Raw genomic sequence first — 57,372 nt, forward strand, 5'->3', positions numbered from 1 at the left:
CGGGTCAGGGCGGCGTAGCGCGACACATGGTGATCGGTCGAGCCGAACTCGTACTGCAGGGCGGTCAGCCGCTTGAAATAGTGACCGATCGCGAGCTCCTCGGTCATGCCCATCCCGCCGTGCAGCTGCACGGCCTCCTGGCCGATCAACCGCGCGGCCCGCCCGATCGTGGCCTTCGCCGCCGACACCGCCCGCGCCCGCATGACCGGCTCGGCTTCGAGGTTGAGGATCGCCAGATAAGCAGCGGCCACCGACTGCTCGAGCTCCATATGCATGTCGACCATGCGATGCTGCAGCGCTTGGAAGCTGCCGATCGGCTGCCCGAACTGCTGACGCTGCTTGGCATATTCGACGGTGTCCGCCAACACCTTTCGCATACAGCCCACGGCTTCGGCGCACACCGCCGCCGCGCCCTCGTCGCGGGCCTGCTCCAACGACGCCGCTGCGCCGCCCTCCTCACCGAGAAGCGCGGTGCCCCCCAGCCGTAGACCGTCGAAGACCAGATCGGACGCGCGGCGATCGTCGACGGTCCGGTAGTGCTGGGCCGTTAGGCCGCCGGCGGCCTCGGCGAGATCGACGACGAACAGCGAGATTCCGTTGGTGGTGCGCGCCGTGACCAGAAGGTGCGACGCCAACGGCGCGCTGGCGGCGACGATCTTGGCGCCCCGCAGCACCCAGTCGTCACCGTCGCGCTCGGCGAGCGTTGCCGCGTCACGCCAGTTGTCACCCGATTCGGCTTCGGTGGCGGCCAAGGCCACCACGGCCGTCCCGGCGACGACGCGCTCCAGCAGCGCGGTCGCCACCTCGCCGCCGGCGCGGCGCAACAGCCCACCAGCCACCACGACGGTGTCGACATACGGCTCCACCACGAGCGACTGTCCCAGCGCCTCGGCAATCACCATCATCTCGACCGGTCCGCCGCCGATGCCGCCGACGTCCTCGGGTAACGCCGCCCCCAGGATGCCCAACTCGTCGGCGAAACCCGCCCAGATCTCCGGCTGCCACCCGGGACCTGTCTTGGCCGCGGTCCGGCTCTTGTCCAGGTCGTATCGCGTCGACAGGAACTTGACCAGGCCGTCGCGCAGCAGTTCCTGTTCCTTGCTCAGCTTGAAATCCATAGCAAGCCCTTCATCAAAGTCCGAGTGCCGCTTTGGCGAGGATGTTGCGCTGAATCTCGTTGCTGCCGGCGTAGATCGAGCCGGCCCGGTCGTTGAAGTAGCGCAGCGGCGCGACGGCCTGCCACGGCTCACCGCTGAGATAGCCGTCCGGTGGCGGCTCGAACATCGACACCGGCCCGCCCGGACAGGTGCCGTGAGGCTGGTAGGCCCGGCCGCGGGGACCGGCGGCCTCCATCGCGAGTTCGGTGATGGCCTGGCTCAATTCGGTGGCCAGCACCTTGAGCATCGAGGCGGCGACGCCGGGGTTCTTGCCTTCGGCGACGGTGGCCAGCACCCGGTACTCGAGGATCTCCAGCACCTCGGTGCGGATCCGCGCGTCGGCGAGCTTACGGGCGAACGCGGGATCGTCGATCAGCTTGCCGCCGCCCGGTGCGGGCTGATCGGCGGCCACGCCGGCGATCTCGTCGGCCATCACCTGCAGGGCAGGGGAGGAGGCGCCGCCACCGCGCTCGAACTCCAGCAGGTATTTGGCCACCGTCCAGCCGTCGTCGATCTTGCCCAGCACGTTCTTCTTGGGCACCCGGACCTCATCGAAGAAGACCTGGTTTTGCACCTCTTCGCCCGATGTCATCACCAGCGGGCGGACCTCAATGCCCGGCGAAGTCATGTCGATGAGCACGAACGTGATGCCCTGCTGCTTTTTCTGCGTCTTCGACGTCCGCACCAACGCGAACATCCAGTTGGCTTCGCGGGCGTGGGTGGTCCAGATCTTGCTTCCCGTGCAGACGAGGTCATCGCCGTCGTCCACGGCAGCCATCGACAAGGCCGCCAGATCCGAGCCCGCTTCCGGTTCGGAGTAGCCCTGACAGAAGAACACCTCACCGGTCAGGATCCGCGGCAGAAAGTAGTCCTTCTGCTCGTCGGTGCCGAACGCGATCAGGGCGTGCGCCACCATCCGGATACCCATCGGCGACAGGGACGGCGCGCCGGCGAGCGTGGATTCGCGGCTGAAGATGTAGTGCTGGGTCAGGCTCCAGTCGCAGCCGCCGTAGTCGACCGGCCATGCCGGCGCCGCCCAGCCGCGTTCGTGCAGGATCTGCTGCCACTCCATGCTCGCTTCGTGGTCGGCGTAGACACTGGTCATCAACTTCCCGGCGCGACGTAGCTCCGGCGTCAGCTTGTCTTTGAGAAATGCCCGAACCTCATCGCGAAACGCAATGTCGGTCTCCGACCATCTGAGGTCCATCGTCGATCCCCTGTCTGCCGAGCGCCCCCACAGGGTAAACCTAGTTAATCAAGTGGGGCGGGTGCGGGTCCGTATCTTCCATCGCGGGTGACGGTTTACTTCAAGCCAGCAATAATCAGGGCATGGAACGGCGCCGAGGCGGTCAGGACCCACAGTCACCCATGGCACTGTTGCGGGAGTTGCCCGCACTGGTCGTGCTCGAACGTCTACCGGTACCCGTGCTGGCCATCGCCGAAGACGGGGAGATCCTGTTCGCCAACGCGGCCTTCGGCGACATGCTGGGTCAAACGCCTGAGGACATCATGGCGCTGAAATTCCCCGACGTCTTCCACACCATGCCGACCGACGAGTCGGCCGTGTCGCTGGTGCGCGCCCACGCCAACCTCGTCGTCGAACTGCTGCACGAGGACGGCTCAGTCGTGCGGGCGCGGATGAGCAAGTCGGCGCTGCTGCGCGGCGACGACCCGGTGGCCCTCGCCACGTTCCAGGACCTCACCGAACGGCTGTGGTACGCCGAACTGTAGGGCTGCGCTAGGACGACGCCGTGCGCCGCATCGACTCCCTTGCCAAGAACTCGCGAAAGTAGGGCAGCGAGTCGGCGGTGGCGATCCCGGGTAGCAGCACGTCCCACATCGTGGCGATCCGTGGAAGCAAATCCGTTCCCGAAGTCGTGGCGCTGGAAAGCAGTTCGGCGCCCATCATCGCGCCGATGATCGCTTCGCTGATGGAGCGCGTGTCCAGATCCGGTCGCACATCGCCCTCTTCGATTCCCTCGGTCACGTTCAGCAACACGCTGTGCACCCACCCCTCGTATTGCTGCACCGCGACCTCGTTGAACTCTCCCAAGGCCTGAAGCAGATGAAGCCCGATGCGTGCCACCATGTCGGTGCGCATCAGGTGACCGACGAAGAACGAGCCGTGAATGATGCGCTCCAGGGCCGGCGCCGACAGTTTGGTAATGCTGCTGAACGCGCGCAGCAGGATGGCGTTGCCCTCTTCGATGATCGCAGTGGCCAGGGATTGCTTCGAGTCGAAGTGGTAGTACAGCGCACCCTTGGTCAGCCCGGCGTGCTCGATGATGTCGCCTAACGCGGTGGAGTCATAACCGACCTCGTTGAACAACTGCACTGCGGATGCGATGATCCGCTGCCGAGTCGCCTCAGAGCGGGCTTGGCGCACCACTCTCCAAGCACCTCCCGGATCCGCGGCTCACCGGTTGGCTACGCCTGGACGCGAATCATAGATCACCGGCGAAGGGGCTTGGCCTTCCTGATCGCGATACCGGTCCGTCTCTTGATGAACTCCACGACATAGGTTCTGCGGTCGTCGACGACGATGCCCGGCACCATCAGCGACCAGGCCGCCTCGAGTTCACGCAGGAAACGTTCGGCGTCGGCCAGGTCGCTGCACTGGCGTAGGCCGAGGTACATCGACACCAACACACGCGCGACGCCCATCGCATCGGCGTCTTTTCGCACGTCGCCCTGTTCCACGGCTTTCTTGATGATCCGAGCGATCGCATCGATCCACTCGTTGAGGACTCGGAACTTCAGGTCGTCGGCCTGTCCAATTGATTCGAGCAGGTTCAACCCGGCCCGGGCCACGTCGTCACTGATGTCCTCGACGGCGATCTGGAAGTAGATGTCGATAAGCGTCTCCAGCCCCGAAAGCCGTTGTGCCAACAGTCCGGTGATCGACGTCCGGGCTTCCGCGGAGCGGTGTTCGACGATCGCCGAGGCCAACGCGTGCTTGGACCGGAAGTGAAAGTACATCGCACCCTTGGTCACTGACGCATCGGCGAGGATGTCGTCGAGGCTGACCCTGCTGTAGGGCTGCTCGGCGAAGAGTCGGGCCGCCGCGCGGATGATCTGCAGCCGCGTGCTGTCCGAGCGCCGGTCGACTTGTTCGGTCACTGTAGGTAGCGCCGTCCGATCGTAAATAATCTTTGCCGTAAATTTCTCAACCGCGTAATTCTTTCATCCGCGTCACTTCAGTGACAGGGGGCACCCGCACGAATCAGCAGCTTAAGGGGACACCGCCTCAGACCCGCTGCGACGGGACGGCCCGCGCCTGTCGAGGGCTACACGTTGCTAAAAACTCAAAGTCATGTTCTTGCGCCCATAACAGCCAAAAAGTATGTAAAGTACACGTCGTGATGACTTGCGGTCCGTTGCGACCTGCGCAAATGCGTGCAGTCCGCAGCTGGGCTCGATTGCGGTCGCCACTGCTCGCTCGACGTCCGTCGAGCGTTCACGGGCGGGAGTCGCATCCCGTAGCCGAGGTTCGTTCGGGCAAACCGGCGCAAGTTTTCCCGTCGGCCGTGGTGGATTCAGGTTTTCCGCAATCACCTTTTGTTTTGATCGCCGACCGGTCGGGGCCGTTGCTGGCGTACCGCGCGAACCCAGCACAGATAGCAATATTGGGGTAATTAACGGTGAATTGGGATGAAGAAGTCGACCTGGTGTGCACCGGCTCAGGAACCGCTGGGCTGGCAAGCGCCATCGCGGTGTCCGACGTGGGCGGGGACGTGTTCGTTGCCGGGTCCGCTGTGGGCGTCGAGACCCGCGACAGTGCGATAGTGTCGGCGGCCCACGGGATATCGCCCTGGCTGGGCCTCGGCATCGCCGACGCCGAAACGAACGACTACTTCACGGCGCTGTCGTCGGATCTCACCCCCCTGCCGCGGGCTGCCCACGACCTCGGCGTGCCGATCCGGGTGGTTTCTGAGCCTGCGCCGGCACCGTCCGGCCGGACCGTCGCGCCGTTCGTCGGCGCCCGACTCGGGGACTGGGCGGCACGCTGTTTGGCCTCGCCGTACGGATACCTGCACTCGAGGGTGTCGGATTGGCACTCGAGCACAGTGCAGAGCAGCGACGGCGACATGATCGCGGTCGCGGAGATCGGGACGATGACACCCGCTGCTGGCGATGTCGGGGCATCGGTGCATGACTGGCTGCTGGCGCAGGCACACGACCGGCGCATCGCGGTGCATGCCGACAGCGTCCTGCAGCGCATCGTGTTCGAGGAAGGTGCCGTGGTGGGTGCGGTGTTCCTCACACCCGCGGGTCCGTTCGCCGTTCGTGCTCGTCACGGGGTCACAATCGCCGCAGACGACGTCCGCCCGGGCTCGGGCGGTTCGGGCCCGCTACCGGTCGGCGACGCCGCGCTGAGGGTGTGCCTGGTGAGCAAGCACGCGAGCCGGTTCGGCCGCGTCGAGTTGCTGACCTCCGAACCTTTCGGTCAGCCGGTCCCACCTACCTGCCAACCGGCCAACCGCCGGTTGCGCCGCAACCTGCACGCCACCCATGACCGTTCACCCCAGTGGCGTTGCGGAAAAGTGCACGGGCATCCGTCCGTCGGCCAGTAACGACGCCATCTCGTCGCTGGGCAACGGGCGCGACAGCAAGAACCCCTGGGCGCGGTGACATCCGTGCTGCAGCAACGTCAATGCCGCGGTTTCGGTTTCGACACCCTCGGCGACCAGCTCCAGTCCAAACGCGTCGGCGAGCGCGATGATGGCGCGCACGATGGCCAGGTCGCCCGGGTCGACTCCCAATTCGCGCACGAAGCTCTTGTCGATCTTGAGCGTGTCGACGGGCAGAGATTTGAGGTGCGTCAACACGCTGTAGCCAGTACCGAAATCATCGATGGCGAGGCGCACACCGACCTGTTTCAATGCGGCCAGGGTGATGCGGGTGGTCTCGATGTCCTGCACCACAACGCTTTCGGTGATCTCCAGGCACACCGATGCGCCGTCGAGGCGGAACTCGTCGAGGATCTCGGCGACCGTTTGGGCGAAGCCGTCGGTGACCAACTGCACCGGCGATACGTTGATCCGCAGTAGCACGTCGTGCGCGATGCCGCTGGCGCGCCACCTCGCGAACTCGGCGCAGGCGGCGTGCATGACCCAGCGTCCGAGTTCCCCGGCGAGGTTGATTGATTCCGCGACGCCGATGAACGTGTCGGGTGCGAGCAGTCCGCGGGTCGGATGCTGCCAACGGACCAGCGCTTCGGTGGCGAGTATCTCGCCGGTGTGCATGTCCACCTCGGGTAGGTAGTGCAGGACAAGCGCGCCGTCTTCGATCTGGCTTTGCAGGTGTATTTCGATGTCGTTGCGAAATTCGGTGTCAAGCGACATCTCGTCGGTGAATAACGCCACCTGGTTGCCGCCCGCACTCTTGGCGTTGAGCACCGCCTGGTCGGCGCGTCCGAGCAGATCCGATGTGGTGTCGCGGCCGGGAACGCCGACAGCCACGCCGATACTGACGGTGCGGGTGAGCATCTCACCGTCGACGGGCACGTGTTCGTGCAACGTCGATTTCAGCTGGTGGGCCAACGTTCCCGCCCTGGCCGCATCCATCGGTTCGGAGGGCACCACGACGAACTCGTCACCGCCGAGTCGCGCGATTAGGTTCGGGCCGTCGGCGCAGTCCTTGAGCCGTTCTGCCAGCGTTCTGATGAACCAATCGCCTGCCGTGTGGCCGAGATAATCGTTGATCGCCTTCAACCGGTCCAGGTCGAAGAACAACACCGCGACGGGACCGGGCTGCCCGGGCTGCAGGCGAGCCTCCAGGTGCGTCAACAGCGCACGGCGGTTGTACAGCCCCGTCAGGTCGTCGTGCTCGGCCAGGTAGCGCAGTTGATCTTCGGCGTCGATACGTGCCTGGACCTGGGCGAACAGCGAGGCGATCGCCTTCAGCGCGTTGAGCTCTGCCGGTGTCCAGTCGCGGTCGCCGAACTTGACGAAGCCGAGCACCCCGCTGGTGATGTTTCCTGAAAGCAGCGGAACGCACGCCATCGAGGTGGTCGGCACCTGCCTGCCTTCGTTGATCGTGTGCTGGTACTCGTCGGTGGAGGGTTCAGGCCGAAAAACAATCGGTTCCTTCTGGTGTTCGGCGAGCGCGAAGACCGGATCGGCATCGTCGAAGTACACCACCGCCAACGGGTCCGGATCCGGTATGCCCGGCCGTACCGGCCACTCGGCGACCAGCACCGAAGCCCGGATCTGGTGATCGTTGCGGCGCAGGAAACTGACGTCGACGCCGAAGTAGTCGACAAGGTCGGCCAGTACCCGCTGGCTGACCTCGACCTGGGTGGCGGCGTTCACCGCCATCAACTCGGTAGCGACTGACGTGACGAGGACTTCCAAACTCCGGGGCACTAAACCTCCGTACCAGGGGCCATCACACTGCGCCGGCGGCTCTGCACCGCCGGTCGCGGTGCGTGGGCGAGCCGGAGTACCAATGCCTGTGACTCTGCGGGATCGGTGCCGGCGACCATACGAAAATCATATTGCAGGTCAGTAAGCTCCTCGGCGTACGCAGGTGACAGCCCCCGCCGGTCCTGCGCGTCGACGGCGTAGAGGAACGCCGGTGAAACAGGTTGGACGCCAAGGCCGTGCTGCTGTGCGGTGACCCACACCGACTCCACGGCCGATCCGGCGCGCGCATAGTCGACCAGGTCAGCGCCCTCGAAGGAGATCACCCCGAGGGCACCGCATCCGATGACCCGGTCGTAGGTGTCGTCGCCGAGCGCAGCGCCACCGTCCCACGCGGCCAGGTGAGCCATCACCTCCGGTCGGCGCAGGATATCGAGCATGACCAGCTCGCTCTCCGGCAACCCGAGGGTGCGGACGTCGATGCCGGTATCCGGTGAGGGGTCGCCGGGCCAGCGCAGCTCGGCGATCATCTCGGCGTGCAACCGCGGTGTCAGGTACCGGATGCGGTCGGCGGCGGCGAGGATGCGTGCGGCGGCAGCGAGCTGTTCTGCCGTGTTGAGGATCGCGAGCCGGGCCCCCTCACGCCGCGCGGCCGCGGCCAGAAGATCCAGGGTGTCGGGGGAGACCGGCGTCGGCCCGGCCTGACAACGGTTTGTCTCGCGCTGCAGCATGGCCTCGTAGAGCGGGGCAAGCGTCGGATCGCCGCCCGGTGCGAGGTCCAGCGTCGCAACCAGGGGATAGCGCTCATCATCAGGCTCGAACGCGACCGCGGCGACCATCCCGTGCGCTGCCGCAGCGACACGGGCGTTGAACGCGGCCGCCCCCACCGCGACGGCGCTTGCCCGACGGCCGACGTCCATCGTGGTCGCATACTCCGGCGCCAAGGCGATCTTCACCGTGTGGCCGCGGGCCCAGATGCGCCAGGGCTGTGCGTTTCCCCCGGACGGTGCGCGGTTGGCCGCCTCCAGCACGGCTTGGACCGCATCATCGGCCGTCGCCGGCGTTTCGATGTGATCGTCGACCCGGCGATCGGTCGGCGGGATCGGGGGTTCTTCGATGCGGTCGAGGGCCGCGGCGACGTCGACTCGCACCCTGCCGGAAGCAAGCGGCTCACCCAGCCCGATGCGCCGGACCGCCTCGGCGACCGCGGCGGTGTTGAGCGCTACCTCCGACGCGATCTGCGGCCATGTCGACAGCGTTTGGCCCACCTCGATCAGCGATGCCGCCATGCGCGGGGACACCTGGGTCGCGTCGACCAGCCGCAGCGAGTACGGAACCTTCTCCCGGGCGTCCAGGTGCCTGAGTTGGGCGGCGTCCATGTCGCCGACCAGCCCATGCAGTGTCGGGCGGGTGGGTTCCAGGTCAAACCTCTCGACGTCGAGCAGACACCGGTCGGAGGTGGCCATCAACACCGGCAGTTTTCTAGCCCGTGCGGCTTCGCGGACGAGCACCTTGGCGTCCAGCGAGTCACACTCCTCGAGCACGATGTCAACGTTGTCCATGAACTCGTCAACGGAATCCGTTGTGATGCCGGAGGTCTGCACCACCACCCGCAGATAGGGGTCGAGTTCGGCGATCCTTCTGGCGCACACCACCGCCTTGTTCAGCCCCAAATCGAACACTGTGGCGGGCACGCGGTTGAGGTTGGACAGTTCGAGGTCGTCGAAGTCGGTAAGCCGAAGCTCCCCGCAGAAGCCCTGCGCAGCAAGGGTATACGCGATGGCATGGCCGACGCTGAGGCCGACGACACCGATACGCAGCCGGCTGAGCCGGTCGAGTTCGGCTGCGGTGACCAGGTTTCTGTTCCGGTCCAGCCGCAACCGTCGAAAGCCGTGCGGACCCAGCACGCTGACTACCTTTGCGCGCCAAGGATAGTACGCCCACCGGATCGGTTCGCGGGTCACGTCGGCGCCCGGCGGTGGCCGCAGACTGTCCAGGGCCCTCAGCTGAGCGGGTGCCGCGTCGACGAAATCGACCCGTGGGTCGGCCCGCAATTGCGAGAGGAGCGGCTCGTCAGCGTTGAGGATTACTGCGTTGCATTGTTCTGCACCATCGGTGCTTGCGGTCATTGCGCCATTCTGGCAGCCACCGGGTCGACTGCCTCATGAAGCCACGGCGCCATCTGTTGTTGCTCGGCGATGAACAGCGAAAGCTGCTGAGGGTCAGCATGGTTAGCAAATGTGCGCCGGTCCCACCACGCAAGCCTGGTCTGGTAACGGCGATCGGGGTAGGGCGTCGGCGGGATCTTGGTCGCCAACTGGCCGCCGGAGGACAACCAACGTTTGAGCACATACGAGGCCGCCGTGGCCACGATGAACTGGATGTCGAGCAAGTTCATGGCGTGCAGGGGAGTGCGCGAGATTGCGCTGGTCAGCTGGCGGCTGCGGTCGGGGTCATCGGTAACCCATGCGGTCTTCATCTCGACGACACCGAACGGCAGGCGGTCGGCGACCATTTTGCGCACGGCGGCGTAACCGGGTTGGCCGCTCCATTCCTGCAGGGCATGGCATTCCTCGGCCGACTGGTAGGGGCCTTTTGCGCGCAGGCCACCGACCACGCGGCCGGCGTCGTTCACGCAGGCCGCGAACAGAATCGTGTCGCGCCCAGACTGAAGAGCATCCATGTCCAGAGCGACCTCGACCCCGTGGTTGGTATAGCTTTTGCAGGCTCCCTGGACGAAGTCTTCCCACAGTTCGCGCTCGACGCGCGGGTCGGCGAACACGACCGTGCACTCGGTCTGCGGGTCGTAGCAGCTGGGGCTGTCCTGCAGGCTCGTGACAATGGGGTCGATGGTGTCGGCGGGCGAGATCGTCATGGTCGTCCATTTCGTTTGACGGCCAACCAACCAGTGGTTGGCGCTGATTTGTCGGATAGTTATGTCCGCATGCAATGTTGAGTATCTCGCTGCAAGTCGCCCGAATACCAGCTAGCGGAGAAATATTGTCCCGTGTTCGGGGAATACCCAGGAGTAGCTTCGTCGACGCCCCGGCCGATGAGCACCAGGCGGCTATCTTTGCAATCATTGTTTTGGCAGGTAGCTGGGGAGGTCGAGCGGTGGTGGCGAACTCACTGAGGGGGTAGAGGGCCGTTGGCATTCATATCGCCGATATTTTGCTCACCGCACCGGTAGCGAGCCGATTCTTGACGTTTTGAAGGCGGAAAGTCGAGTGAAAGCAGGGAATTGGCGCCGACGGTGGAGGCATCCTTTCCCCGATGATCGTTCTTGACCCGGTCCGACCTGTGTCCCGGTCGTCCACGTACACCGCTGGGGGTCGACGTCGACGAACCGAAGGGAACCGGCACGACTGGTAGCCCAGCTTTTTCTGCGCTCACCGTGGGCAGATGACACGCTATGGCAGATGGAGGAGAAGTATCCGGAGCCGGGCTCTGGCATTCTTCCGGTCAAGGACGTCGGCAGGTTGCTATTGCGCTGTGCCGACAGGCCGGGACTGGTCGCGGCGGTGAGCGCATTCCTCACCGATGCCGGCGCCAATATCCTCTCGCTCGACCAGCACGCGACCGAACAGTCCGGCGGCATATTCATGCAACGCACGATCTTTCATCTTCCCGGTCTCACGGCCGCGCGCGATGCCCTCGAGCGGGACTTCGCCAACCAGGTGGCCGCCAGGTTCGATATGGATTTCCGGCTCACCGAGGCGGCGAAGCCCAAACGGGTGGCAATCATGGCGTCCAAGGAGGATCACTGCTTACTTGATCTGCTCTGGCGCAACCGTCGCGGTGAACTCGACATGGCGGTGGTCATGGTGATCTCAAATCATCCCGACCTCGCCGATCAAGTCAGGCCTTTCTCGGTGCCCTTTCTGCATGTGCCGGCAACGAAAGATACTCGCGACGAGGCCGAACAACGCCAACTCGAACTGTTGCGAGGCAACGTCGACCTCGTTGTGCTCGCCCGCTATATGCAGATCCTCACACCGCGATTCATTGATGCGGTGGGTTGTCCGCTCATCAATATCCACCATTCATTCCTGCCCGCATTCATTGGCGCCGCACCCTATCGGCGCGCGAAAGAACGGGGGGTCAAGCTGGTCGGCGCGACGGCGCACTATGTGACCGAGGATCTCGATAACGGGCCGATCATCGAGCAGGATGTGGTGCGCGTGGGGCATCGTCACAGCGTGGCCGACCTCGTGCGCCTCGGCGCCGATGTGGAACGTCTTGTTTTGTCCCGCGCGGTGCTATGGCACTGTGAGGACCGCATCATCCGGTACGGCAACCAGACGGTGATCTTCTAGTGGGACGAAGGAGAAGCAGTGAGAACGTTCAAGGACCTCGATGAGCTCGTCGCGGCCGAAGGCGCCCAACTGGGTCCGACGGATTGGCTGGAAATCAGCCAGAAGCGGGTCAACCTGTTCGCTGACGCCACCGACGATCACCAATGGATCCACGTCGACCCCGAGCGCGCCGCAGACGGCCCGTTCGGCGGCACGATCGCGCACGGGCTGCTGACCCTGTCGCTGCTGCCGCGCTTCATGCACCAGCTCTACACCGTCGGCAACATCACGATGGCGATCAACTACGGCTACAACAAGGTTCGCTTCATCACACCGGTCAAGGTAGGTGCGAAGGTGCGCGCCCGCGCAGAGCTGTCCAAGGTCGACCAACTCGACGGCGCCGTGCAGTCGACCATGACGACGACCGTGGAGATCGAGGGCGCGGAGAAGCCGGCGGCTGTGGCCGAGGCGATCGTTCGCTATATCCGCTGACGCGCAGCTCAGTACTGCGTTGACCCCTGGTCGACCGGGATGGCCGCCGCCGTCAGATATTTCGAGTCGTCGGTGGCCAGCCAGCACACCACGTCGGCGACGTCCTCGGGTTCGAGGATCCAGGTCGGCAGGAACGGCGTCATCATGTTCTGCAGCGACGGGTTGGTCTCCATCGTCCGTCCGATCGCCGCGATCATGTCGCCGGAGCCCATCGCGGTGTTGACCGGGCCGGGGTGCACGCTGTTGACGCGGATCGAGTGCTTGCCGAGTTCGGCCGCGAACGCGCGGGCCATCCCGGTGACGGCGTGCTTGCTGGCGGTGTAGTGGATCATGAACGGCTGCAGCTTGATTCCCGCAGCCGAACTGATCAGGATGATCGAGCCGCCACGGTCGCCGTCGATGATGTTCTGCGCGCCGGCCATCACGGTGTTCCAGGTGCCGATGACGTTGACGTCCATGACGTCGCGAAAGTCGTCGACGGTGATCTCGTTCCACACCTGGGGCGGAGAGATGCCGGCGTTCGCGACGATGATGTCGAGGCGGCCCAAGGCGGCAGCACCGTCGGCAACCGCGCGGTTCAAGCCCTCGGTGTCGCGGATGTCGACCTGCGAGGCCAGGATCCGTCGCCCGGTTGCCTCGACGAGGCGGGTTGTTTCGGCGAGGTCTTCGGGTGTCGCATGGTCGTAGGGCACGCAGGACGGCAGTTTCCCGGCGATGTCGACCGCGATGATGTCGGCGCCCTCGTTGGCCATCCGGACGGCGTGGGCGCGGCCCTGTCCGCGGGCCGCACCGGTGATGAACGCCACCTTGCCGGTGAGTCGTCCGTTCATGCGCGCTCCTTCTGTGCCGCCTTGACGAGGTTGGATCCGATGATGAGCCGCTGGATTTCACTGGTGCCCTCGTAGAGTCGCAGCAACCGAACGTCGCGGTAGATGCGCTCCACGGCGACTTCGCGCATGTAGCCGCTGCCGCCGTGGATCTGCACGGCGAGATCGGCAACCTGGCCTGCCATCTCGGTGCAGAACAGTTTCGCCGCCGACGGGGCGACGCGGCGGTCTTCGTCGTCGACCCACTTGCGCGCCGCGTCGCGGACCAACGCGCGTCCGGCCATCACCCCGGTCTGCTGGTCGGCGATCATGGCCTGCACCAGTTGGAAGTTGCCGATCGGCGTGCCGCCCTGGGTGGCGTTGGCGGCGTAGGCGACCGATTCGTCGAGGGCGCGCTGCGCGGCGCCGACCGCGAGGGCGGCGATGTGCACGCGGCCACGCGCCAACGAGATCATCGCCGCGCGGTACCCGATGTCCTCGCTGCCGCCCACCAGCGCCTCGGCGGGTACGCGCACGTCGTCGAAGCTCACGTCGGCCGTCCACGCGCCTTCCTGGCCCATCTTGGCGTCCTTCGCGCCGACCTGGACGCCTTGGCTGGCGGCGGGCACCAGGAACACCGCGATGCCGGGGCCGTCGTCGTCGGCGGGGCGGGTGCGGGCGAAGACGACGAACAGGTTGGCCGTGGGTGCGTTGGTGATGAACCGCTTCTGGCCGGTGATGATCCAGTCCGTGTCGGTTCCGGGGCCTTGCGGAACGGCTTTGGTGCGCAGCCCCGACGGGTTGGACCCGGCGCCCGGCTCGGTGAGGGCGAACGACGCGACGACGTCGCCGCTGGCGATCGGCTCCAGCCAGCGGGCCTTCTGCTCGTCGGTGCCGAAGCCGACCAGCACCTGCCCGGCGATGCCGTTGTTGGTGCCGAACATCGACCGCAGGGCCAGCGACGTATAGCCCAGTTCCATCGCCAGTTCGACATCCTGGGCGAGGTTCAGGCCCAGCCCGCCCCACTGCTGGGGGATGGCGTAGCCGAACAGCCCCATCCTCTTGGCCTGCGCGCGCAGGTCGTCGGGCACCCGATCCTCGCTGAGGATCTCCTGTTCGCGCGGCACAACTGCGGTACGGACGAAATGACGTGTCTGAGCGAGGATCTCGCGGAAATCGTCGTCGCTGACATCGGTCATCGGCAGGTGCTTCCCTTCGATTCGCGAGCGGGCGGGCCTCCACCGCGAGCAGACGCAAAAGCGTACGAATCCGGCGCGAAACGCGCCACTTTGCGTCTGCTCGGCGGGCGCCGCAGGCCCATGGCTCGGCCGATCATATATGAAATATGATGTGTGATTGATTCGGCCCTGCTGCGGGCTCTGACCAACGAGGAGGGTGAGCTAGGTGTCGTTGTTGACCGGACAGACGGCGGTCGTCACAGGCGGTGCGCAGGGCCTCGGCTTGGCGATCGCGGAACGGTTCGTCGCCGAGGGCGCACGGGTGGTGCTCGGCGACCTGGATCTCGCCGCCACCGAAGCGGCGGCCAAGAAGCTGGGCGGCGACGACGTCGCACTGGCGGTGCGCAGCGATGTGACCCAGCTCGCCGACGTCGAAGCGCTGGTGTACACCGCGGTACAGCGGTTCGGTGGGCTGGACATCATGGTCAACAACGCCGGGATCACCCGCGACGCGACGCTGCGCAAGATGACCGAGGAGCAGTTCGACCAGGTCATCTCCGTGCACCTGAAAGGCACCTGGAACGGGTTGAAGGCGGCGGCCCCGATCATGCGCGAGAACAAGCGCGGCGCGATTGTCAACATGTCGTCGATCTCCGGCAAGGTCGGCATGGTCGGGCAGACCAACTACTCGGCGGCCAAGGCCGGCATCGTCGGGATGACCAAGGCCGCCGCCAAGGAACTCGCTCATCTCGGCGTGCGGGTCAATGCGATTCAGCCGGGGCTGATCCGCTCGGCGATGACAGAGGCGATGCCGCAGAAGGCGTGGGATTCGAAGCTGGCGGAGGTGCCGATGGGCCGTGCCGGCGAGCCGGAAGAGGTGGCCAAGGTCGCCCTGTTTCTGGCCAGTGACCTGTCGTCCTACATGACCGGGACCGTTCTCGAGATCACCGGCGGGCGGCACCTATGAGCCGGAATGGCGGGATCTACTCACACTTTCCCGCCCGTTTGGTCCCTTTGGGCGCCGAGGCAAGGAGAGGTGAGCTATGCGTGAGGCGGTGATCTGTGAACCGGTACGCACCCCGATCGGCCGCTACGGCGGGATGTTCAAGTCGCTGACCGCCGTCGACCTCGGCGTCATCGCGCTCAAGGGGCTGCTCGATCGCACCGAAATCAGCCCTGGTGCAATAGAAGACGTCATCCTCGGACACTGCTATCCCAATAGCGAGGCACCTGCGATCGGTCGGGTGGTGGCGCTGGACGCCGGGCTTCCGGTCACCGTGCCCGGCATGCAGGTCGACAGGCGCTGCGGTTCGGGCCTGCAGGCCGTCATCCAAGCCTGCCTGCAGGTTGCCAACGGCGACAACGACGTCGTGGTCGCCGGCGGTGCCGAAAGCATGAGCAACGTCGCGTTCTACTCGACCGACATGCGTTGGGGCGCAGCCCGATCCGGCGTCCGGGTGCACGACGGGCTGGCTCGCGGCCGCACCACCGCGGGCGGACAGCACTACCCGGTGCCCGGCGGCATGCTCGAGACCGCCGAGAACCTGCGGGGCGAATACGACATCTCCCGGCAGGAGCAGGACGAGCTGGCGGTGGCGTCGCATCAGCGGGCGGTGGCCGCGCAGCAGAGCGGCATCCTGGCCGAGGAGATCGTGCCGGTCACCGTGCGCACCCGATCGGGTGACGAGGTCATCGACACCGACGAGCATCCCCGCGCCGACACCTCCCTGGAGTCGTTGAGCAAGCTCAAACCTGTTCTCGTCAAGAACGATCCGGATGCCACGGTGACGGCAGGCAACTCCAGCGGGCAGAACGACGCCGCCTCGATGTGCATCGTCACCACCCCGGAGAACGCCGATGAGCTCGGGCTGAACCCGCTGGTGCGGTTGGTGTCGTGGGGGGCCGCCGGCGTGGCGCCGAACGTCATGGGCATCGGTCCGGTGCCCGCCACCGACGTCGCACTGCGCAGGGCCGGGCTGACGCTTTCCGACATCGACCTCATCGAGCTCAACGAGGCGTTCGCCGCCCAGGCCCTGGCCGTGATGCGGGAGTGGAAGTTCACCGCCGCCGACCACGGCCGCACCAACGTGCACGGTTCCGGGATCTCGCTGGGCCATCCGGTCGGTGCGACCGGAGGACGGATGCTGGCCACCCTGGCGCGCGAAATGAACCGGCGCGACGCTCGTTACGGCCTGGAAACCATGTGCATCGGTGGCGGGCAAGGACTGGCCGCCGTGTTCGAAAGGATGGCCGCATGAACAAGCTCGCCCAGACTCTCGGGCTGACCGGCGTGCAGACCGAAATCCTGGCCACCGTGCGCCAGTTCGTCGAAAAAGAGGTCATCCCGAACGCGCCCGAGTTGGAGGGCACCGACACCTACCCGCAGGCCATCGTCGACCAGTTGAAGGAGATGGGTCTGTTCGGGTTGATGATCCCGGAGGAGTACGGCGGTCTGGGGGAGTCGCTGCTGACCTATGCGCTGTGCGTCGAAGAGCTCGCACGCGGCTGGATGAGCGTCTCCGGCGTGCTCAACACGCATTTCATCGTCGCCTACATGCTGCGCCAGCACGGCACCGACGCGCAGAAGCAGCGCTTTCTGCCCCGGATGGCCACCGGCGAGACGCGGGGCGCGTTCTCGATGTCAGAGCCCGAACTGGGTTCTGACGTCGCGGCGATCCGCACTAGGGCCACCCGAACGGCCGACGGCAACTACACCATCGACGGCCAGAAGATGTGGCTGACCAACGGTGCGAGTTCGACGCTGGTCGCGGTGCTGGTGCGCACCGACGAGGGCGCCGACAAACCGCACCGCAACCTCACGGCGTTCCTGGTCGAAAAGCCGGTCGGGTTCGGGGAAGTCGTTCCCGGCCTGACTATTCCCGGCAAGATCGACAAGCTGGGATACAAAGGCATCGACACCACCGAGATGATTTTCGACGGTTACCTGGCACACGCCGACGACATCCTCGGCGGGGCGCCCGGGCAGGGGTTCGTGCAGATGATGGACGGCATCGAGGTGGGCCGGGTCAACGTCTCGGCGCGCGCGTGCGGGGTGGGGATCCGCGCGTTCGAGCTCGCGGTGCGATACGCCCAGCAGCGCCAGACGTTCGGTAAGCCGATCGCCGAGCACCAGGCGGTGGCCTTCCAATTGGCCGAGATGGCAACCAAAGTGGAGGCCGCCCATCTTATGATGGTCAACGCCGCACGGCTCAAGGACTCCGGTGAACGCAACGACGTGGCGGCGGGCATGGCCAAGTACCTGGCCAGTGAGTTCTGTTCGGAGGTGACCGAACAGAGCTTCCGCATCCACGGGGGTTACGGCTACTCCAAGGAATACGAGATCGAGCGGCTGATGCGCGACGCCCCGTTCCTGCTCATCGGTGAGGGCACCAGCGAGATCCAGAAGAACATCATCAGCAAGCGGCTGCTCGCGGACTATCGGATCTGACATGTCCGCCCCGGATTTCGCCTCGCGCCCGCAGCTGGCCGAGGACGTCGCGCGGTTCGTGCGTAGCCGGATCTTCGACGGCAGCTATGCGGCGGGTGAGTACGTGCGGCTGGACCAACTCGCGGCGGAGCTGGGGATCAGCGTCACCCCGGTGCGTGAAGCGCTGCTGGAGCTGAAGGGCGAAGGCCTGCTCGCACAACAGCCTCGGCGCGGCTTCGTGGTACTGCCGGTGACGGGCCGTGACCTGACCGACGTGTCGAACGTGCAGGCCTATATCGGGGGTGAGTTGGCGGCGCGGGCGGCGGCCAACATCAGCGTCGAGCAGCTGCGCGACGTGGAGAAGATCCAGACCGAACTCGAGGCGGCCTATGCCGGTGACGACGACGAGACGGTGGTGCGCCTCAACCACGAGTTTCACCGGGCGATCAACGTGGCCGCCGATTCACCGAAGCTGGCCCAGTTGATGTCGCAGATCACCCGTTACGCGCCGGAGTCGGTGTTCCCCACGATCGCGGGCTGGCCGGAGCAGTCAAACCAACACCATCGACGGGTGCTGGCGGCCCTGGAGCAGCGCGACGAGAAGCTGGCCCGCGCCGCGATGTCGGAACACCTGGCGGCGGGCGCCGAGCCGCTGATCGACCACCTGACCGAACGCGGCGTGATCACGTAGCGACGCTTCTTCACCGCCGAAAGGGACGTTTTGGCGGAAATATGCGGGTGACATCCGCCAAAGCGTCGATCTCGGCGCGGCGGCTATTGCGCGGCGAGCAACGCGCGCACGTGGGCGACGTCGACCTTGCCGGTGGCCTTGCGTGGAATGTCGTCGTCGGAGTCGACCAGCAACCATACGGACGGAACCTTGAAGGCGCTCAACCGGTCTCGCGCGGCAGTGCGCAGCCGATCGACCGTGACGTTGCCGACGACGATCGCGCCGACGGCCCCAGAGACTTCAGTGACGCACGCATTGTCGACACCGTCGATGGTGCGTAGCGCCTGTTCGACCTCGCTGGGGTATACGGTGGCGCCGCTGACCTTGAACATGTCATCGCAGCGGCCGTGGAAGAACAAGAAGCCGTCGTCGTCGAGATGGGCGAGGTCACCGGTGGGGTAGTAGCCGTCGGCGGTGAACACATCTTCGCGGCTGCGTCGGACGATCCCGCGCATCACGTGCGGTCCGCGGATCTGGATCATCCCGATCGTGCCCGCGGGAACGGGCTCACCGGTGTCAGGGTCGACGATCCGTACCTGCATGCCCTCGAACGGTTTTCCGCAACTGCCCCATGCGGAGCGCGGCATGTCGGTGTCGGCGCGATAGCCGCAATACGGGCCGAACGACTCAGTCATCCCGAGCAGCTTCGCTCGAGCGCCCGGCTCGGCGCGGTGTTCGGCCGGCAACAGCGCTTCGAGGCTGCCGGGGCGCAACGTCGACAGATCGGCGCCCACCCAACCCGACTGCCGTGCCAGCGCCTCGGCCTGCTCCGGCCACCCCCGAAATAGGGTGACGCGTTCGCGCTCCAACAGCCGCAAGGTGGTTTCCGGGCGCGGGATCGGCTCGGTGACCAGCGTCGCACCCGCCGCCAACGCGGTCAGGATGCCGCTGCCGAAACCGCCGACCCAGAAGAACGGCATCGGCAGATACAACCGGGTGTCGGCGTCGACACAGCGCGCAACCAGACCCGAACGCACCGCCCGCAGCGCGTTGCCGTGCGAGTGGATGACGCCTTTGGGCGGCCCGCTGCTGCCCGAGGTGAACATGATCGCCAGCGGGTCGCTGGGTGTGACGGCCGCGGTCACCGCATCGATTTTGCCGACGTTTCCGCCCGACGGCAGCTCAGAAACCGTCCACACCCCCTGCAGCGCAGGCAGATCCGCCCGCACAGCCGACAGATCATCGAGATAGCGATGCCCCCGGAACTCCTCGACCGTGACGAGGTGTTGCACCGAGGCGACGTGCAGTTGCGCACCGAGCTCCGGCGCGGCCAGCAGCGTGCTCAACGGCACCAGCACCGCACCGATCCGGGTGAGCGCCATCGCGACCCGCACCCATTCGACGCTGTTGGGCATGATCAGCCCGACGCGGGTGCCCTTCCCGACGCCGGCTTCGAAGAATGCTGCGGCCAGTTCCCGAGTGGCGGTGTCGAGTTCGGCGTAGCTCATCTTCCGGTCGGGGTCGATCACCATCGGTTTGGCCGGTTGCGCGTCGGCGTGCCATCGGATCAGCGCGTCGATTGTGTCAGGCATCGAATACCTCTGTCAGGCGGGCGATGTCGACCTTACCGCTGGACGTCACCGGTATCTGCGAAGCCGGCAGGGCGGCGAACCGCCGCGGGATCTTGTACGCGGACAGTTGCGATTTCAACGCCTCGCGCAGCGCGGGCTCATCGAATACCGCGGCGGAGTCGTCGAGCGCGATGACGGCGGCCACCAGTTGCCCGCGTTCGGGATCGGGGATGCCGACGACGTGCGCCACTGTTCCGCCGGTGACCCTCGCGATCGCCCGTTCGACTTCGGCCGGTGCCACGTTCGCCCCCGCGGTCTTGATCATCGCGCCGTGGCGACCGATGAAGTACACGAACCCGTCACGGTCCACGCGGACGAGATCGCCGGTGTGGAACCAGCCGTCGTCGTCGAAGCACTCTTCGCGGCTGCGCTTGTAGTACCGCTGCATCAGATACGGGCCGCGAATGCACAGTTCACCGATGTCGCCGGCGGCGACGGTGTTGCCGGTGTCGGGATCGACGATCTTGGTGTCGAAGCCGGGCAGCGGTTTTCCGAAGGACCCACGCCGGTGCTCCGGTTGGTCGGACTCGTCGGCGCTGATGGTGATGACACTGCCGGACTCGGTCATGCCGAGCATGGAGTGGCGCAACTCGGGATCGGCCGGGCGCACCTCCGGGGCCATGATCGGATACAGGTTACCGCGCCGCAGCGACGACAGATCCCGGTGCTGCAGGCTCGGATGACGGCTCAAGGGAGCGATGCCGGCCACGAAACCGTTGGTAATCGTCGGCTTTTCGGCTTCGATCAGATCAAGTGTCTCGGCGGCATCGGTGGCGTTGGAACAGATCAGCGTCGCCCCGGCCAGCATCGTGGCCAGGGCCGCGAACGCAAACCCGCCGATCCAGAAGAACGGCGAATTGCAGAACAGCTTGTCCCCCTCGGTCAGCCCGCGGAACTCGTTGAGCACCTTCTGGTGCTCCAGCAGGGACGCGTGGGTGTGCATCACACCCTTCGGCACGCTGGTGGAGCCCGAGGTGTACACGATCGCCAGGAGATCTGAGGACTCGACGTCGTCCTCCAACGCCGTCAGCAGCGCCTCGCCGACAGCGTCGGGCGGCGCAAGGTCGAAAAGAACATGACGCAACAGCGGCAGGGCATCGACGAGGCCGTCGAGTCGCTGACGGTAGTCGTGGTTTCGGTATGACTCTGCGCTGAGCAGGATCTCGACATCGGCATGGGCCAGTTGTCCCCGCAACTCCGGAGGCCTCGCAAAGGTCGAGAACGGAATCACGACCGCACCGATACGTGCCGCCGCCAGCATCGCCACCATGAAAGCCGAACCGTTCGGGTACAGCACGCCGACGTGGGTGCCCTTCCCTGCCCCCAACGCGATCAGGCCGCGAGCCAACTCGGCGGACCGCGTATCGGCCTCGGCGTACGTGAGCCGGTCGTCATCGCAGATCAGCAACGGGTGGGTGCCGCGGCGCGCGGCCTGACCGCGCAGCACCGTGTCGACCGTGGTCTCAGGCATGCTCGACCGAGTCGGTGAAGAACTGCCGAACCGTGTTCAGGTCGGCTTTGCCGGACGGCGTGCGCGGGATCTGGTCGACGACTGCGATATCGGCGGGTACCTCGTAGCCCGCCAGCCTGGTCCGCAGGTGATCCATCAGCGCAGCGGTCTCGACGTGTTCACGCAGTTCGACCATGGCGACTGGCGTTTCGCCGAGCCGCGGGTCGGGGCGACCGACGACCGCGGCGGCGTGCACTGCGGGGTGGCTTTCCAGCGCGGCGCGCACCTCGTCGGGCATCACCTTGAAGCCGCCGCGGATGATCGCCTGATCGGCACGCCCGAGGATCCATAGGAAGCCGTCGCCGTCGATGCGCGCCATGTCGGTGGTGCGCATCCAGTCCGCGGACGGGCCGAGTTGGCCCGGTTTGACCTCCAACAGCCCGGGCTCGTTGGGCCCCAACGGCACGCCTGCGTCGTCGACCACCCGCAACTGTGCTGCCAGCGTGGCCCTGCCGACGCTGCCCCGCTTCGCCGTCCAGTACTGCTGGTAGTCCGCCAGTGACCAGCCGGCCACCCCGCCGCCGAATTCAGTTGCGGCATAGGAAGTCAGCACGGGGATGCCGAACTTGGCGGTGAACGCGTCGGCATCCTCGGCCGACAGCGGCGCGGTGCCCGAGGTCACCGCACGGATGCTGGCCAGATCGTCGCGGCTCAGATCCGAGTGCAAGACGGTGCGCAACGCGGCGGGCACCAGCGACACCGCCCGCGGGCGATGCCGGCGCACCGCATCGGCCCACCGATCCAATTCGAATCGGTCCAACAGCGCGAACGAGCGGGCCTCGCAGACGCACTGAAGGACCCGGTACACACCGCCGATGTGCACCAGCGGTGCGTTGACGATCGCCACCCCGCGTCGCAGCTCGGTCGGTGCCGCTGCGGTCTCGTAGTCGGTGCCGATCACGCTGCACGCCAACATGTCATGGGTGAGGTCGATGCGTTTGGGTGGTCCGGTGGTGCCGCTGGTCAACATCCGCACCGCGACACCGGCACGGCCGGTGTCCTGGGATTTCGCAGGTGCAGAAGACATCTGTAGTGCATCAGCCAGCCCTGTGATGCCCACCGTGGTGGTGTAATCCGTCGGCTCCACCAGCGCCTCGAGGTCGGCGGGGGAGCCGACGATCAGCGGCAACCGCAGATCGTCGATGTCGGCCCTGACCCGGTCATCTCCCCTCGACGGGTTAATGACGACGACGGTGCCGCCGCCCAGCAGCACCCCGAGCAGCGCTGCGACGTGAGAGGGGGTATTGCGCAACAGGATTCCGACCTGGCGGTCATGCAGACCGACCGACGATATGCACCGCGCCAGTTCGCCGAGCTGCTTCCAGCTGGACCACTGACCCTCGTACTCAATGGCGGGGGCATCAGGTTGCAGGCCCAGCACGGCCGAGATGCGTGTGCGCAGCGGATGATCGGTGCTCATCGGATCCTCGGCGTGGTCGTGCCGCGCCCGCGCGCGGCGAGTTCGGCCGTTCCGAGCGGGTTGCCCAGCCTGGTGTAGATCAGGTTCTGCTCGAGCGCTGCCCGATACGGTTTGTCCAGCGACTCCCAGATCGCCTTCACGGTGCCCTGGGTGGCTGACGGCGGTTTGGCCGCAATGCCCGCGGCGATCTCGTGGGCCCGCGCCCACAACGACTCGGGCGATACCACCTCCGACACCAGCCCGATGCGTAATGCGGTGTCCGCGCTGACCCGTTCGTCGTTGCCCATCAACGCGATCCGCAGTGTCTCACCCAGCCCGACCCGGCGCATCAGCCCGATCGGTTCCAGCGCGCACACCAGCCCGGCGCTGACGTGGGAGTCGAAGAACGTCGCGTCCTGCGAACAGATCACCACGTCGGATTCGTTGACGAAGTAGAACGCGCCTGCCGTGCACATGCCCTGCACCGCGCACACCACGGGCTTCCACACCTTCTGCCATTTCGGGCTGAGCTTCTCGCCGGGATCCTCGTGGTGCCACATGTTGTCGGGCTGGCCGTAAGAGGATTTGATGTCCAGGCCCGCGGAAAACGCCCGCTCGCCGGCGGCGCGCAACACCACCGCGTTGACCGAGTCGTCGAGTTTGACGATCCGCCAGGCTTCGGCCATCTCCTCACACATCGTGCGGTTGAACGCGTTGAGCGAATCGGTCCGGTTCAACGTGATCGTCGCGACCGCGACGGCGGGGTCCACGTCGAGCAGAATCGTCTCGAAATCGCGGGAGGTCATCGGCATTTCCAGTTCGGAGCACGCTTTTCCATGAACGCCTTGGGTCCCTCCTGGGCGTCCTCGGTGCGCACCACCCGCTCGCGGAAGGTTTCGGCGAGGATCTCACCCTCGTGCATCGGCAGATCCAGGGTCTTGTGGATGGCAAGCCTGGTGCCCCGAACGGCAAGAGGTGCATTGGAGTTGACGATGTCGGCGATCTCGTGAGCGCGTTCGAGCAGCCGGTCGTGTTCGACTACCTCGCTGATCATCCCCAGCTCATAGGCGCGTTGCGCGCTCATCCGTTCGTGTTTGCCCATCAGCGCCATCCGGAGTGCGATGTTGCGGGGCAACACCCGCGCCAACCGGACCATCTCGCGGGCCGCCACCAGCCCGATGCTGACATGGGGGTCGAAGAACGTTGCCTTTGCCGAGGCAATCGCGATGTCGCCGGTGGTGATCCAGTCCAACCCGGCGCCGCAGCACAGCCCGTTGATGGCGGTCACCACCGGTTTGGCCATGCGGCGAAACGGCGGTGTGCCCTCCTGCGGGGCCTCCCACTGGTCGTAGGTCGACAGGTACGGGCGTTCGTAGATCACGCGGCCGTCCTCGGGGATCTCGCCGACGTCGGCGCCCGTGCAGAACGCGCGACCGGTTCCCGTCACGATGACGGTCCAGATGTCGTCGTCGTTCTCGGCCTCGTCGTAGGCGCTGCGCAGTTCGGTGATCATGTGCGGGCTCAGTGCGTTGAGCGCGTTGGGCCGGTTCAACGTGACCGTCGCTTTGTGCCCGTCGACCTCGTACGTTATGTCGCTGAAAGTTGACGACATGCTCGACTCCCTATCCGTTCAGCGCCCCTGGAAATCCGGCGGGCGCTTGTCGCGGAACGCCGCCAGGCCTTCTTTGAAATCCGTTGTCCGACAGGATAACTCTACGTTATAGAGCTCCTGATTCATGGTCTGGGTCAGGGTGGCGTGCTGCCCGTAGGCGATCGCCTGTTTGGCAAGGCCGATCGCCACGGTGGGCCCGGAGGCCAACCGAGACAGCAGATCCTCGCTGACCGCATCCACCTCGGAATCGGCGACCGCACGGTGGATCAGCCCCCACTCGGCGGCCCGGCCGGCGTCGACCTTCTCCCCGAGAAGCAGCATCTGCTTGGCGCGGGTCAACCCGACCAACCGTGGCAGCAGCCAGCTGGAGCCGGAGTCCGGGCTGAATCCTCTGCCGATGAACGGCTCCCAGAAGAGCGCATCATCGCTGGCGACCGTAAAGTCGGCGGCCAGCGCGAGGTTGCAGCCGAGCCCGACCGCCCAGCCGCGCACGCTGCACACCACCGGAAGCGCGATGGTGTGGATCAGCTCGACGACCCGGTTGCCGGTGAGGGGGATGCGGCGCACCAGATCGCCGGTGCGTGGCCGTTGACCGGCGGAGTTGGTGGCGACCCAGTCCATCCCGCTGCAGAAGTCCGATCCCGCGCCGGCGATGTGGATCGCGCGCAGCGAGTCGTCGGTGGCGGCGTCGGTGAGGGCCGTGACGAACGTGTCGATCATCGGACGGCTCAACGAGTTACGGCGCGACGGCCGGTCCAGGGTGATACGCAGGATCGCGTCGTCGCGCGCCGTGCTCACCACGCCGTCGGCCGCGTCACCCACAGTTGAATCCGCCCATCCTGAACCTCTACGGTTAGACATACAGTATTGCTATCTTGTACAAGTTAGCAAGGAAAGGCCGGTCGGCGGAAGGGGACCGATGGCACCGGACAGGCCCCGATACGGCGAGCAGCCGCTGCCGCAGACCGTCGCTGCCGCCGGCGCCATTCGGCGGATGAGCGGACTGTTGCTGTCGCTGGAACACGATCACCCGACCGTCGATGCCATGCTCACCCAGATCGCCGAGTGGGAAACCGAGTTGGGCGCCGCGGTGCCGCCCGACCCTACGCCGCGGATGGGTCCCGACGGCGACGAGAACCAGCGGGTCTACCTCGACCACGCCTTCGACATCGGCGCATACAACCCGTGCTTTCCCGAGTACACCTTCGACCACCTCGACGACGAGAACGCCTCTGGCCGAGTCACTTTCCCCGTCGTGTTCGAGGGCCCGCCGGGCTTGGTGCACGGCGGCTACCTGGCTGTCTTCTTCGACTGCATCACGCAGCATCAGAGCTGTGCCGCGCGGCGCACCGGCAAGACGCGGTCGCTGGCGGTGACGTTCCGCAGGCCCACGCCGATCCTGTCCGAGTTGCGCTTCGACGTAACCCGCACCGAATCCGAGGGCCGCGTCACCTCGACGGCACGGCTGCTGAGCGGGGACGAGGTGCTCTGTATCGGGGAGTTCAGCACGGTGGCCATCGCACCGGACCGGCTGTCGGTGGTGGAGTTCGGCAAACGGCGAGCAACGCGGCCATGACCAGCGTGCAGCGCATCCGTTCGCCCCGCGTCGCCGAGATCGTGGCCGAGCGGTTGCGCGACGACATCCTGTCGGGCCGGATCAAGGAAGGCGACGTGCTGCCGTCGCAGGACAGCCTGCTGGCCGAGTTCGGGGTCAGCCCACCCGCCCTGCGTGAGGCGATCCACCTACTCGAAACCGACGGGCTGATCTCGGTGCGCCGCGGAAACGTCGGCGGCGCAGTCGTTCATCTGCCGTCGGCCGAACGCACCGCGCACATGATCAGCATGGTGCTGCAAACGCGTTCGGCCACACCGGCCGACGTCAGCGGCGCGTTGCAGCAGCTGGAACCCATCTGCGCGGGGATGTGCGCGGCCCGTGCAGACCGCGACACCGAAGTCGTGCCGTACCTCGAAGGGGCGATCCGCACGCAGACAGAAGAATTCGACAACCCGTCACGGTATGTGCCCAACGCCAGACGGTTTCACGAGGAGATCGTGTCGCGTTGCGGTAACGAGCCGATGATCCTCGTCATCGGCTCACTCGAGCTGATCTGGTCGGCTCACGAGTCGTCGGTATGGAGCGATGAGGCCAGTCCCGCCGATCCGATGAACCGCAAGACCATGCGCGCTGCCCTGCGCGACCACCAGCGGCTGCTGGAGGCCATCGCCGACGGCAACGAAGCGCGTGCGGTGCGGCTGGCGCAGAGCCACCTTGCTGCCGCGAGGCGCAACACCTTGGCCGCAGGCACTGACAAGACCATCGACGCCAAAATGATCTCGAACGCCGAACAGTAAGGGAACCACGATGACGACCACCGGCGACGACCGCGTCCTGTTCGACGTCGAGCACGACAAGCGGATCGCGACCATCACGTTGAACAATCCGTCGCAGCGCAACTCCTATGACGCGGCGATGCGCGAGACGGTCGGGCGCTGCCTGGATCAAGTGGCCGAGGACGACGACGTCGTCGTCGTGGTGCTGCGCGGCGCCGACGGCGTGTTCTCCACCGGCGCCGATATGAACAACGCCTACGGTTGGTACGGCAAGGCCGACGGCGGCGAGAAGGCGCCTGCCAAGGGCAGACCCAGCCAACGCCGCCGGTTGGCGGTGGACCGCAAGTCTTTTGGCTTCTACCACAACCTGATGGGCTTTCCGAAGGTGACGGTCGCCGAGGTCAACGGCTACGCGCTCGGCGGCGGCTTCGAGATGGCGCTGATGGCCGACATCGCCGTCATCGCCGCCGACGCCAAGATCGGCATGCCCGCCACCCGGTTCCTCGGGCCTGCGCTGGGCAGCCTGCACATGTTCTTTCACCGGCTCGGCCCGGTGCTGGCCCGCCGACTGCTGTTGACCGGCGACATCATCGAGGCCGGCACCATCGAGCACCTCGGCGTCTTCACCGACACCTGCGCGCCGGAAAAGGTACAAGCGCGGGCCCGGTACTGGGCGGAGAAAGTCGCCAAGATGCCCGCGGACGGCGTCGTCATCGCCAAAGAGGCGTTTCGCCTCGTCGAGCAGAGCCAGGCGTATGCCGGGGAGGAAGTCGCGAGCTATCTCTTCCACGCCTACGGCACGAACCTGCAGTTCGCGCCGGGTGAGTTCAACTTCGTCAAGACCCGTGCTCAGCACGGCACCAAGGAGGCCTTCCGGCTGCGTGACGAGCACTTCCAGGTACCGGAACCCTGAACACCACCCCGACCTACCGGTCGTGATACATAAGCTACTATTTTTGTAAAGCCGTCAACATCCAGCGCGAGGATTTTCACATGCCCACACCCGTCATTGTCGGTGCCGCCAGGACAGCGATCGGTCGCTCGTTCAAGGGGACCCTGGTCAACACCCCACCCGAGACGCTGATCACGACGGTGTTGCCCGAGGTGGTGCGTCGCTCCGAAATCGATCCCAAGAACGTCGATGACATCATTTTCGCCGAATCCCATTACGGGGGAGGCGATCTGGCTCGCTATGCGGCTACCGCGACGGGCATGGACCACGTCCCCGGCCAGTCGGTGAACCGGCATTGCGCGGGCAGCCTCACCGCGATCGGCAACGCCGCCGCCCAGATCGGGTCGGGGATGGAGCGCGCGCTGATCGCCGGTGGGGTGCAGTCGCTGTCGATGACGCCGCTGACCAACCAGCGCATCCCGGGACCTGAGCTGAAGTTCGAGGAGCGGTGGATGCCGCCGACGCACGTCGAGACGCCCGACGCGCCGTGCAAAGACATGTCGATCACCGTTGGCTGGAACACCGCGCAGTCGGTCGGCATCACCCGCGAGGAGATGGACGCGTGGGCCGCGCGGTCGCATCAGCGTGCGATCGCCGCGATCGACGCTGGCAAGTTCGTCGATGAGATCGTGCCGCTGAAGGTGCAGCAGTTCGACGGATCGGTGATCGAGTTCAGCGTCGACGAGCACCCGCGCCGCGACACCACCGTGGAGAAGTTGGCCGGGTTGAAGGTGCTGCACCCCGAGATCGAGGGCTTCTCGATCACCGCGGGGAACAGCAGCGGAACCAACGACGCCGCCGCGGCGGTGGCAGTGGTCGACAGAGCCTACGCTGACGCCGAGAACCTGACCAAGATGGCGACCGTGAAGGCCTGGGCCGCAGCGGGTGTCGCACCGCGCGACTGTGGGCTCGGCGCGGTCAAGGTCATCGGCAAGGTGCTCGACCGGGCCGGCCTGAAGCCGTCCGACGTCGCGCTGTGGGAAATCAACGAGGCGTTCGCCTCGGTGCCGATCGCGGCGTGCCGCGAGTACGGCATCGACGAAGAACTGGTGAACTTCTCCGGAAGTGGTTGCAGCCTCGGCCATCCGATCGCCGCCTCGGGCGCGCGGATGGTGACCACCCTGGTCTACGAACTGCAGCGACGCGGCGGCGGCATCGGGGTGGCCGCGATGTGCGCGGGCGGCGGCCAGGGCGGCGCGGTCGTCATCGAAGTTTAGACTTCGGTGCGCAAACCAGCGCTGAGCGATGGTTAGCGCACCGAAACCACCCGGCCGGCTTAGCGTCTCTTCTTGGCGGGCTTGGCGTTGTTCGCGTCGATCAGCCGCTCGGCGTGGTCGAGGATGCACTCGAGGCTGAACTCGAAGTTCTTCTCGTCGGCGGCGCCGATGTGGTGGCCCTTCTCGGTCACCAGGGCCAGCAGCGGTGTGCTGTCCGCATCGATCGACATGGTTTCCTCGATGTCGCTGGGCCCTTCGTTGGCCGCCCGGTTCTTGTCGCGCAACCGCTGCAGTACCACCGACCCGCGCACGTGGACCGACACCGCGGAGTAGGTGTCGAAGGCCTCTTCGGGCGACAGACCCGCCTCGACCAAACTCGCGATCGCCTTCTCGACCTCTTGTACACCGAGTTTCGCCGTGCGGGGGCTCAGCGCGGACCGGATGAGAATCAGATCGCACAGAATTGGGTTGCCCATGAACGTCTTTCGCATCGTGCGCGCGTGGTTGCGCAACGTCTCACGCCAGTCCTTGGCCTCGACATAGGGCGTCGCAAAGACGTACTGGCGCAACGCGCGGTCGGTCATCGCGTTGAGCAGATCGTCCTTCTTGCGGAAGTACCAGTAGATGCTCGTGACGCCGACGCCGAGGTGCTTGCCGAGCAGCGGCATGGAGAGGTTGTCGATACCGACCTGTTCGGCCAGCTCGAAAGCGCCCTTGATGATGTCCTCTGGATTGATGGACCCGCGCTCACGTCGCTGACGCTTCTCGGCGGTCGCCTGCCTTGCCACGAAGGGCACCTCCATCGGAAATCAGCCGCGCACGCAGCCCCCCAAAAGTGGGGTGGTGGACCTGAATGTACCGGCAGCTTGCGCTGATCTGCGTCTTCGCAGGTGTGTCGCTGCTCGGCCGTTACCGTCAACCTTACCGGGAGCCATCCCGTCGGCGGCTCCCAGCGCTATTTCGCTGTTCTACTGTAAGACCTATAGTAAGCTTTTCCAGCTGGGTTGGTGAACCGAAAGGCCAAGGGTGTCGGACGAAATTCGCACGGAGCGCCGAGGGCGTGTTCTCGTCATCACGATCAACCGACCGGATGCGCGCAACGCGGTCAACCTGGAGGTCAGCCAAGGTCTGGCCGACGCGGTCGACGAACTCGACGCCGACAACAACCTCTCGGTCGGTGTGCTGACCGGCGCGGGCGGCAACTTCTGTGCCGGCATGGACCTCAAGGCCTTCGCAGCCGGTGAGCAGGTCGCGATCCCAGGTCGGGGCATCGGGTTCACTGAACGAGCGCCACGTAAACCGCTGATCTCGGCCGTCGAGGGCTACGCGCTGGCCGGCGGCACCGAGGTCGTCCTCGCGACGGATCTGGTGGTGGCCTCCCGCGAAGCCAAGTTCGGCATCCCCGAGGTCAAGCGTGGCCTGGTGGCCGCCGGCGGCGGGCTGTTGCGGCTGCCGCGACGCATTCCATACCAGAAGGCGCTCGAACTGGCGCTCACCGGTGACAGTTTCACCGCCGAGCAGGGCGAGGCGTGGGGATTCGTCAACAAGGTGACCGAACCGGGCGGCGCGCTGGAGGGCGCGATCGAACTCGCCGAGCGCATCACCGCCAACGGACCGCTGGCGGTCGTCACCACCAAGGAGATCCTGGTCAAGTCGGCGGAGTGGAGTGAGGAGGAGATGTGGCAGAGGCAACTCGAGCACATCATCCCGATCTTCACGTCCAACGACGCCAAGGAAGGCGCGCTGGCGTTCGCCGAGAAGCGCCAGCCGAACTGGACCGGTACCTGACCGCGACATGGATCTCGGTCTGAAGGACGCAGCCGCCGTCGTGGTCGGCGGCGGACGCGGCATGGGTTTCGCGGCGGCACGTTGTCTGGCTGAGGACGGGGCGCGCGTCGCGGTCGTCGGCCGCACCAAGTCCGTGCTCGACGAGGCCGCTGACACCTTGAGCCGGTGCGGAAGTCCCGAGGCGGTGGGGTTGGTCGTCGACATCACCGACGATGACGCCGTGCAGCGGCTGTTCGACGACGTCGGCCGGCGGTGGGGCGGCGAGCTCAACGTACTGATCAACGCCGTCGGCCCCGACGCGGTCGGCGCGTTCGAGGAGCTGACCGACGACCAGTGGCGCGCCGCGTTCGATGGCGGTCTGATGGGCATGGTGCACTGCGTACGCTCCGCGCTTCCACTGTTGCGCAGCGCGGAATGGGCTCGGATAGTGAACTTTTCGGCGCACTCCACCCAACGTCAAAGCGTGGTCCTGCCCGCTTACACCGCCGCCAAGGCGGCGCTGACGAGCGTTTCCAAGAACCTGTCGCTGCTGTTGGCTCGCGACGAGATCATGGTCAACGTCGTGTCGCCGGGCAGCATCGCCTCCGAGGCGCTGGTGGGCTGGGCGGCCTCCGTCGGCGTCGATGGCAACGATCCGTACGCGTTGATGGCCGCCATCGACGAGCACTTCGGACATCCGGCCCACTTGCCCCGAACAGGCCGACCGGACGAGATCGGCCCCGTCGTGGCGTTTCTCGCGTCGAGACGCAACTCCTACATGACCGGCGCCAACGTCAACGTCGACGGCGGCAGCGACTTCACATAATGAGGTGAGCTATGGCGACTGCCAGCCAGGCGCGCGACTGGGCGCGAGAAGCGTTGCGCGGCATCGGTAATTCGCTCTACACCCCGTTCCGCGGCACCGACGGTGACGACATCGACTGGGACGCCTACCGCACGTTGGTGCGCTACTGCGTCGGTGAACTGGGACATCCGATGCTGTGGTGCACCAGCGGGATCGCCGAGTTCTGGTCGCTGACCACCGGCGAGCGAAAACGTCTGTTGGAAGTGGCCATCGAGGAGGCCCGCACCGTCAACCCCGATGTCGTGGTGCAAGCCTGCACCGCCGCGACGTCGGCCAAGGACTGCCTGGAGTTGACGCTGCATGCGCAGCATGCGGGCGCCGATATCGTCTATATCCAGACGCCGATGATGGAAACCCACGGCGGCGAAGGGGTGCTGCGGTTCTTTCGGTACATCGCCGAGCGCACCGATATCGCGCTCGGCATGTTCAACTCGCCGTCGTCGGGCTACGTTCTGACACCGGCGGAAAGTGCCCGCGTCTATGCCGAGATCCCCGCTGTCTGCGCAACCAAGGAAGGCGCGTTTCGGCCGGCGGCCAGCCGGATGCTGCACGAGTTGGCGCCCGGCCTTGCGGTGTGGGAGTGCGACAAGATGGTCTACCGCGCCGGCTGGCTGCGCGAGGGTATCGTCTGCCCGGCCCAACTCGGAACCGCCGCATACCTGTACGAAACCCCGCAGCACCGCCCGTTCTCCGCGTACTGGGACCTGATCGTCAACGGCAAGCTGATCGAGGCGATGGACTATGCGCGCGAGTCCGGGATGGACCGGTTCGAAAGCGAAGTGAGTTCGTGGTTCACCTGCTATCCCGGCCGCCCCGACTACTTCACCCACTGGGGAGAAGCGTTCAAGTACGCGGCCTCGGTGCTGGGTCTGCCCATCGGTTCGTACCCGCATTCGCGCCCACCCCAGACGAAGCTGCCTGCCGAGGCGAAGACCCAGATCGATGCAGCGTATCGACGGTACGGACTGGTCGACCGGTAACCGGCCCGACCTTGCAGAAGGCACTACCGATAGATGTACAGTATGTCCATACACCAAGCTCGGACGGCTTGAGAAGGAGTGCGGGTGAGCGTTGGAGACCACGTCGCGCAACCCGTCGCGGCCGAGCCGGTGCGCTACGAGGTCCGTGACAGCGGCGTCGCGGTCCTCACGCTGAACCGGCCGGAGCGGATGAACGGCTGGGGCGGTGGCCTCGCCTCCACGTTCTATGCCCGGCTCGACGACGCCGAGGCCGATCCGGCCGTCCGCGCGATCGTGGTCACCGGCAGCGGCCGGGCGTTCTGCGCGGGCGCCGATATGGGCGATCTGACGTCCATCAGCGCCGCGACCGTCGACGCCGCAGCGGATACCGACGTCGGCCAGCTCGTCGGCGCACGCCATCCGCACTTCCTGATGACGGTGCGCAAACCCGTCGTCGCGGCCATCAACGGCGCATGCGCGGGCATGGGGCTGACGCTGGCGCTGGCGTGCGATGTACGGTTCGCCGCCGACGGCGCCAAGTTCACGACGTCGTTTGCGCGACGCGGGTTGATCGCCGAATACGGTATCTCCTGGATACTTCCGCGCATCGTCGGACACGGCGTCGCGATGGATCTGTTGTTGTCGGGCCGGGTGTTTCTCGCCGACGAAGCCGCGCGGCTCGGACTGGTCAGCGGCGTCGTGGCTCCCGAGGATCTGCTGTCGCACGCTGTCGGCTACGCCGAAGACATCGCGGCCAACTGTGCGCCGAGTTCTCTGGCGGTGATCAAGCAACAGGTGTACGCAGACACTATGCGCAGTGTCTTCGAGGCAAGCGATGACGCGGAAAAGCTGATGCACGAGTCGATGCACCGGCCCGATTTCCTCGAGGGCATCACGAGCTTCTTCGAGAAGCGCGCACCCAACTTTCCGCCACTGAAGGGAGTAGGGACGATGACCCTGGACTACCGGGCGATCGACGTCGACAACCACTACTACGAACCGCTGGACGCGTTCACCCGCCACCAACCCAAGGAGTTCCGCAGCCGCGGTGTCCAGATGGTGCAGGACGGCAAGCGGACCCTGGCGGTGTTCGGCGGTGTGGTCAACCACTTCATCCCCAACCCTTCGTTCGACCCGATCATCGAACCGGGCTGCTTGGACCTGCTGTTCCGCGGCGAAATACCGGAAGGTGTCGACCCCGCGTCGCTGATGAAAGTCGACCGGCTCGCCGATCACCCCGAATACCAGAACCGCGACGCGCGGGTGGCGATCCTCGACAAGCAGAACCTCGAGACCGTCTTCATGCTGCCGACCTTCGCCTGCGGTGTGGAGGAAGGCCTCAAGCACGACGTCGAGGCCACGATGGTGGCGATGCACGCCTTCAACCTGTGGTTGGACGAGGACTGGGGCTTCAACCGTCCCGACGGCCGCATCCTCTCTGCCCCCATCATCTCGCTGGCCGACCCCGAAAAGGCCGTCGAGGAAGTCGAATTCGTGCTCAGCCGCGACGCCAAGATCGTCTGCGTGCGCCCCGCGCCGGTGCCCGGGGCGGTACGACCACGCTCGCTGGGCGACCCCATGCACGACCCGGTGTGGGCGCGGCTGGCCGAAGCCGGCGTCCCGGTGGTGTTCCACCTGTCGGACTCCGGATACATGGCGATCCCCGCGCTGTGGGGTGGTAGCGGCGTGTTCAAGGGCTTCGGCAAGCGTGATCCGCTCGACATGGTGATCATGGATGATCGCGCCATCCACGACACGCTGGCGTCGATGATCGTGCACCAGGTGTTCACGCGCCACCCCAACCTGAAGGTGGCCAGTATCGAGAACGGCTCCTACTTCGTCTACCGACTGATCAAGCGGCTCAAGAAGTCCGCCAACACCGCGCCGTACCACTACAAGGAAGACCCGGTCGAGCAGCTGCGCAACAACGTCTGGATCGCGCCCTACTACGAAGACGACGTGAAACTACTCGCCGAGACCATCGGGGTGGACAAGGTGCTTTTCGGATCGGACTGGCCGCACGGCGAGGGCCTGGCAGATCCCATGGATTTTACCGCCGACATCCCGCAGTTCCCGGAGTTCAGCGCAGAAGACACCCGAAAAGTCATGCGTGACAACGCACTTGAATTGCTCGGGGCGAACGTTCGGGCTGGCGTCTAAAACTATGGCGCAGTGGACCATCTGCGCGGTGCTCGACGCCATCGCCGACACCGTGCCCGACCGGCTGATGACGGTCTGCGGCGCACGCCGAAGCACGTTCGGGGAGTCCGCACAGCGCACCCGGCGGCTCGCGAACTACCTTGCGGGCCGCGGGTTCGGGGCGCACCGGGAACGCGACGAACTGCAGAACTGGGAATGCGGACAGGACCGCGTTGCGCTGCTGATGCACAACGACCTGTATCCCGACATGGTCATCGGCTGTCTCAAGGCGCGCACGGTGCCGGTGAACGTCAACTACAACTACGCCCCACGCGAGGTCGCCGAGCTTTTCGACTACCTTCGGCCCAGCGTCGTGATCTACCACCAGTCGTTCGGTCCGAAGTTCGCCGACGTGCTGCCGCCGGACTCGGCGCAGCTGCTGATCGTCATCGACGACGGCAGTGACGCGGCACCGCTGCCGGGTTCGGTGCGGCTGGTAGACGCGCTGGCACAGGGGGATACCGATCAGCAGATCGACCCGTCACCCGACGACGTGATGATGGTCTGCACCGGCGGCACCACCGGCAGACCCAAAGGCGTGATGTGGCGGCAAGGCGACACCTACGTCATCTCGATGAACGGCGCCGACCACGAATCCGTCGACGAGATCCACGACAAGGTGCGCCACGGCGGTCAGCCCTGGTTCGCGGTGTCGCCGCTGATGCACGCCGCGGGCATGTGGACCGCGTTCGCGGGACTGCTCAGCGGGCTGCCGGTGATCCTCTACGACCGAACGAGATTCGAGCCGCGCGCCGTGCTGGAGACCGCGCAGCGCGAGAAGGTCGGCTTGATGACGATGGTCGGCGACGCCTACGCCGCCCCGTTGGTGGAGGAACTGCGCCGCGGCTCCTACGACCTGACGTCGATGTTCGCCATCGGCACCGGGGGAGCGGCGACCAACCCCAAACACCAACGGGCGCTGCTGGAGCTACTGCCGCAGATCACCTTGATCAACGGCTACGGGTCCTCGGAGACCGGCAACGTCGGCTTCGGCCGCAGCCAGCGCGGCGAGCGCAAGGACACCTTCGAACTGCGCGAAGGTGCGTTGCTGCTGTCCGCCGATCACAGCCGGTTTGTGGAACCCGGCGACGACGAGCTCGGGTTCGTCGCACGCGGTGGGCGCATACCGCTGGGCTATTTCGACGATGCGGAGGCCACCCGCAAGACGTTTCCCGTCGTTGCCGGTAAGCGGGTCGTCATCTCCGGAGACCGGGGGTCGTTGGCCGCGGACGGCACGCTGGTGTTGTTCGGCCGCGACGCGCTGGTCGTCAACACCGGCGGTGAGAAGGTGTTCGTCGAAGAGGTCGAGGAGGTGCTGCGCGCCCACCCCGGCGTCGAAGACGCCTTGGTGGTGGGTCGGCCCAGCGAGCGGTGGGGCGAAGAAGTCGTCGCGCTGGTCGCTTCCCGTGACGAGACCGAAACCACCGCACTTCATGACCACTGCACATCGCAGTTGGCCCGGTTCAAGGCACCGAAGGAGTTCATCTTTGTCGAGGAGATCCGACGTCTGGGCAACGGTAAACCGGACTATCGGTGGGCGAAAAGCACAGTGGCGCAGCAGGTGAACGTGTGAGCCACAAAGCGATTGACTGCCTTGTCAACGTGCACTTCGGGGAGACCCAGCAGCAGCCGACCTGGATGCTCAAAGTGCGCGACGACTACTTCAAGGGCCCGGAGTCGATGTTTTCCCCCGTCCACCTGTCGGAGCTGATCGACGAGATGGACGAGCAGGGCGTGACCAAGGCGATCCTGATGGACAGTATCGCCAAGCCCTCAGCCACCGCCCGCAAGTTCGTCGAGGCCGAACCCGACCGGTTCGCACTGGCGATGGGCGGGGTGAACCTGCTGCGACCCATCCCGTCGCTGAAAGAACTCGCGGCGATCGTCAAGGACCTACCCGTCGCCTACACCGCTGTGGGGCCGAGCTTTTGGGGTGACGGCCAGTATCCGCCCAGCGATGCCGTCTACTACCCGCTGTACACCAAGTGCGCTGAACTCGACCTGCCGTTGTGCATCAACACGGGCATCCCCGGCCCGCCCATCCCGGGTGAGGTACAGAACCCGATCCACCTGGACCGGGTGTGCGTGCGGTTCCCGGAACTGAAACTGTGCATGATCCATGGCGCTGACCCGTGGTGGGACGTCGCGATCCGGCTGTTGATCAAGTACCAGAACCTGCGGCTGATGACATCGGCATGGTCACCCAAGAGGCTGCCCGACAGCCTCTTGCACTACATGCGCACCCGCGGACGCGACAAGGTGATCTACGCGTCGGACTGGCCGGTGCTCAAGATGCGCCGCCTGGTCCCGGAGGCGCTGGCCCTCGACCTGCCCGCCGAGGTGCTCGACAACTACCTGTACCACAATGCTCAGGAATTCTTCTTCGGACGGGAGAGCTGACGATGGACCGCTTTGAACTCCGCAGGCTCGATTACAGCCTGTCCGAGGACCACCAGGCTCTGCAGGCCGCTTACAAGGACTTCTTCAAAACCCATTGTTCGATCGAGACCGTTTGGGCCGCTGAGGTTTCCGGGTTCGACAAGAGCCTGTGGGAGCGGATGTGCGCGATGGGCGCGACCACGATGGCGCTGCCGGAGGCATCGGGCGGTGATGGTGCGACGCTGGTCGACCTGACATTGGTCGCCGAGGAGATCGGCCGATCGCTGGCCCCGGTTCCGTGGATCGACCACGTGTGCACGGCACGGTTGCTCGGTCGCCTGGACGCACTGGAACCCGACATCCTCAACGGCACCCAACTGGCGGGGCTGGACCCGCAGCACGACAGCGCATCCGGGCTGCGACTGGTACCCAGCGGGTCCGTCGCCGACCACATCGTCGTGCGCGACGGCCCCGATTCTCAGGACATCGTCCGGCTCACGTTCGACACCCGCCCCGCCAAGGTCGACAACATCGGCCGGCTCCCGATGGCCTGGGTCGACCCGGCGGCCGCCGACGACCGGACGGTGTTGGCTAGCGGCGCCGACGCGCTGGCGGCCTACCAGCGTGCCCTCGATGAATGGCGGCTGTTGACCGGCGCGGCGCTGGTCGGGCTCGTCGAGGAGACCATGACCATCGCGGCGGAGTTCGCCAAGACCCGGTACACGTTGGGGGTGCCCATCTCGACCCTGCAGGCGATCTCGCATCCGCTGGCCAACATCGCGATCACCGTGCAGGCCGGTCGCAACCTGGCCCGGCGGGCAGCGTGGTTCCTCGACAACGAACCGCATGAGCGCCGGGAGCTCGCGCCGTCGGTGTACGTGTTCATGGCTGAGGAGGCGGCCAAGGCGGCCACCATGGCTGTGCATGTCCAAGGCGGACTCGGTGTTTCGGCAGAAGCCGCAGCAACGGCGTATCTCGTTCGGGCGCGCGGCTGGGCATTGGCAGGCGGTGACCCCGGCATCACCGCCAAATACATCGCCGGCATCGTCGCCGCACGCGAAAGCGGGGAGGCCAAGTAATGGATTTCTCTCGGGTTCAGTTGACCGAGGATCAACAGTCGTTCCTCGACGAGGCGCGGGCCTTCCTCAAAGAGGTCGTCACCGAGGACGTCATCCGCCGCGACCGCGAAACCGGGGACAACTTCGACGAAGGCGTGCACCTGGCGCTGGGCGAAGCGGGTTACCTGGCCGGCGAGTGGAAGCCGGAACCCGAAGGCGGCTTCGACCGGGTCCGGCGCCGCATCTGGGAACTGGAGAAACGACGGGCACATGTTCCGTGGGTGACGTCGGGCACGACGTCGATGATCGCGCGGTCGGTGGAGAAGTTCGGTTCGCCCGAGCTGAAAGCCGAGGTGTTACCCGGTGTCTTCAGCGGACACGTGCGGCTCTGCCTGGGCTACACCGAACCCGAGGGCGGGTCCGACGTCGCGACGTGCAAAACCCGTGCGGTGCGCGACGGCGACCAGTGGGTGATAAACGGTTCCAAGATGTTCACCACCGGCGCGCACAACTGCCAGTACGTCTTCCTCATCACCAACACCGATCCCGACGCGCCGAAACACAAGAGCCTCACCATGTTCCTGGTACCGCTCGGTTCGCCCGGGGTCGAGATCCAGGGCATCCGCACCATCGACGGTGACCGCACGAACATCGTCTACTACAGCGATGTGCGCGTCGACGACAAGTACCGCCTCGGTGAGGTCAATGGCGGCTGGACGGTGGTGCGCGAACCGCTCAACGTCGAGCACGGCGCGGTCGAAGCCGCGGCCGACGGTCTGCAGGACGTGTCGATCATGATGCACCAGGCGGGTTTCATGGCCGCCGCGGTCGACAAGGCCGCCGCCAAGGTGGCCGAAAAGAACCCCAACGGCCGTCGTCTCCTCGACGACGGATCGGTGGCATACCGGCTGGGCCGCAGCGTGGCCCGATTGGAGGCGTCGCTGTCGGCGCCGAGCATCTTTGGCCGGGTGGCGTTGGCCCAGACGATGCGCGACATCTCCCCGGATCTGATGGACATTCTCGGAAGCGCGTCGGCCCTGCCGCTCGGTACCGATGGCGCCGCGGATGACGGCGCGGCCGAGTACGTCTATCGGTTCGCCCCGCTGGTCGGAATCTACGGCGGCACCTTGGAGGTATTTCGCAATATGATCGCGCAGTACGTGCTCGGGCTCGGCAAGCCCGCGTACGCTGCGGCCAAATAGCCGCGCGCCATTTTCGGCGAGCGGGCGTGTTTGCGGGCGACACGCCGACAAAGTTCGCGACTTTGCGCACCCTCGCCGGAGCCTCGCGGGAAGGAGAAGACGCCATGACCGATCCGTCTGGGAGCACCAGCCGTCGGGCCCTGGTGATGGGCGCCAGCGGCTTCGTCGGTTCGCACGTCGTGCGAAAACTCGCCGAACGCGGCGATGACGTCCGGGTGTTTCTGCGCGAGACGAGCTCGACGGTGGCCATCGACGACCTCGACGTCCAACGTTGCTACGGCGACCTTTTCGACGCGGAGGCGCTGCGCGCCGCGATGGCCAACCGCGACGTCGTGTACTACTGCATCGTCGACACGCGCTTCTACCTACGTGATCCCGCACCGCTGTTCGAGACCAACGTCACGAGCCTGCAGCGGGTGCTCGACGTCGCCGCTGACGCCGACCTGCATCGGTTCGTGTTCTGCAGCACCATCGGAACCATCGCGCTGGGCAACGGCAGCCCCGCCACCGAGGACGATGAGTTCAACTGGCATGGCAAGGGTGGTGCCTACATCCAATCCCGCCGAGCGGCAGAGGACATGGTGTTGCGGTACGCCGCCGAAGGCAAGGTGCCCGCGGTCGCCATGTGCGTGTCCAACCCGTACGGGCCACGCGACTGGCAGCCCAGCCAGGGCATGATGGTGAAATACGCTGCGCTGGGCAAGATCCCGATCTACGTCAACGGGGTGGCCACCGAAGTCGTCGGCATCGAGGACGTCGCCGAGGCGTTTCTGCTCGCCGGTGAACGCGGACGCATCGGTGAGCGCTATATCATCTCGCAGACCTACATGCCGATGCGGGAGTTGCTCCAAACCGCCGCGACGGCGGTGGGCGCCAAACCACCGCGGTTCGGCGTACCGCTTGCGGCCATGTACGCCGTCGGCTTCGCCGCCGATGTCATGTCCAGACTGCTGCGACGCGACCTGCCGATCAACGTGACCGGGGTGCGGCTGCTACACACCACCTCGCCGGCCGACCACAGCAAGGCGGCGCGCGAGTTGGGCTGGCAGCCACGGCCGACCGTCGAGTCGATACGGCGGGCCGCACAGTTCTACGTGGACCGCGAGAACGGCAAGCACGGGCCATGAGTGCGGAAGCGCCGCTCGAAATCGAAGCGATCAAACAGTTGAAGGCGCGCTATTGCCGGCTGCTGGATACCAAGGACTGGGCGGCATGGCGGGACCTCTTCGCCGACGATTTCGTCAGCGACACCTCCCCGGCCGGCGGCAAGGTGATCGAGGGTGCCGACGAGTTCGTCGCGTTCACCCGCAAGAGCCTGCGCAACCAGGCCACCGTTCATCAGGTGCATTCCCCGGAGATCGAGTTGATCACGGCGACGACAGCGCGGGGCGTGTGGGCGTTGGAGGATGTGGTCCGGTTCGGCCCGGGGGTGAACCTGCATGGCTACGGGCACTACCACGAAACGTACGAGAAGTTCGACGGACAGTGGCGGTTCACGTCGTCGACGTTGACCAGGCTTCGTGAAGATGTGTTCAACGGCCTTGTCTCGGTGTACATCTCCGCGCGCATCCGCAAGGTCATCGGCGCGGTGACGCGCCGGGTGATGTCAAGAGCGGATGAACTCCAGTAAGTCGGCGTTGATGGTCTCTGCGTGGGTGACGAACGCGCCGTGCGGATATCCGGGATAGGTCTTCAAGGTCCCGTTGGGCAACAGCTTGGCCGACAACGGCCCGGAGTTCTCGTAGGGGACGATCTGGTCGTCGTCGCCGTGCATCACCAGCACGGGGATGGTGATCTTCTTGAGATCCTCGGTGAAGTCGGTCTGCGAGAACGCCACGATGCCGTCGTAATGCGCCTTCGCGCCGCCCATCATGCCTTGCCGCCACCAGTTCTCGATGATGGCCTCGGACGGCTCCACACCGGGCCGGTTGAATCCGTAGAACGGCCCGGACGGCAGTGCGCGGTAGAACTCTGAGCGGTTGGCGGCCAGCTGGGCCTGCAGGTCGTCGAACACCGATTTCGGTAACCCGCCCGGGTTGGCGTCGGTCTGCACCATCAGTGGCGGTACCGAGCTGATGAGCACCGCTTTGGCTGCGCGGCCCTGGCCGTGCCTGGCCAGGAAGTGCGCCACCTCGCCGCCGCCGGTGGAGTGCCCGATGTGCACCGCGTCGTGTAGATCGAGGTGCTCGACCACCGCGGCCAGATCGTCGGCGTAGTGGTCCATGTCGTGTCCGTGGTCGACTTGCGCCGAGCGGCCGTGTCCCCGGCGATCATGGGCGACGACGCGGTAGCCGTGCTGCAAAAAGAACAGCATCTGGATATCCCAGTCGTCCGCCGACAACGGCCAACCGTGACTGAAGACGATCGGCTGGCCCGAGCCCCAATCTTTGTAGAAGATGTCGACGCCGTCGCGTGTGGTGATGGTGGGCATGCAACCCCTTCCTCCGGTGTCCGGGCAGAAGTCTGCCACGCGAAGCGCCGCGGCGCGCGGGTTTACACCGCGACCAGCGCCGGTGCCGTTCCCTTCGCGAGCAGACGCAGATGGTTGCGTCGCGGCGGGAAAATGCAACCTTCTGCGTCTGCTCGCGGGTTAGGTGGTGAGGACCGTGGCCGCGGCAGTACCCGGAGCGCCATAGAGTTGCGCGAAGCCGACCTTCGGTTCGCCGGGCACCTGGCGATCACCGGCCTCGCCGCGCAGTTGGCGCACCAGTTCATGGATCTGACGCAGCCCCGAGGCACCGATCGGCTCACCGTTGGCGATCAGCCCGCCGTCGGTGTTGACGGGCATCGTGCCGCCGATTTCGGTGGCGCCGTCGGCCAGCAACTTCTCCTGGTCACCGTCGGCGCAGAACCCGCACTCGGCCATGTGGATGATCTCCGCGCCGGCGTCGGTGTCCTGCAACTGGATGACGTCGACGTCACTCGGTGCGACACCGGCCTTTTCGAAGGCGGCGCGCGCCGCGTACACAGTAGGCGCGACGTCCTCCTCGACGGGCGCGAACGTGGTGTTGACCTCGTAGGCGCCGTAGCGGCGGGTGCGCACCTCGACCGCGCGCAGATACACCGGTTTGGGGGTGTACCGCTCGGCGATGTCGGCGCGGCACATGACCACGGCCGCGGCGCCTTCATCGGGTGCGCAGAACATGTACTGGGTCAGCGGATAGTTCAACATCGCCGAGTTGAGGATCTGATCCTCGGGGATCGGCTTGCGGCGGAACGCATTTGGGTTGAGCGCACCGTTGCGGAAGTTCTTGGCGGCCACCTTGGCCAGCGTCTGCTGGGAGATGCCATGGTCATGCAGGTACTTGTTGGCCTTCATGCCGAAGAACTGAGTGGTCAGGTACTGGCCGTTCTCGGCGTACCAGCTCGGCATCCCGACAAGTGCGGGATCCTCGGTGAACGCGCCGCGCGGATGCTTGTCCAGGCCAATCGCGATCCCGATGTCATAGTCTCCCAACCGGATTCCGTCTGCACACACCTTGGCTGCGCTGGCCGCCGTCGCGCACGCGTTGAAGACATTGGTGAACGGGATGCCCGACAGCCCCACCATGCCCACGATCGCGTCGGGGTTGGCCACCGTCCAGCTACCGCCCGTCGCGAACTGGATGTCCTTCCAGTGAATGCCGGCGTCGTCGACGGCGGCGAAGATCGCGTCGACGCCCATCTCCATCGCGGACTTGCCCTCGAACCGGCCGAACGGGTGCAGGCCCACCCCGATGATCGCGACATCGTTCGACATTAAGGGTTCCTCCGTTGGTCTGCGGCCGGCGGGTCATACCAACGGTAAAGATTACAGTATCACCAGTGGTTCGGTGTCAGCTCGACGCCGCGTGCGGGGCGCCGATACCCGGGTCGATCCGCGCCGGTCCTGCCGCGGTCGGCACGATCGGGAAGTCGAAGATCGCGGTGGGTAGGTACACCGTGGCGCACGAGTTCGGGATGTCGACCACACCCGAGAAGCGGCCCTCGATGGGTGCGGCGCCCAGCAACAGGAACGCTTGTTCGGGGCTGTAGCCGAACTTGGTGAGGTAGTTGATGGCATGCAGGCACGCCCGCTGGTAGGCCAGCTGCGAATCGAGATAGCGCTGTTCGCCTTCGAGCGTCACCGAGGTGCCGGAGAACGACAACCATTCGGAGTACTGCGGCGGGGTGTTGCCCGGCATGAAGATCGGATGCTCGCTGACCCCGTACGTCTCCATCCCGCCGGGGATCACGTCGACCCGCAGGTCCAGAAAGCCGCCCATCTCGATGGCGCCGCAGAAGGTGATCTCGCCGTCGCCCTGTGAGAAGTGCAGATCGCCGACCGAGAGGTGGCCGCCGTCGACGAACACCGGGAGAAACACGCGGCTGCCCCGGGTCAGGTTCTTGATGTCCATGTTGCCGCCGTTTTCTCGGGGCGGCGCGGTGCGCGCGGCTTCGGCGGCGGCTCGGTCGAATGCGTCGCCGGTGAGGGTGCCGAGAACCGCATTGGTGGGTTCCGGCGGAAGTGCCAACGGCGGCAACCGGTCTGGGTCGGTCGCGATCAGCGCGGCCTCACGGGTGTTCCACTTCCCGAGCAGTTCCGGTGACGGTGCCGTACCCATCAGCCCGGGGTGGGTGATGCCGGTGAACTCGACACCCGGTACGTGGCGTGAGGTCGCCTTCTCGCCGGAGAAGTCCCACACCGCTTTGTAGGCGTCCGGGAACTGATCGACGAGGAAGCTGCCGCCGTTGCTCTTGGCGAAGATGCCGGTGTATCCCCAGCCCTGGCCGGCCAGCGGTCCGGAGTCTTCCTGCGGCAGGGGGCCGACGTCGAGGATGTCGACGATGAGCAGGTCTCCCGCCTTCACGCCTTCGACGGCGATCGGGCCCGACAACGCGTGCACTTTGCTCATCGGCGCGTTGAGGATGTCCTCGGCGGAGTCGTCATTTTGGATCGCTCCGTCGAACCACTCGCGGCAGTGGACGCGAAACTCGTCGCCTTTCTTCACCGTCACCGCCGCGGGGATGTCCGGATGCCACCGGTTGTGACCGGTTACCTGCTGGTCAGTGAACTTCTTGGTGGAGTCGAGGGGAAACAGCAGCTCGGGCATGAGAGGTCCTTCAGGGTCGTGGGAGCTTGCGGTGAAGCGGATTGGTGGTGATCGTTCGCCGTCGTGGCGCCGGCGGCGGGGCGGTGACCACGGCTGGCTGGTCAGCCGTCGCGCGGGTGGCGTCGTGCAGCGCCATCGCGGTGCTGCCCGCCCGCCCGAGGTGTGGGGACGCGATGGCTCTTCGCGCCTCACCCATGCATTGCGGGCATTCGACGACATCAGGTCGGGACAGCATCGAATGCATCTTTTCGACGGTGCTGCAACAGGTTTGGCACCGGTAAACGTAGAGAACCATTCATCTCCTCACCGTGGATCGACACGGCGCGGAGAACTGCGCAGCGGTGCCGACCTGATGATGGTTCCCGGGTAGCGGTGGCCTAAACCCCTGGCCTGCGGGCTGCCGGCGAAAGCGGGGTTTAACTGTAACTCTTACAGTAATGTCGTTAGGCGTGTCGCCGCTGCTAGAGCACAAGCCGACGTTCTGCCGCATCTGCGAACCGTTGTGCGGGATGATCGCGACGGTCGAAGACGGACGCCTGACGGCGCTGCGCCCGGACAAGGACCATCCGTTGTCGGCGGGCTTCGCCTGCCAGAAGGGCATCGCGTTCACCGAGGTCGTCAACGATCCGGATCGGGTGAGGCGGCCGCTGCGGCGCGGGCCGACCGGCTTCGAAGAGGTCACCTGGGACGAGGCGATGAACGACATCGTCGATCGGTTGTTGGCGATCCTGCGCCGACGCGGGTCCGGTGCGGTCGGCTGGTACATGGGCAACCCCGGGGCGTTCAGCTACGCGCACACCTTCGCGGCGCTGCTGTTCACGAAGGGGCTTGGCCGCCACGCCCACTACTTCACGGCGTCGTCGCAGGACACCAACAGCAGGCTTATCGCGAGCCAGTTGCTCTACGGCGTGCCGACCTCCGTGCCGATCCCGGATCTGGCGAGAACCGAGCTGCTTGTCATGATGGGCACCAATCCGCTTGTGTCCCACGGTAGTTTCCTGACCGCGCCGCGGATCAAGGACCGTATGCACGACGTCGTCAAGCGCGGTGGACGCGTAATGATCGTCGACCCACGGCGCAGCGAGACCGCGGCCGCCTTCGAATGGCTCGGCATCGTCCCGGACACCGACGCGTTGTTTTTACTGTCCCTGCTGCAGGTGATGTTCGCTGACGGCATGGTCGACGTCGCCGCGCTCAGCCGGCGGGCCGACGGCGTGGATTGGCTGCGGGACGTCTCTCGGCCCTACACCCCGGAAAGCACCGCGTCCCAGACCGGCATCGACCCGGACAGCGTGCGCACGTTGGCGCGCGACCTCATGCGCACGCGGCGCGCGGCCGTCTACGGCAGGCTCGGCACCTGCGTGGGCACGCATGGCACGCTGACCATCTATCTGATCGACGCGGTCAACCTGGTGGCCGGCAATCTCGACGTGCCCGGCGGTTCGGTGTTCAGCTCGATGCACACCGTCGGCCAGAAATGGCAGAACGCCGCGATGGGCGCCATCATGCGGCGGTCCTATCGGTGTAAGCGGTCGCGGCTCAGCGGGATCCCGAACGCGATCGGCTCCGAGCCCGCGGCGCTGATGGCCAAAGAGATCACGACGCCCGGTGAGCGCCAGATTCGGGCGATGTTTGTGTCGGCCGGCAATCCCGTGCTCTCGGTGCCCAACGGCGAGGAACTCGAGGCAGCGTTCGGCGAACTGGAGTTGTCTGTCGCGTTGGACCTTTACGTCACCGAGACCAGCGCGCACTGTGACTACATCCTGCCCGTCACGACGATGTACGAACGCGACGATTTTCCGTATACCTTCCAAGGGTTTCAGGCCACGCCGTTCCGGCAAGCGACCGCGGCGGTGCTGGCGCCGGTGGGAGAGACCCGTGGGGAGTGGGACATCGCCGAGGAACTGGCCCGGCGGCTGGGGCGTCGGGTGCCGGCGTTCGCAGTATTCAGCGGCGTCCAAAAGATGTTGCGCCGACTGGGTTTCGAGGGGTTGCCGCGGATGATCGTCGACGCGCTCGTGCGGATGTCCGAGGGCGGTGATCGGTTCGGGCTGCGCCGCGGCGGGCTGACGATGCGACGGTTGATCGAGGACCATCCGCACGGCGTCGTGCTCTCACCGCACATCCGCACGGGCGTGCTGCGTACCGCGGTCGGTTACCTGTCGCGTCGGGTGCGGTTGGCCCATCCCGGAATCGCGACCGAGGTCGCCAAGCTGTCGCAGCGCGCGGTTCCCGGCGGCTATCCGCTGCGGATGATCGGGTTGCGCGAGCCACGCTCGGAGAACTCGTGGATGCACAATTCGCCGCTGTTGATGCGGGGGGACCGTCGCCAGCACGCGCTCATGCATGTCGATGACGCGGCCGAGCAGGACGTCTCGGACGGCGACGAGGTGCGGATCAGTTCCCCGTACGGCGCGATCACCGTGCCGGTGCTGACGACTAAGGATCTCGTCGCCGGGGTGGTCGCGGTGCCTCACGGCTGGGGGCACAAGGGAACCGGGGGCTGGCAGCTGGCCAACCGTGCCGCCGGCGCCAACGTCAACCAGCTGACGTCGAGCGACCCCGACGATGTGGAGGCGCTGTCGGGTATGGCGTGGCTGACCGGTGTGCCCGTGCGGGTGGATCCCGTCTAACCCTCATCTGCGCGAGCGTGCGTGTTTGAGGCCGGCACGCGCGGAAAGTTCCCGATTCCACGCACGCTCGCGCAGATGGGGATTAGGCGATGGCGCCGGCGTCCTTGAACTTCTCGATGCGGTCCCAGTCCATGCCGATCTCCATCAGCACGACCTCGGTGTGCTCGGAGGCCTGCGGTGCCCGGGTGGTCTCGAGGGGTTCGTGGTTGAACTGCACCGGACCGCGGACCACCTTGAACGGCTCACCGCCGTCGCCGGCCTCCACCTCGACGACCATGTCGTTGGCTACCGCCTGCTCGTCGCTGGCGAGGTCGATCAGGCTCTGAAACGGAGCCCACTGCCCCTTCATGGTCTTGAGGTGCTCGCGCCAGTAGTCGAACGGCTTACTTCGAATCGAATCGGCGATGAGTTCTACTGCGGCAGCCGCGTTTTCGATCAACGGCAGCACGTCGTTGAAACGGGGATCGTCGGCAAGTTCCGGCAGCCCGAGGTGTTCGAACGCATCGCGAATGTATCCGGTCGGGCTGACGATGCACAGGTTGATGGTGCCGCCGTCGGAGGTCAGGTAGTTGCCCAGGAACGGGTTCACCGTCGGCGCCACGGAATCTGGCATCAGCGACCGCATGGTTTCGCCGGTCTCCATGCCCTGTGTGACGCTGGCCCCGGCCGCCCACCACGCGGTACTCAGTAGCGAGACGTCGAGTTCGGCCGCCTCGCCGGTGCGCTCGCGGTGGAACAGCGCAGCCGAGATCCCGCCCGCGATGTTCATGCCGCCGATCGAGTCGCCGAACGCCGGAATCCCCTGCGACAGTGCGCCGCCGATCTCCTCGGGCGTCAACGCGTGACCGACGCCGCTCCGGGTCCAGAAGGCCGTCCCGTCGAAACCGCCGATGTCACGTTCGGGTCCTTTGTCGCCGTAGGCGCTGCCGCGTGCGTAGATGATGTTCGGGTTCGCCGCACGGATGTGCTCGACGTCGAACTTGTGCTTTTGGCGCTGCCTCGGTAGGTAATTGGTCAGGAAGACATCGGCCGTCTTCGCGATCTCGTAGAGGACTTCCTGACCCTCGGGTTTGGATACGTCGATACCGACGCTGCGCTTGCCGCGGTTGGGATGTTCGATAAGCGGGTGGCGGTTCGGGTCCATCTGGAAGCCGCCCATGTTGATGAAGCCCCGTTGGGTGTCACCGCGCACCGGATGCTCCACTTTGATGACATCGGCGCCCCAGTCGGCGAGGATGGCCCCCGCCGCCGGAACGAACGTGAACTGTGCGACCTCGAGGACGCGTACGCCCTCCATCACCTTGATCAAATCGGCCCTCTCCACCCGCCAGCGTCGGCTTTGAATTATCCTACTGTAATGTTTACAGTTGAGCGTCCCGCAGTCTCCGATTGTATGGGGTAGCGGCGTGAGCTCCACCAGGATTTCAGCCGAACCGGCCGAGACCAGCGTTGACATCGGCCGCCGGGCAGCCGGTCGCGCCGAGCGCCGCATGCTCATCGACGGCCAACTGGTTCCTGCCGCGTCCGGCGCCCAGTTCGACAACGTCAGCCCAGCAACGGGTTCGGTGCTGGGTAGCACCGCCAGCGCGGACCCGCGCGATATGGAACGGGCGATCGGAGCCGCGCGGCGTGCCTTCGACGAAACCGACTGGACCACCAACCGAGAATTGCGTAAGCGCTGCCTCGAGCAACTGCAGGCGGCGATCGAGGCCGAACGAGACGACCTGAGCGAGGAACTGATCGCTGAGGTCGGCTGCCCGGTGATGACGGCGCAGTCCGCGCAACTGGACTGGCCGTTGGCAGAGGCGCTGCGCTATCCCGCCGACCTGATCGACACCTTCGAATGGGAGCGCCGACTCGACGGCGGTGGCCTGTTCGGCGAGCGCAACGTGCGCACCGTCGTCAAGGAACCGATCGGTGTCGTCGGCGCGATCACACCGTCGAACTTCCCGATCGAGGTCATCCTCAACAAACTCGGTCCCGCGCTGGCGACCGGAAACACCGTCGTGCTCAAACCCGATCCGAATACGCCGTGGAACGCCACCCGTCTCGGCCGGATCGTGGCCGAGAACACCGATATTCCCGCCGGCGTCCTCAACGTGGTGCCGACCGCTTCCAACGATGTCGCCGCATTGCTGGGCACCGACCCCCGCGTCGACATGATCTCGTTCACTGGGTCGACCGCGGTCGGCAAGCTGTTGATGCGCCAGGGCGCCGACACCATGAAGCGGATGTTTCTCGAACTCGGCGGGAAATCGGTGGCGATCGTGCTCGACGACGCGAACCCGGCCGCGGTGATCGGCGCCGCGGTGGGAGTCTGCGTCCACGCCGGGCAGGCCTGCGCGGCCACCAGTCGCATGCTGGTGCACAAGTCGCTGTTCGACGACACGATCTCCAACATCACCGCCGCCTATCAGGCCGTGCCGGTCGGCGATCCGACGCAGCCGGAAACCCTTGTGGGACCGGTGATCAGCGCCGCACAGAAGGATCGTGTGTTGACCGCGATCGAGGGCGCCCGCAGTGACGGCGCCGAGATCACCACCGGCGGCGGCGCGGTCGACGGGCTGCCGGAGCATCTCGCTGCCGGCCACTACGTGGCTCCCACTGTGATCGTCGGCCTCGACAACAGCGCCGCGATCGCTCAGCAGGAGGTGTTCGGGCCGGTGCTGATCGTGTTGCCGTTCGAGGACGACGATGACGCAGTGCGCATCGCCAACGACAGCGCCTATGGCCTTGCCGGCGCGGTGATCTCACGCTCACACGAGCGCGGGATGAACATCGCCCGGCGGATCCGCACGGGAGCGTTCGGCGTCAACGGCGGAATGTTCTACGGGGCCGACGCGCCGTTCGGCGGGTACAAGCACAGCGGGGTGGGCCGCCAGTGCGGCATCGAGGGCTTCCAGCAATACCTCGAGACCAAGACGATCGCCCACCGCTCACCCCGCAAGCAGTGATTTGGGTGCGGAAACATGCGCTGAGCGAGTGTTAGCGCACCCAAATCGCGGGATCAGGCGGCGGCGATGAGGGCCTCAGCCTGATCGAGCCGCGATCCCGCCGCTTCCGGTCGGGCACTGATGCGTACTTCGCCGCAGATCATCCCGCGGCGTCGAACGTCACCGGGATCGCCGTCGGCGAGCGGAAGGGCTGACCCCAGATGTGCGGGTTGTCTTCGGTGACGAGTTCGACGTTGGTGAGCCGGTCCAGCAGGCATTCCAGGGCGACCCGGGTCTCCATCCGCGCGAGATGCAGACCCATGCAGGTGTGCTCACCCGCGGCAAACGAGATGTGCGGCATGCGGTCGCGGAAGATGTCGAACTCCTCGGAGCGTTCCCAACGGTTTTCGTCGCGGTTCGCCGATCCGATGCACACGTCGATGACCGCGCCCTGCGGGATCTCGACGCCGGCGAGTTCGGTCGCCTCGGTGGCGGAGCGCTGCACGGTGGTCAGCGGTGTCTCGAACCGCAACCCCTCCTCGATGGCCGCCCCGATCAACTCGCGGTCTTGCTGTACGGCCCTGAACTGTTCGGGATGGGTCAGTAACAGGTACAGCAGGTTCCCCGAGGATCGGTAGGTGGTTTCCAGGCCGGCGGGCAGCAGCAGCCGCAGGAACGAGAAGATGGCCTCGTCGCTGAGCTTCTCGCCGTCGATCTCGGCGGTGACCAGATCGCCGATGATGTCTTCGGTCGGTTTGGATCTGCGCTGGTCGATCTGGGTGAGGAAGTAGTCCTTCAGCGCGGTGGATGCTTCGAAGGCCCGCTTGTAGTTGACGTGGTAGCTGATCAGTTCGACGGCGCGTTTGCGGAACCACGGCAGATCGTCTTCGGGCAGCCCCAAAAGCCGGGAGATGACCCGGGTCGGGAACTCGAAGGTGAAGTCTCGCACCAGGTCGGCGTGCCCATCATCGATGAACTCGTCGATCAGCCCGGTGACGACCGGTCGGACGATCTCGGGTTCCCAACGGGCCAACGACTTTGTCTTGAACGCCTTGGAAACCAGGCTGCGGTGATCCCAGTGCGTCTTGCCCTCCATCGCCAGGATCGTCGGACCGATGAACAAGCCGATGGTGTTGTCATAGATCTGGGAGTTGAACACCTTGCCGTCCCGGAACACCCGGTTGACCGCATCGAAAGACACTGCGGCGTAGAGGTTTTCCGGCATCGCCTCCGGTGCCTTGGACCAGTCCATGACGCTGCCACGGAACACCCCGCTGGTGTCTCTTCGCTTGTGGGCGAACAGGGGATAGGGATCGCGAAGCAGGTCGAAGGCCTCATCGACCGTGACATCCTGTACGGGGCTATCCACGGCGGATCTCCATCGTCGGTCGGGACAGGTAACCTGCCACAGGTACTGTAAAGCTTACAGTATAGGGCTACGCGATGGCGGGATACGAGCCTGGACCGCTATTTCGACGTAATGGGAGACGGGCTCAGGCTTCGCTGGTCGCCTGTTCGCGCGCCCACCGGTAATCGGCCTTGCCGGCCGGGCTGCGCTCGATGGTCGGTCGGAACACGACCGCCTTCGGCAGCTTGTAGCGCGCGATCGAGTTGCCGGCGTGCTCGATGAGTTCCTGCGCGTCAGCGCTGGCCCCCTCGACGAGCGATACCACCGCGACTACCTCTTGGCCCCACCGCTCACTGGGCCGGCCCGAGACCACGACGTCGGCCACCGCCGGATGCGACAGCAGCGCGGTCTCGACCTCCTCGACGAAGATCTTCTCGCCGCCGGAGTTGATGGTCACCGAGTCGCGGCCGAGCAGTTCGATGCCGCCTTCGGCCAGATGGCGCGCCCGGTCACCGGGTATCGAAAAACGCACGCCGTCGATAACCGGAAACGTCTTGGCCGTCTTCTCGGCATCGCCCTTGTAACCGAGTGGTACGTAACCACGTTGGGCCAGCCAACCGATGCCGTCATGGCCGGGTTCCAGGATCGAGCTGAGATCCTCGGCAGCCACGAAGGTGTCGGGGCCCGCGTTGAACTTGCCGGTCGACACCGCGCCGGGCGCCGACATGTGGTTCATCTGGATACCGGTCTCCGACGATCCGACGCCGTCCATGACGATCAGGCCGGGTTTGACGTCGATCAGGCGCTGTTTACCCGTCGGGGTGAGCAGCGCGCCGCCGTTGGCCACCACCGCCATCGACGACAGGTCGGCCGAGCTGCGTTCGATGGCGTCGGCCAGCGGCCGCGCCATCGCGTCGCCGACCACCTGCACCGCAAGCACCTTCTCGCGTTCGATGGTGCGCACGACTTCGTCGGCATCGAACCGCGACGGTGTCTCGGAGAACACCACGGCCTGCCCGGTGCTCAGCGCCGTCATCACGGCCCACTGGGCGGCCCCGTGCATCAGCGGCGGCAGGGTGAAGATCTTGGTGCCCGGGTTTTCCGCAACGCGTTTGGCGATCTCGTCATAGGACGTGGTGAGCTCGCCGGTGGCCATGTTGCGCCCGCCGAACGACGTCATGAAGATGTCGTGCTGGCGCCACAGCACACCCTTCGGCATGCCCGTGGTGCCGCCGGTATAGAGCACGTAGAGGTCGTCGGGTGACGGCTCGACCGGCGGCGGTACAGCCAACCCTGACGCGACGATCGATTCGTAGTCGACCGCGCCGTGGACCAGGTCGTTGCCGGAGTCGTCGGCGATCTGGATGAGCACGCGCAGCTTCGGCAGCTTCGGGAGCACCTCGGCGACCCGGGGCGCAAACGCCGCGTGATAGACCAACGCCGTCGCGCCCGAATCAGCCAGCAGATACTGCAGTTCGTTCTTGACGTACCGGTAGTTGACGTTGAACGGCGCGACCCTGGCCCGCCACGAGCCGAGCATCGCCTCGACGTACTCGGGCCCGTTGTAGGCGTAGATGCCCAACAGGTCCTGACCGGCTTCGTGCCCCGGCAAATCGGCACGTTCCGTCTGGCATCCCAGCCCGCGGCTGTGCAAGTAGGCCGCAAGGCGGTTGGCGCGTTCGACCACCTGCGTATAGGTGTAGCGCCGCTTGCCCTGGATGATGAACTCCCGGTCGCCGACGGCGGCGGCGACCGTGTCGGCGACGGCTGGAACGGTGAACTGTGTGGTCACAGACAGTGGGCCTTTCAAGGGTGCCTATCAAGGCTGATGGGCGAGCAGTTTGATCATCAGACCGTTGGCCTCGGATAGTACGTGGCCCTGCGCGTCGGTCATCGCCGCCCTCACGAACAGTTTGCGGCCGTCGATGGAGTCGATCCAGGCGCGCGCCTCCAGCGGCACGGCGATGGGCGTCACCCGCCGGTAGTCCACGTGCAAGTAGGCGGTCCGGCTGTCGGGCCGGCCGGCGGCCGACACCACCATGCCGAAATGCCAGTCGTAGAACAGCGGGATGACGCCGCCGTGTACGGCGTCGTTGCCGCCGACGTGGAAGCGGCTGAAATATCCGCGCATCGTGACCTCGTCAGGCCCGGACGTCACCACCTGCCATGGCGGCATCAACGGATGGCCATTGCCGGCGAGGTTGGGCGCCCGGCCGGCAGGTGCGACGCCCGCGGGGGCTCGGTGTGCTTCCAGCCGTTCGCATAGGTCCTCGAGCAGTGCGGCGGTGTCATTCCACAGTGCCGGGTCCGGATCGCTGGAGACGGTGATGTCCTGTAACCGGCGCACGGCGGCGACGAAACGGCCCATCTCCGGGGCGCCCAGAGTGGGTTGGACCCTGGCGAATTCGCGGATGTCGTCTTCGGTGGCCATGGGTTACGACGCAGGCACTTCATAAAACTGCGTGGCCCATTTCCGCATGGCCAGGTAGGGCTTCGCGTCGACCTTCGACAGCGCGGGGTTCTCGATGTACTCCTGGTAGCGCCAGATGTTGAGGTCGTCCCACACCGTGCCCATGAACTGCCGCTGGACTTGCTCACGCACTTTGTCCGGCGGTACCTCGGAGGTGTCGCCGGGCAGCCGCGGCCACCAGATCGAATAGAACATGTCCGAGCAGCCGTCCTCGACCGGGGTGCACGCGAAGATCAGTCGGTGGTTCGAGGAACCCTCGAAGGCGCTGACCGCAAAGCCCAGACCGGAGAAGTGGCTGTGGATGTAGAGCGCCATCTTGTCGGGATCGTCGCTGCGCGCATCGGGCCAGCCGGTGAGAAATCGCCACTCCTCGTCGACGACCTCCCAATTCAGATTGACCGGTGTGACGGTGGCGCCGTGGACGTAGCGGAAATGCGCGCTGTCGGGCCCGTTCTCCGCGACGATTTGCGGATGCACCGGTTCGCGCTCCGCGCGGCTCGAAAACTCGGGATACGGGCGGTAATAGGCGTCCGGGTCGGTCGGGAACTGCGGGAATTTCTCGAACAGGCCCGGCATCGGCCAACGCGGTTGCTGTCCGTGGGGTTGATACCAGGCGAACACACAGCCGTACTGCTCGACGACCGGATACACGCGCAGCCGCAACGCCTTGTTGGGTCGGTCGGGTTGGTAGGGGATATAGCGGTTGGTGCCGTCGGGGCCCCAGCGCCAGCCGTGGAAAGGGCATTCGACACAGTCCCCGACGACCTTGCCGCCGTGGCCGATGTGGGCGCCGAGATGACGGCAGTGCGCCGACAACACATGCAGCTCACCGGATTCGTCGCGGTAGGCGACGAGGTCCTCGCCGAAGTACCGCAGCGGACGCACCTCGCTCTGCGGAAACTCAGCCGACCAGCCGATCATGAACCAGCCGGTGACCTTCCAGGTGAACGGTACTTTCATCCCAGGCCGCCTCCCGCGTCCGCCAACTCAATGGAAGAGCTTACAGTAGCGGTTTCAGGAAGGCTGTGCCGAACGACGTTACCGAAACGCGCCGGCCGACCAGCGCAATACTGTAATAGTTACAGTATCTCCACTTCTGGACGTGAGGTACCGACCTGTGACCACACCTGACACTTCCCGCTTCGACGCAATTGTCATCGGGGCCGGGTTCTCCGGCCTGTACGCGTTGCATCGGCTGCGCGAGCAGGGCCTGCGTGCCGTCGTACTGGAGAAGGCTGAGAACGTCGGCGGCACATGGCTGTTCAACCGGTATCCCGGCGCGCGCTGTGACATCGAGAGCATCGAGTACTCCTACAGCTTCTCCGAGGAGATCCAGCAGGACTGGGTGTGGACCGAGACGATGCCCCGCCAGCCCGAGATCGAGGCATACCTGAACTTCGTCGCCGACCGCCTGGACCTGCGTCGCCACATCCGGTTCCACACCGAGGTCACCGCGATGGGTTTCGACGAGGTCGCCGCGCAGTGGGCCGTGCACACGGCGGCGGGGGAGACGCTGCGCGCACCGTTCGTCGTCGCGGCGACGGGCATTCTGTCGGCGCCCAAGGAACCGGAGATCGCGGGCGTCGACTCCTTCCACGGGGTGTCGTTGTTCACCAGCCGGTGGCCCAAACAGGATGTCGACCTCGCCGGCAAGCGGGTCGGCGTCATCGGCACGGGTTCCACGGGCGTCCAACTCGTTCCGGTCGTCGCTGAGCAAGCCAGCCACCTCACCGTGTTCCAGCGGTCGCCCGCCTACACGCTGCCGTGGGAGGTGCGCGCGTTCGACGACGGCGAACTCGACGAGCTCAAGGCCAACTACGCCGAGATCCGCGCTGCGCAACGGGCACACGCGGTGGGCGCGGCTCGGTTGAGCGCGTTCTCGGTGATGTTCGAGATGATGACCAAACCGCCGTTGAAGTCCGCGTCGCGCGAGGAGCAACTGCGCGCCGTCGAGGAGGGCGGTGTCATCGGTGCACTCAGTTGGGGCGACGTGTTCTTCGACATCGAGGCCAACCAGATGGCGGCCAAGCTCTACGGCGAAGCCGTGAGCCGCATCGTCGACGATCCCGACACCGCGGCGGCGCTGACCCCGACGCACCCGTTCGGGTGTAAGCGGCCCATCATCGACCAGGGCTATTACCAGACGTTCAACCGGGACAACGTGACGCTCGTGGACCTGCGCAAGGCGCCGATCGTCGAGGTCACCCCGACCGGAATCCGTACCGAGCAAGACGATTACGAGCTGGACGTGATCATCTACGCCACCGGCTTCGACGCCATGACGGGCGCGATGACGCGGATCGCGGTCACCGGACGCGACCAGGTGTCATTGGCCGATTTCTGGAGCACGGAGGGGCCGTATGCCTACCTCGGCATCGCGGTGGCCGGATTTCCCAACCTGTTCATCGTGCAGGCGCCGGGAAGTCCGGCCCCGGCAAGCAATTTTGTGACTGCACTCGAACAGCATGTGGAGTGGATCGGCGACTGCATCGAGTACCTGAGAAGCAGCGGATACCGCACGATCGAGGCGTTGCCCGACGCGCAGCGCGAGTGGGTCGAGCACACTACGTCGCTCGTCGCGCCGACGGTGCTCGACCATCCGACGTGCAACTCGTGGTACAACGGCGGCAACGTGCCCGGCAAGAAGCGGATGTACATGGGTTACACGGCCGGCATTCCGGAGTACCGACGTCGGTGCGAGGAGATCGCCGACGCCGGCTACACCGGTTTCAAGCTCGCATGAAAACCGCCGAACGCGCCTACCGCATCGGCCGGGACTTCGCGGGGGCGCTGCCGCGCGCACACGCCGCGGTCAACGCACCCGGCTGGAACTCGCTGTCGCGCAGTGGCGCCCGCCAACTCGGCGAGGTCCTACTTGACGAGCTCGCGCTCACCTCGATGACGCTGACCTCTCCGCCGCCGAAGCTGGAGCGCACGGTGCAATCCTGCTCGGCCGTCGCCGATGAGTTGACCGCCGAGGGTATGGCTGGCGTGCACGTCGAACCCGAACCGCTGCAGCCGAAGACAGTCCGCCGGCGGAGGTTCGGGCGCTCGAAGTATGAGCAACTGACCTTCGAGCATGATCCCCAGCTGCCCGGATCGTTGGCTGCGCAGGGGTTCGGCGGTCGCGTCACCGCGGTGGTCCACCTGTGCCGAAGCGGCGAGGAGAAACGGCCGTGGCTGGTGTGGGTACACGGTGCGGGCCAAGGGCAGCCGATCGACCTGTTGTTCTCGCGGGCGCGGCGGCTGCAGGAGCGCCTCGGGTACAACATCGCGTTGCCGGTGCAGCCCGGATGCGGGGTCCGGCGTCACCGGTGGCCGATCTATCCGAACATGGATCCGCTGAACAACCTGGCGGGCATCATCCGGGTGGTGTCGGAGGTGCGGGCCGTGCTGCGGTGGTTGCGGCCGCAGTCGAGCACCATTGCGGTATCGGGGGTTTCGA

General features: G+C 65.9%; 51 protein-coding genes and 1 pseudogene (1 of these 52 only partly in view). 27 read left to right on the forward strand and 25 right to left on the reverse strand.

Annotated elements, in window-relative coordinates:
* Nucleotides 1-1,118: acyl-CoA dehydrogenase family protein (locus ABQE44_RS06360; RefSeq protein WP_448428801.1), on the reverse strand; the 1,118-nt coding region annotated here is incomplete at its 3' end.
* A 13-nt stretch (nucleotides 1,119-1,131) separates the two neighbouring features.
* Nucleotides 1,132-2,364: an acyl-CoA dehydrogenase family protein gene (locus ABQE44_RS06365; RefSeq protein WP_448395255.1), complete on the reverse strand. Its 1,233-nt coding sequence runs from the start codon at nucleotides 2,362-2,364 to the stop codon at nucleotides 1,132-1,134.
* Nucleotides 2,365-2,525: 161 nt separating this feature from the next.
* Here ABQE44_RS06365 and ABQE44_RS06370 point away from each other — a divergent pair, with 161 nt between their 5' ends.
* Nucleotides 2,526-2,888, forward strand: coding sequence for a PAS domain-containing protein (locus tag ABQE44_RS06370; protein ID WP_448395310.1), 363 nt, complete (start codon nucleotides 2,526-2,528; stop codon nucleotides 2,886-2,888).
* Between the two features lie 7 nt (nucleotides 2,889-2,895).
* On the opposite strand, the gene ABQE44_RS06375 is transcribed toward ABQE44_RS06370, so the two are convergent.
* Together ABQE44_RS06375 and ABQE44_RS06380 are read right to left on the reverse strand one after the other, a co-directional pair.
* On the reverse strand, nucleotides 2,896-3,546 hold the full coding sequence (locus ABQE44_RS06375; RefSeq protein WP_448395256.1) for a ScbR family autoregulator-binding transcription factor: 651 nt from the start codon (nucleotides 3,544-3,546) through the stop codon (nucleotides 2,896-2,898).
* 62 nt (nucleotides 3,547-3,608) lie between these two features.
* Nucleotides 3,609-4,277: a TetR family transcriptional regulator gene (locus tag ABQE44_RS06380; protein ID WP_448395257.1), complete on the reverse strand. Its 669-nt coding sequence runs from the start codon at nucleotides 4,275-4,277 to the stop codon at nucleotides 3,609-3,611.
* Nucleotides 4,278-4,798: 521 nt separating this feature from the next.
* On the opposite strand from ABQE44_RS06380, the gene ABQE44_RS06385 reads away from it, so the two are divergent.
* Complete coding sequence (locus ABQE44_RS06385; protein WP_448395258.1) at nucleotides 4,799-5,731, forward strand: FAD-dependent oxidoreductase; 933 nt, start codon at nucleotides 4,799-4,801, stop codon at nucleotides 5,729-5,731.
* Here ABQE44_RS06385 and ABQE44_RS06390 read toward each other — a convergent pair.
* From ABQE44_RS06390 to ABQE44_RS06400, 3 genes are read right to left on the reverse strand one after another with little or no spacing between them, the layout of a single operon-like run.
* Entirely contained in the window at nucleotides 5,678-7,477 is a 1,800-nt protein-coding gene (locus ABQE44_RS06390) for a putative bifunctional diguanylate cyclase/phosphodiesterase (protein ID WP_448395311.1), read from the reverse strand. The genes ABQE44_RS06385 and ABQE44_RS06390 overlap by 54 nt on opposite strands.
* A 47-nt stretch (nucleotides 7,478-7,524) precedes the next feature.
* Nucleotides 7,525-9,651 carry an Rv1355c family protein gene (locus tag ABQE44_RS06395; RefSeq protein ID WP_448395259.1) on the reverse strand — a complete coding sequence of 709 codons (2,127 nt, stop codon included), beginning with the start codon at nucleotides 9,649-9,651 and terminating at the stop codon, nucleotides 7,525-7,527.
* A complete protein-coding gene (locus ABQE44_RS06400; protein ID WP_448395260.1) occupies nucleotides 9,648-10,397 on the reverse strand; it encodes a hypothetical protein in 750 nt (249 codons plus the stop codon). Before ABQE44_RS06400 ends, ABQE44_RS06395 begins: the two co-directional genes overlap by 4 nt.
* Nucleotides 10,398-10,941: 544 nt before the next feature.
* Here ABQE44_RS06400 and purU point away from each other — a divergent pair.
* Together purU and ABQE44_RS06410 are read left to right on the forward strand one after the other, a co-directional pair.
* Nucleotides 10,942-11,838: a formyltetrahydrofolate deformylase gene (gene purU / locus ABQE44_RS06405; RefSeq protein WP_448395261.1), complete on the forward strand. Its 897-nt coding sequence runs from the start codon at nucleotides 10,942-10,944 to the stop codon at nucleotides 11,836-11,838.
* 18 nt (nucleotides 11,839-11,856) lie between these two features.
* Entirely contained in the window at nucleotides 11,857-12,309 is a 453-nt protein-coding gene (locus ABQE44_RS06410; RefSeq protein WP_448395262.1) for a MaoC family dehydratase, read from the forward strand.
* A gap of 8 nt (nucleotides 12,310-12,317) precedes the next feature.
* Here ABQE44_RS06410 and ABQE44_RS06415 read toward each other — a convergent pair whose 3' ends face one another.
* Complete coding sequence (locus ABQE44_RS06415) at nucleotides 12,318-13,139, reverse strand: mycofactocin-coupled SDR family oxidoreductase (protein WP_448395263.1); 822 nt, start codon at nucleotides 13,137-13,139, stop codon at nucleotides 12,318-12,320.
* Nucleotides 13,136-14,314, reverse strand: a complete 1,179-nt coding sequence (locus ABQE44_RS06420; protein WP_448395264.1) for an acyl-CoA dehydrogenase family protein — start codon at nucleotides 14,312-14,314, stop codon at nucleotides 13,136-13,138. Before ABQE44_RS06420 ends, ABQE44_RS06415 begins: the two co-directional genes overlap by 4 nt.
* Nucleotides 14,315-14,519: 205 nt before the next feature.
* Here ABQE44_RS06420 and fabG point away from each other — a divergent pair, with 205 nt between their 5' ends.
* The 4 genes from fabG (at nucleotide 14,520) to ABQE44_RS06440 (ending at nucleotide 18,411) form a co-directional block, all read left to right on the forward strand.
* Entirely contained in the window at nucleotides 14,520-15,260 is a 741-nt protein-coding gene (gene fabG, locus ABQE44_RS06425; protein WP_448395265.1) for a 3-oxoacyl-ACP reductase FabG, read from the forward strand.
* A 76-nt stretch (nucleotides 15,261-15,336) separates the two neighbouring features.
* Nucleotides 15,337-16,551 (forward strand): acetyl-CoA C-acetyltransferase, encoded by a 1,215-nt coding sequence (locus ABQE44_RS06430; protein WP_448428803.1) that lies wholly within the window; start codon nucleotides 15,337-15,339, stop codon nucleotides 16,549-16,551.
* Complete coding sequence (locus tag ABQE44_RS06435; RefSeq protein WP_448395267.1) at nucleotides 16,548-17,741, forward strand: acyl-CoA dehydrogenase family protein; 1,194 nt, start codon at nucleotides 16,548-16,550, stop codon at nucleotides 17,739-17,741. The genes ABQE44_RS06430 and ABQE44_RS06435 overlap by 4 nt, the downstream gene beginning before the upstream one ends.
* Before the next feature lies 1 nt (nucleotide 17,742).
* Nucleotides 17,743-18,411 carry a GntR family transcriptional regulator gene (locus ABQE44_RS06440; protein ID WP_448395268.1) on the forward strand — a complete coding sequence of 223 codons (669 nt, stop codon included), beginning with the start codon at nucleotides 17,743-17,745 and terminating at the stop codon, nucleotides 18,409-18,411.
* 83 nt (nucleotides 18,412-18,494) lie between these two features.
* On the opposite strand, the gene ABQE44_RS06445 is transcribed toward ABQE44_RS06440, so the two are convergent.
* The 6 genes from ABQE44_RS06445 to ABQE44_RS06470 are packed head-to-tail and all read right to left on the reverse strand — an operon-like array spanning nucleotide 18,495 to nucleotide 25,364.
* Nucleotides 18,495-19,982, reverse strand: a complete 1,488-nt coding sequence (locus ABQE44_RS06445; protein WP_448395269.1) for a class I adenylate-forming enzyme family protein — start codon at nucleotides 19,980-19,982, stop codon at nucleotides 18,495-18,497.
* Nucleotides 19,975-21,492 carry a class I adenylate-forming enzyme family protein gene (locus ABQE44_RS06450; RefSeq protein WP_448428805.1) on the reverse strand — a complete coding sequence of 506 codons (1,518 nt, stop codon included), beginning with the start codon at nucleotides 21,490-21,492 and terminating at the stop codon, nucleotides 19,975-19,977. The genes ABQE44_RS06445 and ABQE44_RS06450 overlap by 8 nt, the downstream gene beginning before the upstream one ends.
* Entirely contained in the window at nucleotides 21,485-22,951 is a 1,467-nt protein-coding gene (locus ABQE44_RS06455) for a class I adenylate-forming enzyme family protein (protein WP_448428807.1), read from the reverse strand. The genes ABQE44_RS06450 and ABQE44_RS06455 overlap by 8 nt, the downstream gene beginning before the upstream one ends.
* Nucleotides 22,948-23,742: an enoyl-CoA hydratase/isomerase family protein gene (locus tag ABQE44_RS06460; RefSeq protein ID WP_448428809.1), complete on the reverse strand. Its 795-nt coding sequence runs from the start codon at nucleotides 23,740-23,742 to the stop codon at nucleotides 22,948-22,950. Before ABQE44_RS06460 ends, ABQE44_RS06455 begins: the two co-directional genes overlap by 4 nt.
* Nucleotides 23,733-24,542, reverse strand: a complete 810-nt coding sequence (locus tag ABQE44_RS06465; RefSeq protein WP_448428811.1) for an enoyl-CoA hydratase/isomerase family protein — start codon at nucleotides 24,540-24,542, stop codon at nucleotides 23,733-23,735. Before ABQE44_RS06465 ends, ABQE44_RS06460 begins: the two co-directional genes overlap by 10 nt.
* Before the next feature lie 18 nt (nucleotides 24,543-24,560).
* Nucleotides 24,561-25,364 carry an enoyl-CoA hydratase/isomerase family protein gene (locus tag ABQE44_RS06470; protein WP_448428813.1) on the reverse strand — a complete coding sequence of 268 codons (804 nt, stop codon included), beginning with the start codon at nucleotides 25,362-25,364 and terminating at the stop codon, nucleotides 24,561-24,563.
* Between the two features lie 97 nt (nucleotides 25,365-25,461).
* Between ABQE44_RS06470 and ABQE44_RS06475 the strand changes: the two genes are divergently transcribed.
* From ABQE44_RS06475 to ABQE44_RS06490, 4 genes are all read left to right on the forward strand, one after another.
* On the forward strand, nucleotides 25,462-26,118 hold the full coding sequence (locus tag ABQE44_RS06475) for a hotdog family protein (RefSeq protein ID WP_448395275.1): 657 nt from the start codon (nucleotides 25,462-25,464) through the stop codon (nucleotides 26,116-26,118).
* Nucleotides 26,115-26,894: a FadR/GntR family transcriptional regulator gene (locus tag ABQE44_RS06480; protein WP_448395276.1), complete on the forward strand. Its 780-nt coding sequence runs from the start codon at nucleotides 26,115-26,117 to the stop codon at nucleotides 26,892-26,894. Before ABQE44_RS06475 ends, ABQE44_RS06480 begins: the two co-directional genes overlap by 4 nt.
* Before the next feature lie 10 nt (nucleotides 26,895-26,904).
* Nucleotides 26,905-27,786, forward strand: coding sequence for an enoyl-CoA hydratase/isomerase family protein (locus ABQE44_RS06485; protein WP_448395277.1), 882 nt, complete (start codon nucleotides 26,905-26,907; stop codon nucleotides 27,784-27,786).
* 80 nt (nucleotides 27,787-27,866) lie between these two features.
* Entirely contained in the window at nucleotides 27,867-29,042 is a 1,176-nt protein-coding gene (locus ABQE44_RS06490) for a thiolase family protein (RefSeq protein ID WP_448428814.1), read from the forward strand.
* A 59-nt stretch (nucleotides 29,043-29,101) separates the two neighbouring features.
* On the opposite strand, the gene ABQE44_RS06495 is transcribed toward ABQE44_RS06490, so the two are convergent.
* Nucleotides 29,102-29,830, reverse strand: coding sequence for a TetR/AcrR family transcriptional regulator (locus ABQE44_RS06495; protein ID WP_448395279.1), 729 nt, complete (start codon nucleotides 29,828-29,830; stop codon nucleotides 29,102-29,104).
* Nucleotides 29,831-30,068: 238 nt separating this feature from the next.
* Here ABQE44_RS06495 and ABQE44_RS06500 point away from each other — a divergent pair, with 238 nt between their 5' ends.
* The 11 genes and pseudogenes from ABQE44_RS06500 (at nucleotide 30,069) to ABQE44_RS06550 (ending at nucleotide 41,101) form a co-directional block, all read left to right on the forward strand.
* Entirely contained in the window at nucleotides 30,069-30,830 is a 762-nt protein-coding gene (locus tag ABQE44_RS06500; RefSeq protein ID WP_448428815.1) for a crotonase/enoyl-CoA hydratase family protein, read from the forward strand.
* Nucleotides 30,831-30,837: 7 nt separating this feature from the next.
* Nucleotides 30,838-31,635, forward strand: coding sequence for an SDR family NAD(P)-dependent oxidoreductase (locus ABQE44_RS06505; RefSeq protein ID WP_448395281.1), 798 nt, complete (start codon nucleotides 30,838-30,840; stop codon nucleotides 31,633-31,635).
* Between the two features lie 11 nt (nucleotides 31,636-31,646).
* Entirely contained in the window at nucleotides 31,647-32,654 is a 1,008-nt protein-coding gene (locus tag ABQE44_RS06510; RefSeq protein WP_448428817.1) for a dihydrodipicolinate synthase family protein, read from the forward strand.
* 84 nt (nucleotides 32,655-32,738) lie between these two features.
* Nucleotides 32,739-33,569, forward strand: a pseudogene (locus ABQE44_RS06515) (enoyl-CoA hydratase); the annotation flags it as partial.
* Nucleotides 33,570-33,584: 15 nt separating this feature from the next.
* Complete coding sequence (locus tag ABQE44_RS06520) at nucleotides 33,585-34,793, forward strand: amidohydrolase family protein (protein ID WP_448429223.1); 1,209 nt, start codon at nucleotides 33,585-33,587, stop codon at nucleotides 34,791-34,793.
* A 4-nt stretch (nucleotides 34,794-34,797) separates the two neighbouring features.
* Entirely contained in the window at nucleotides 34,798-36,405 is a 1,608-nt protein-coding gene (locus tag ABQE44_RS06525; protein ID WP_448428819.1) for an acyl-CoA synthetase, read from the forward strand.
* Nucleotides 36,402-37,232: an amidohydrolase family protein gene (locus ABQE44_RS06530; protein WP_448428821.1), complete on the forward strand. Its 831-nt coding sequence runs from the start codon at nucleotides 36,402-36,404 to the stop codon at nucleotides 37,230-37,232. The genes ABQE44_RS06525 and ABQE44_RS06530 overlap by 4 nt, the downstream gene beginning before the upstream one ends.
* A 2-nt stretch (nucleotides 37,233-37,234) precedes the next feature.
* Complete coding sequence (locus ABQE44_RS06535; protein ID WP_448428823.1) at nucleotides 37,235-38,290, forward strand: acyl-CoA dehydrogenase family protein; 1,056 nt, start codon at nucleotides 37,235-37,237, stop codon at nucleotides 38,288-38,290.
* Nucleotides 38,290-39,471 carry an acyl-CoA dehydrogenase family protein gene (locus ABQE44_RS06540; RefSeq protein WP_448395288.1) on the forward strand — a complete coding sequence of 394 codons (1,182 nt, stop codon included), beginning with the start codon at nucleotides 38,290-38,292 and terminating at the stop codon, nucleotides 39,469-39,471. The genes ABQE44_RS06535 and ABQE44_RS06540 overlap by 1 nt, the downstream gene beginning before the upstream one ends.
* Before the next feature lie 104 nt (nucleotides 39,472-39,575).
* Nucleotides 39,576-40,598, forward strand: coding sequence for an NAD-dependent epimerase/dehydratase family protein (locus tag ABQE44_RS06545; protein WP_448428825.1), 1,023 nt, complete (start codon nucleotides 39,576-39,578; stop codon nucleotides 40,596-40,598).
* Nucleotides 40,595-41,101, forward strand: a complete 507-nt coding sequence (locus ABQE44_RS06550) for a nuclear transport factor 2 family protein (RefSeq protein ID WP_448395290.1) — start codon at nucleotides 40,595-40,597, stop codon at nucleotides 41,099-41,101. Before ABQE44_RS06545 ends, ABQE44_RS06550 begins: the two co-directional genes overlap by 4 nt.
* Here the strand turns inward: ABQE44_RS06550 and ABQE44_RS06555 are convergent.
* The 4 genes from ABQE44_RS06555 to ABQE44_RS06570 form a co-directional block, all read right to left on the reverse strand.
* Nucleotides 41,078-41,902 carry an alpha/beta fold hydrolase gene (locus tag ABQE44_RS06555; protein ID WP_448395291.1) on the reverse strand — a complete coding sequence of 275 codons (825 nt, stop codon included), beginning with the start codon at nucleotides 41,900-41,902 and terminating at the stop codon, nucleotides 41,078-41,080. The two genes, ABQE44_RS06550 and ABQE44_RS06555, sit on opposite strands and share 24 nt — an antisense overlap.
* 159 nt (nucleotides 41,903-42,061) lie before the next feature.
* Nucleotides 42,062-43,210 carry a thiolase family protein gene (locus tag ABQE44_RS06560; RefSeq protein ID WP_448395292.1) on the reverse strand — a complete coding sequence of 383 codons (1,149 nt, stop codon included), beginning with the start codon at nucleotides 43,208-43,210 and terminating at the stop codon, nucleotides 42,062-42,064.
* A gap of 76 nt (nucleotides 43,211-43,286) precedes the next feature.
* Entirely contained in the window at nucleotides 43,287-44,543 is a 1,257-nt protein-coding gene (gene fmdA, locus ABQE44_RS06565) for a formamidase (RefSeq protein WP_448395293.1), read from the reverse strand.
* 10 nt (nucleotides 44,544-44,553) lie between these two features.
* On the reverse strand, nucleotides 44,554-44,838 hold the full coding sequence (locus tag ABQE44_RS06570) for an FmdB family zinc ribbon protein (protein WP_448428827.1): 285 nt from the start codon (nucleotides 44,836-44,838) through the stop codon (nucleotides 44,554-44,556).
* 142 nt (nucleotides 44,839-44,980) lie between these two features.
* On the opposite strand from ABQE44_RS06570, the gene ABQE44_RS06575 reads away from it, so the two are divergent.
* A complete protein-coding gene (locus tag ABQE44_RS06575) occupies nucleotides 44,981-47,176 on the forward strand; it encodes a molybdopterin-containing oxidoreductase family protein (protein WP_448428829.1) in 2,196 nt (731 codons plus the stop codon).
* Between the two features lie 82 nt (nucleotides 47,177-47,258).
* Here the strand turns inward: ABQE44_RS06575 and ABQE44_RS06580 are convergent, their stop codons facing one another.
* A complete protein-coding gene (locus ABQE44_RS06580) occupies nucleotides 47,259-48,473 on the reverse strand; it encodes a CaiB/BaiF CoA transferase family protein (RefSeq protein WP_448395312.1) in 1,215 nt (404 codons plus the stop codon).
* A 193-nt stretch (nucleotides 48,474-48,666) separates the two neighbouring features.
* Between ABQE44_RS06580 and ABQE44_RS06585 the strand changes: the two genes are divergently transcribed.
* Nucleotides 48,667-50,130 carry an aldehyde dehydrogenase family protein gene (locus ABQE44_RS06585; protein WP_448395313.1) on the forward strand — a complete coding sequence of 488 codons (1,464 nt, stop codon included), beginning with the start codon at nucleotides 48,667-48,669 and terminating at the stop codon, nucleotides 50,128-50,130.
* Between the two features lie 139 nt (nucleotides 50,131-50,269).
* On the opposite strand, the gene ABQE44_RS06590 is transcribed toward ABQE44_RS06585, so the two are convergent.
* The 4 genes from ABQE44_RS06590 to ABQE44_RS06605 form a co-directional block, all read right to left on the reverse strand.
* The gene (locus ABQE44_RS06590) at nucleotides 50,270-51,478 is read right to left on the reverse strand and encodes a cytochrome P450 (RefSeq protein WP_448395296.1); all 1,209 of its coding nucleotides are present in this window, start codon (nucleotides 51,476-51,478) and stop codon (nucleotides 50,270-50,272) included.
* 124 nt (nucleotides 51,479-51,602) lie between these two features.
* Entirely contained in the window at nucleotides 51,603-53,249 is a 1,647-nt protein-coding gene (locus tag ABQE44_RS06595) for a medium-chain acyl-CoA ligase Mig (protein ID WP_448395297.1), read from the reverse strand.
* 27 nt (nucleotides 53,250-53,276) lie between these two features.
* Entirely contained in the window at nucleotides 53,277-53,888 is a 612-nt protein-coding gene (locus ABQE44_RS06600) for a PaaI family thioesterase (protein ID WP_448428831.1), read from the reverse strand.
* Nucleotides 53,889-53,891: 3 nt separating this feature from the next.
* A complete protein-coding gene (locus tag ABQE44_RS06605; protein WP_448395299.1) occupies nucleotides 53,892-54,887 on the reverse strand; it encodes an aromatic ring-hydroxylating oxygenase subunit alpha in 996 nt (331 codons plus the stop codon).
* 157 nt (nucleotides 54,888-55,044) lie between these two features.
* On the opposite strand from ABQE44_RS06605, the gene ABQE44_RS06610 reads away from it, so the two are divergent.
* Nucleotides 55,045-56,670, forward strand: coding sequence for a flavin-containing monooxygenase (locus tag ABQE44_RS06610; protein WP_448428833.1), 1,626 nt, complete (start codon nucleotides 55,045-55,047; stop codon nucleotides 56,668-56,670).
* A protein-coding gene (locus tag ABQE44_RS06615; RefSeq protein ID WP_448428835.1) for an alpha/beta hydrolase crosses the window boundary here: on the forward strand, nucleotides 56,667-57,372 show its 5' portion. Its footprint extends 404 nt past the window's final position; only the first 706 of its 1,110 coding nucleotides appear in the window; its start codon is at nucleotides 56,667-56,669; its stop codon lies off the right edge, out of view. Before ABQE44_RS06610 ends, ABQE44_RS06615 begins: the two co-directional genes overlap by 4 nt.

This window comes from Mycolicibacterium sp. XJ2546, from assembly GCF_053483195.1.

Coding starts and splice junctions, on each gene's coding strand:
- ABQE44_RS06365 (WP_448395255.1), bottom strand. CDS start 2,364: ATGGACCTCAGATGGTCGGAGACCGACATTGCGTTTCGCGATGAGGTT.
- ABQE44_RS06370 (WP_448395310.1), top strand. CDS start 2,526: ATGGCACTGTTGCGGGAGTTGCCCGCACTGGTCGTGCTCGAACGTCTA.
- ABQE44_RS06390 (WP_448395311.1), bottom strand. CDS start 7,477: ATGGCGGTGAACGCCGCCACCCAGGTCGAGGTCAGCCAGCGGGTACTG.
- ABQE44_RS06395 (WP_448395259.1), bottom strand. CDS start 9,651: ATGACCGCAAGCACCGATGGTGCAGAACAATGCAACGCAGTAATCCTC.
- ABQE44_RS06400 (WP_448395260.1), bottom strand. CDS start 10,397: ATGACGATCTCGCCCGCCGACACCATCGACCCCATTGTCACGAGCCTG.
- purU (WP_448395261.1), top strand. CDS start 10,942: ATGGAGGAGAAGTATCCGGAGCCGGGCTCTGGCATTCTTCCGGTCAAG.
- ABQE44_RS06415 (WP_448395263.1), bottom strand. CDS start 13,139: ATGAACGGACGACTCACCGGCAAGGTGGCGTTCATCACCGGTGCGGCC.
- ABQE44_RS06420 (WP_448395264.1), bottom strand. CDS start 14,314: ATGACCGATGTCAGCGACGACGATTTCCGCGAGATCCTCGCTCAGACA.
- ABQE44_RS06430 (WP_448428803.1), top strand. CDS start 15,337: ATGCGTGAGGCGGTGATCTGTGAACCGGTACGCACCCCGATCGGCCGC.
- ABQE44_RS06435 (WP_448395267.1), top strand. CDS start 16,548: ATGAACAAGCTCGCCCAGACTCTCGGGCTGACCGGCGTGCAGACCGAA.
- ABQE44_RS06440 (WP_448395268.1), top strand. CDS start 17,743: ATGTCCGCCCCGGATTTCGCCTCGCGCCCGCAGCTGGCCGAGGACGTC.
- ABQE44_RS06445 (WP_448395269.1), bottom strand. CDS start 19,982: ATGCCTGACACAATCGACGCGCTGATCCGATGGCACGCCGACGCGCAA.
- ABQE44_RS06450 (WP_448428805.1), bottom strand. CDS start 21,492: ATGCCTGAGACCACGGTCGACACGGTGCTGCGCGGTCAGGCCGCGCGC.
- ABQE44_RS06455 (WP_448428807.1), bottom strand. CDS start 22,951: ATGAGCACCGATCATCCGCTGCGCACACGCATCTCGGCCGTGCTGGGC.
- ABQE44_RS06460 (WP_448428809.1), bottom strand. CDS start 23,742: ATGCCGATGACCTCCCGCGATTTCGAGACGATTCTGCTCGACGTGGAC.
- ABQE44_RS06465 (WP_448428811.1), bottom strand. CDS start 24,542: ATGTCGTCAACTTTCAGCGACATAACGTACGAGGTCGACGGGCACAAA.
- ABQE44_RS06475 (WP_448395275.1), top strand. CDS start 25,462: ATGGCACCGGACAGGCCCCGATACGGCGAGCAGCCGCTGCCGCAGACC.
- ABQE44_RS06480 (WP_448395276.1), top strand. CDS start 26,115: ATGACCAGCGTGCAGCGCATCCGTTCGCCCCGCGTCGCCGAGATCGTG.
- ABQE44_RS06485 (WP_448395277.1), top strand. CDS start 26,905: ATGACGACCACCGGCGACGACCGCGTCCTGTTCGACGTCGAGCACGAC.
- ABQE44_RS06490 (WP_448428814.1), top strand. CDS start 27,867: ATGCCCACACCCGTCATTGTCGGTGCCGCCAGGACAGCGATCGGTCGC.
- ABQE44_RS06505 (WP_448395281.1), top strand. CDS start 30,838: ATGGATCTCGGTCTGAAGGACGCAGCCGCCGTCGTGGTCGGCGGCGGA.
- ABQE44_RS06510 (WP_448428817.1), top strand. CDS start 31,647: ATGGCGACTGCCAGCCAGGCGCGCGACTGGGCGCGAGAAGCGTTGCGC.
- ABQE44_RS06520 (WP_448429223.1), top strand. CDS start 33,585: ATGACCCTGGACTACCGGGCGATCGACGTCGACAACCACTACTACGAA.
- ABQE44_RS06525 (WP_448428819.1), top strand. CDS start 34,798: ATGGCGCAGTGGACCATCTGCGCGGTGCTCGACGCCATCGCCGACACC.
- ABQE44_RS06535 (WP_448428823.1), top strand. CDS start 37,235: ATGGACCGCTTTGAACTCCGCAGGCTCGATTACAGCCTGTCCGAGGAC.
- ABQE44_RS06540 (WP_448395288.1), top strand. CDS start 38,290: ATGGATTTCTCTCGGGTTCAGTTGACCGAGGATCAACAGTCGTTCCTC.
- ABQE44_RS06545 (WP_448428825.1), top strand. CDS start 39,576: ATGACCGATCCGTCTGGGAGCACCAGCCGTCGGGCCCTGGTGATGGGC.
- ABQE44_RS06550 (WP_448395290.1), top strand. CDS start 40,595: ATGAGTGCGGAAGCGCCGCTCGAAATCGAAGCGATCAAACAGTTGAAG.
- ABQE44_RS06555 (WP_448395291.1), bottom strand. CDS start 41,902: ATGCCCACCATCACCACACGCGACGGCGTCGACATCTTCTACAAAGAT.
- ABQE44_RS06560 (WP_448395292.1), bottom strand. CDS start 43,210: ATGTCGAACGATGTCGCGATCATCGGGGTGGGCCTGCACCCGTTCGGC.
- fmdA (WP_448395293.1), bottom strand. CDS start 44,543: ATGCCCGAGCTGCTGTTTCCCCTCGACTCCACCAAGAAGTTCACTGAC.
- ABQE44_RS06570 (WP_448428827.1), bottom strand. CDS start 44,838: ATGGTTCTCTACGTTTACCGGTGCCAAACCTGTTGCAGCACCGTCGAA.
- ABQE44_RS06575 (WP_448428829.1), top strand. CDS start 44,981: ATGTCGTTAGGCGTGTCGCCGCTGCTAGAGCACAAGCCGACGTTCTGC.
- ABQE44_RS06580 (WP_448395312.1), bottom strand. CDS start 48,473: ATGGAGGGCGTACGCGTCCTCGAGGTCGCACAGTTCACGTTCGTTCCG.
- ABQE44_RS06585 (WP_448395313.1), top strand. CDS start 48,667: ATGCTCATCGACGGCCAACTGGTTCCTGCCGCGTCCGGCGCCCAGTTC.
- ABQE44_RS06600 (WP_448428831.1), bottom strand. CDS start 53,888: ATGGCCACCGAAGACGACATCCGCGAATTCGCCAGGGTCCAACCCACT.
- ABQE44_RS06605 (WP_448395299.1), bottom strand. CDS start 54,887: ATGAAAGTACCGTTCACCTGGAAGGTCACCGGCTGGTTCATGATCGGC.